The sequence below is a fragment of the Nonomuraea sp. NPDC050202 genome (assembly GCF_040656115.1).
In the GTDB taxonomy this organism is placed as follows: Bacteria; Actinomycetota; Actinomycetes; order Streptosporangiales; family Streptosporangiaceae; genus Nonomuraea.
Map to the genome: position 1 here is coordinate 107,701 of NZ_JBFALF010000006.1, position 54,869 is coordinate 162,569.

The 54,869-nt window shown below is 70.2% G+C and carries 56 protein-coding genes, 3 tRNA genes and 2 pseudogenes (1 of these 61 running past the window's edge); 34 read left to right on the top strand and 27 right to left on the bottom strand.

What is annotated here, in order from left to right; genetic code table 11:
- Positions 1–1,984 carry the 3' portion of an AAA family ATPase gene (locus AB0I79_RS19410; protein ID WP_357874600.1) on the top strand. 203 nt of this gene lie to the left of the window's left edge, so only the last 1,984 of its 2,187 coding nucleotides appear in the window; the start codon falls outside the window, past its left edge; its stop codon occupies positions 1,982–1,984.
- A gap of 49 nt (positions 1,985–2,033) precedes the next feature.
- Here AB0I79_RS19410 and AB0I79_RS19415 read toward each other — a convergent pair whose 3' ends face one another.
- Together AB0I79_RS19415 and AB0I79_RS19420 are read right to left on the bottom strand one after the other, a co-directional pair.
- Positions 2,034–2,474 (bottom strand): calmodulin-binding protein, encoded by a 441-nt coding sequence (locus tag AB0I79_RS19415; RefSeq protein WP_357874603.1) that lies wholly within the window; start codon positions 2,472–2,474, stop codon positions 2,034–2,036.
- 159 nt (positions 2,475–2,633) lie between these two features.
- Positions 2,634–2,723, bottom strand: a tRNA-Ser gene (locus AB0I79_RS19420).
- Positions 2,724–2,774: 51 nt separating this feature from the next.
- On the opposite strand from AB0I79_RS19420, the gene AB0I79_RS19425 reads away from it, so the two are divergent.
- Positions 2,775–3,101 (top strand): STAS domain-containing protein, encoded by a 327-nt coding sequence (locus AB0I79_RS19425; protein ID WP_357874605.1) that lies wholly within the window; start codon positions 2,775–2,777, stop codon positions 3,099–3,101.
- 16 nt (positions 3,102–3,117) lie between these two features.
- On the opposite strand, the gene AB0I79_RS19430 is transcribed toward AB0I79_RS19425, so the two are convergent.
- From AB0I79_RS19430 to AB0I79_RS19455, 6 genes are all read right to left on the bottom strand, one after another.
- Entirely contained in the window at positions 3,118–3,963 is an 846-nt protein-coding gene (locus tag AB0I79_RS19430) for an NUDIX domain-containing protein (protein ID WP_357874608.1), read from the bottom strand.
- Between the two features lie 12 nt (positions 3,964–3,975).
- A complete protein-coding gene (locus AB0I79_RS19435) occupies positions 3,976–4,701 on the bottom strand; it encodes a M15 family metallopeptidase (RefSeq protein WP_357874610.1) in 726 nt (241 codons plus the stop codon).
- Positions 4,702–4,878: 177 nt separating this feature from the next.
- Positions 4,879–5,355: a universal stress protein gene (locus tag AB0I79_RS19440; RefSeq protein ID WP_357874612.1), complete on the bottom strand. Its 477-nt coding sequence runs from the start codon at positions 5,353–5,355 to the stop codon at positions 4,879–4,881.
- Positions 5,356–5,368: 13 nt separating this feature from the next.
- The gene (locus AB0I79_RS19445) at positions 5,369–5,605 is read right to left on the bottom strand and encodes a hypothetical protein (protein ID WP_357874615.1); all 237 of its coding nucleotides are present in this window, start codon (positions 5,603–5,605) and stop codon (positions 5,369–5,371) included.
- Positions 5,602–6,030, bottom strand: coding sequence for a hypothetical protein (locus AB0I79_RS19450; RefSeq protein WP_357874618.1), 429 nt, complete (start codon positions 6,028–6,030; stop codon positions 5,602–5,604). Before AB0I79_RS19450 ends, AB0I79_RS19445 begins: the two co-directional genes overlap by 4 nt.
- Positions 6,027–7,838 carry an MDR family MFS transporter gene (locus AB0I79_RS19455; protein WP_357874620.1) on the bottom strand — a complete coding sequence of 604 codons (1,812 nt, stop codon included), beginning with the start codon at positions 7,836–7,838 and terminating at the stop codon, positions 6,027–6,029. Before AB0I79_RS19455 ends, AB0I79_RS19450 begins: the two co-directional genes overlap by 4 nt.
- Before the next feature lie 96 nt (positions 7,839–7,934).
- Between AB0I79_RS19455 and AB0I79_RS19460 the strand changes: the two genes are divergently transcribed.
- The 3 genes from AB0I79_RS19460 (at position 7,935) to AB0I79_RS19470 (ending at position 11,004) form a co-directional block, all read left to right on the top strand.
- On the top strand, positions 7,935–8,495 hold the full coding sequence (locus tag AB0I79_RS19460) for a TetR family transcriptional regulator (protein ID WP_357874623.1): 561 nt from the start codon (positions 7,935–7,937) through the stop codon (positions 8,493–8,495).
- Between the two features lie 137 nt (positions 8,496–8,632).
- Positions 8,633–9,955 (top strand): glycoside hydrolase family 6 protein, encoded by a 1,323-nt coding sequence (locus AB0I79_RS19465; protein WP_357874625.1) that lies wholly within the window; start codon positions 8,633–8,635, stop codon positions 9,953–9,955.
- A gap of 65 nt (positions 9,956–10,020) precedes the next feature.
- Complete coding sequence (locus AB0I79_RS19470; protein WP_357874628.1) at positions 10,021–11,004, top strand: LLM class flavin-dependent oxidoreductase; 984 nt, start codon at positions 10,021–10,023, stop codon at positions 11,002–11,004.
- 64 nt (positions 11,005–11,068) lie between these two features.
- Here AB0I79_RS19470 and AB0I79_RS19475 read toward each other — a convergent pair whose 3' ends face one another.
- The 4 genes from AB0I79_RS19475 to AB0I79_RS19490 all read right to left on the bottom strand — a co-directional run bounded on the left by AB0I79_RS19475 (position 11,069) and on the right by AB0I79_RS19490 (position 13,862).
- Entirely contained in the window at positions 11,069–11,500 is a 432-nt protein-coding gene (locus AB0I79_RS19475; RefSeq protein WP_357874630.1) for a hypothetical protein, read from the bottom strand.
- 11 nt (positions 11,501–11,511) lie between these two features.
- On the bottom strand, positions 11,512–12,588 hold the full coding sequence (locus AB0I79_RS19480; protein WP_357874633.1) for a DUF6745 domain-containing protein: 1,077 nt from the start codon (positions 12,586–12,588) through the stop codon (positions 11,512–11,514).
- An 82-nt stretch (positions 12,589–12,670) separates the two neighbouring features.
- The gene (locus AB0I79_RS19485; RefSeq protein ID WP_357874636.1) at positions 12,671–13,120 is read right to left on the bottom strand and encodes a hypothetical protein; all 450 of its coding nucleotides are present in this window, start codon (positions 13,118–13,120) and stop codon (positions 12,671–12,673) included.
- Complete coding sequence (locus AB0I79_RS19490) at positions 13,110–13,862, bottom strand: PAS domain S-box protein (RefSeq protein WP_357874639.1); 753 nt, start codon at positions 13,860–13,862, stop codon at positions 13,110–13,112. The genes AB0I79_RS19485 and AB0I79_RS19490 overlap by 11 nt, the downstream gene beginning before the upstream one ends.
- A gap of 283 nt (positions 13,863–14,145) precedes the next feature.
- Between AB0I79_RS19490 and AB0I79_RS19495 the strand changes: the two genes are divergently transcribed.
- Positions 14,146–14,364: a hypothetical protein gene (locus AB0I79_RS19495; RefSeq protein ID WP_357874641.1), complete on the top strand. Its 219-nt coding sequence runs from the start codon at positions 14,146–14,148 to the stop codon at positions 14,362–14,364.
- Here AB0I79_RS19495 and fxsT read toward each other — a convergent pair.
- On the bottom strand, positions 14,359–16,890 hold the full coding sequence (fxsT, locus tag AB0I79_RS19500; protein ID WP_357874644.1) for an FxSxx-COOH system tetratricopeptide repeat protein: 2,532 nt from the start codon (positions 16,888–16,890) through the stop codon (positions 14,359–14,361). The genes AB0I79_RS19495 and fxsT overlap by 6 nt on opposite strands.
- A 146-nt stretch (positions 16,891–17,036) precedes the next feature.
- On the opposite strand from fxsT, the gene fxsA reads away from it, so the two are divergent.
- The 7 genes from fxsA to AB0I79_RS19535 all read left to right on the top strand — a co-directional run bounded on the left by fxsA (position 17,037) and on the right by AB0I79_RS19535 (position 24,315).
- Entirely contained in the window at positions 17,037–17,198 is a 162-nt protein-coding gene (gene fxsA, locus AB0I79_RS19505) for an FxSxx-COOH cyclophane-containing RiPP peptide (RefSeq protein WP_357874647.1), read from the top strand.
- 262 nt (positions 17,199–17,460) lie between these two features.
- Complete coding sequence (locus tag AB0I79_RS19510; RefSeq protein ID WP_357874650.1) at positions 17,461–18,165, top strand: SIR2 family protein; 705 nt, start codon at positions 17,461–17,463, stop codon at positions 18,163–18,165.
- A 10-nt stretch (positions 18,166–18,175) separates the two neighbouring features.
- A complete protein-coding gene (locus tag AB0I79_RS19515; RefSeq protein ID WP_357874653.1) occupies positions 18,176–19,813 on the top strand; it encodes an ATP-binding protein in 1,638 nt (545 codons plus the stop codon).
- Positions 19,814–19,820: 7 nt separating this feature from the next.
- Positions 19,821–21,074, top strand: a complete 1,254-nt coding sequence (locus tag AB0I79_RS19520) for an FxsB family cyclophane-forming radical SAM/SPASM peptide maturase (RefSeq protein WP_357874656.1) — start codon at positions 19,821–19,823, stop codon at positions 21,072–21,074.
- Positions 21,071–22,357, top strand: coding sequence for an HEXXH motif domain-containing protein (locus tag AB0I79_RS19525; RefSeq protein ID WP_357874658.1), 1,287 nt, complete (start codon positions 21,071–21,073; stop codon positions 22,355–22,357). Before AB0I79_RS19520 ends, AB0I79_RS19525 begins: the two co-directional genes overlap by 4 nt.
- A gap of 120 nt (positions 22,358–22,477) precedes the next feature.
- Positions 22,478–23,482, top strand: a complete 1,005-nt coding sequence (locus tag AB0I79_RS19530; protein ID WP_357874661.1) for an ATP-binding cassette domain-containing protein — start codon at positions 22,478–22,480, stop codon at positions 23,480–23,482.
- A complete protein-coding gene (locus tag AB0I79_RS19535; RefSeq protein WP_357874663.1) occupies positions 23,479–24,315 on the top strand; it encodes an ABC transporter permease in 837 nt (278 codons plus the stop codon). The genes AB0I79_RS19530 and AB0I79_RS19535 overlap by 4 nt, the downstream gene beginning before the upstream one ends.
- On the opposite strand, the gene AB0I79_RS19540 is transcribed toward AB0I79_RS19535, so the two are convergent.
- Positions 24,244–27,462 carry a BTAD domain-containing putative transcriptional regulator gene (locus AB0I79_RS19540; RefSeq protein ID WP_357874665.1) on the bottom strand — a complete coding sequence of 1,073 codons (3,219 nt, stop codon included), beginning with the start codon at positions 27,460–27,462 and terminating at the stop codon, positions 24,244–24,246. The genes AB0I79_RS19535 and AB0I79_RS19540 overlap by 72 nt on opposite strands.
- A 354-nt stretch (positions 27,463–27,816) precedes the next feature.
- On the opposite strand from AB0I79_RS19540, the gene AB0I79_RS19545 reads away from it, so the two are divergent.
- The 3 genes from AB0I79_RS19545 (at position 27,817) to AB0I79_RS19555 (ending at position 29,818) form a co-directional block, all read left to right on the top strand.
- Complete coding sequence (locus AB0I79_RS19545; RefSeq protein WP_357874667.1) at positions 27,817–28,107, top strand: STAS domain-containing protein; 291 nt, start codon at positions 27,817–27,819, stop codon at positions 28,105–28,107.
- Between the two features lie 89 nt (positions 28,108–28,196).
- On the top strand, positions 28,197–28,916 hold the full coding sequence (locus tag AB0I79_RS19550; RefSeq protein WP_357874670.1) for a GAF and ANTAR domain-containing protein: 720 nt from the start codon (positions 28,197–28,199) through the stop codon (positions 28,914–28,916).
- Between the two features lie 101 nt (positions 28,917–29,017).
- On the top strand, positions 29,018–29,818 hold the full coding sequence (locus tag AB0I79_RS19555) for a GAF and ANTAR domain-containing protein (RefSeq protein ID WP_357874673.1): 801 nt from the start codon (positions 29,018–29,020) through the stop codon (positions 29,816–29,818).
- A 27-nt stretch (positions 29,819–29,845) separates the two neighbouring features.
- Here AB0I79_RS19555 and AB0I79_RS19560 read toward each other — a convergent pair whose 3' ends face one another.
- Positions 29,846–30,259 (bottom strand): ATP-binding protein, encoded by a 414-nt coding sequence (locus AB0I79_RS19560; protein ID WP_357874676.1) that lies wholly within the window; start codon positions 30,257–30,259, stop codon positions 29,846–29,848.
- Positions 30,260–30,591: 332 nt separating this feature from the next.
- On the bottom strand, positions 30,592–31,068 hold the full coding sequence (locus AB0I79_RS19565) for a hypothetical protein (RefSeq protein ID WP_357874679.1): 477 nt from the start codon (positions 31,066–31,068) through the stop codon (positions 30,592–30,594).
- Between AB0I79_RS19565 and AB0I79_RS19570 the strand changes: the two genes are divergently transcribed.
- Together AB0I79_RS19570 and AB0I79_RS19575 are read left to right on the top strand one after the other, a co-directional pair.
- A complete protein-coding gene (locus AB0I79_RS19570) occupies positions 31,036–31,653 on the top strand; it encodes a helix-turn-helix domain-containing protein (RefSeq protein WP_357874682.1) in 618 nt (205 codons plus the stop codon). The genes AB0I79_RS19565 and AB0I79_RS19570 overlap by 33 nt on opposite strands.
- A 473-nt stretch (positions 31,654–32,126) precedes the next feature.
- The gene (locus tag AB0I79_RS19575) at positions 32,127–32,876 is read left to right on the top strand and encodes a hypothetical protein (protein ID WP_357874685.1); all 750 of its coding nucleotides are present in this window, start codon (positions 32,127–32,129) and stop codon (positions 32,874–32,876) included.
- Here the strand turns inward: AB0I79_RS19575 and AB0I79_RS19580 are convergent.
- A pseudogene (locus AB0I79_RS19580) lies at positions 32,873–33,043 on the bottom strand (IS5/IS1182 family transposase); the annotation flags it as partial. The gene AB0I79_RS19575 and the pseudogene AB0I79_RS19580 overlap by 4 nt on opposite strands.
- A gap of 475 nt (positions 33,044–33,518) precedes the next feature.
- Here AB0I79_RS19580 and AB0I79_RS19585 point away from each other — a divergent pair.
- From AB0I79_RS19585 to AB0I79_RS19595, 3 genes are all read left to right on the top strand, one after another.
- On the top strand, positions 33,519–34,424 hold the full coding sequence (locus tag AB0I79_RS19585) for an RDD family protein (RefSeq protein WP_357874688.1): 906 nt from the start codon (positions 33,519–33,521) through the stop codon (positions 34,422–34,424).
- A gap of 34 nt (positions 34,425–34,458) precedes the next feature.
- On the top strand, positions 34,459–35,136 hold the full coding sequence (locus tag AB0I79_RS19590; RefSeq protein WP_357874690.1) for a sulfotransferase domain-containing protein: 678 nt from the start codon (positions 34,459–34,461) through the stop codon (positions 35,134–35,136).
- 431 nt (positions 35,137–35,567) lie between these two features.
- Positions 35,568–36,245, top strand: coding sequence for a hypothetical protein (locus AB0I79_RS19595; protein ID WP_357874693.1), 678 nt, complete (start codon positions 35,568–35,570; stop codon positions 36,243–36,245).
- Positions 36,246–36,381: 136 nt separating this feature from the next.
- Here the strand turns inward: AB0I79_RS19595 and AB0I79_RS19600 are convergent.
- A tRNA-Arg gene (locus tag AB0I79_RS19600) sits at positions 36,382–36,454 on the bottom strand.
- Positions 36,455–36,633: 179 nt separating this feature from the next.
- Positions 36,634–36,927, bottom strand: a complete 294-nt coding sequence (locus AB0I79_RS19605; RefSeq protein WP_357874696.1) for a hypothetical protein — start codon at positions 36,925–36,927, stop codon at positions 36,634–36,636.
- 142 nt (positions 36,928–37,069) lie between these two features.
- Here AB0I79_RS19605 and AB0I79_RS19610 point away from each other — a divergent pair, with 142 nt between their 5' ends.
- From AB0I79_RS19610 to AB0I79_RS19635, 6 genes are all read left to right on the top strand, one after another.
- Positions 37,070–38,344, top strand: coding sequence for a histidine kinase (locus AB0I79_RS19610; RefSeq protein ID WP_357874699.1), 1,275 nt, complete (start codon positions 37,070–37,072; stop codon positions 38,342–38,344).
- A gap of 105 nt (positions 38,345–38,449) precedes the next feature.
- A complete protein-coding gene (locus AB0I79_RS19615; RefSeq protein WP_357874701.1) occupies positions 38,450–39,091 on the top strand; it encodes a response regulator transcription factor in 642 nt (213 codons plus the stop codon).
- A 1,257-nt stretch (positions 39,092–40,348) separates the two neighbouring features.
- Positions 40,349–40,627 (top strand): hypothetical protein, encoded by a 279-nt coding sequence (locus tag AB0I79_RS19620; protein ID WP_357874704.1) that lies wholly within the window; start codon positions 40,349–40,351, stop codon positions 40,625–40,627.
- A gap of 5 nt (positions 40,628–40,632) precedes the next feature.
- The gene (locus AB0I79_RS19625) at positions 40,633–41,370 is read left to right on the top strand and encodes a prolipoprotein diacylglyceryl transferase family protein (protein ID WP_357874707.1); all 738 of its coding nucleotides are present in this window, start codon (positions 40,633–40,635) and stop codon (positions 41,368–41,370) included.
- Complete coding sequence (locus AB0I79_RS19630; protein WP_357874710.1) at positions 41,367–42,884, top strand: radical SAM protein; 1,518 nt, start codon at positions 41,367–41,369, stop codon at positions 42,882–42,884. Before AB0I79_RS19625 ends, AB0I79_RS19630 begins: the two co-directional genes overlap by 4 nt.
- Positions 42,881–43,129: a hypothetical protein gene (locus AB0I79_RS19635; RefSeq protein WP_357874713.1), complete on the top strand. Its 249-nt coding sequence runs from the start codon at positions 42,881–42,883 to the stop codon at positions 43,127–43,129. The genes AB0I79_RS19630 and AB0I79_RS19635 overlap by 4 nt, the downstream gene beginning before the upstream one ends.
- Here AB0I79_RS19635 and AB0I79_RS19640 read toward each other — a convergent pair.
- The 5 genes and pseudogenes from AB0I79_RS19640 to AB0I79_RS19660 all read right to left on the bottom strand — a co-directional run bounded on the left by AB0I79_RS19640 (position 43,119) and on the right by AB0I79_RS19660 (position 46,925).
- Positions 43,119–44,279: a hypothetical protein gene (locus AB0I79_RS19640; protein ID WP_357874715.1), complete on the bottom strand. Its 1,161-nt coding sequence runs from the start codon at positions 44,277–44,279 to the stop codon at positions 43,119–43,121. The two genes, AB0I79_RS19635 and AB0I79_RS19640, sit on opposite strands and share 11 nt — an antisense overlap.
- A gap of 115 nt (positions 44,280–44,394) precedes the next feature.
- Positions 44,395–44,742, bottom strand: a pseudogene (locus tag AB0I79_RS19645) (sigma factor); the annotation flags it as partial.
- Between the two features lie 40 nt (positions 44,743–44,782).
- On the bottom strand, positions 44,783–45,241 hold the full coding sequence (locus AB0I79_RS19650) for a MaoC family dehydratase (RefSeq protein ID WP_357874718.1): 459 nt from the start codon (positions 45,239–45,241) through the stop codon (positions 44,783–44,785).
- Positions 45,242–45,252: 11 nt separating this feature from the next.
- A complete protein-coding gene (locus tag AB0I79_RS19655; protein ID WP_357874721.1) occupies positions 45,253–46,422 on the bottom strand; it encodes a hypothetical protein in 1,170 nt (389 codons plus the stop codon).
- Positions 46,419–46,925: a SigE family RNA polymerase sigma factor gene (locus tag AB0I79_RS19660; protein WP_357874723.1), complete on the bottom strand. Its 507-nt coding sequence runs from the start codon at positions 46,923–46,925 to the stop codon at positions 46,419–46,421. Before AB0I79_RS19660 ends, AB0I79_RS19655 begins: the two co-directional genes overlap by 4 nt.
- A gap of 234 nt (positions 46,926–47,159) precedes the next feature.
- Between AB0I79_RS19660 and AB0I79_RS19665 the strand changes: the two genes are divergently transcribed.
- Positions 47,160–48,341, top strand: a complete 1,182-nt coding sequence (locus tag AB0I79_RS19665) for an ATP-binding protein (protein ID WP_357874726.1) — start codon at positions 47,160–47,162, stop codon at positions 48,339–48,341.
- A gap of 103 nt (positions 48,342–48,444) precedes the next feature.
- Here the strand turns inward: AB0I79_RS19665 and AB0I79_RS19670 are convergent, their stop codons facing one another.
- Both AB0I79_RS19670 and AB0I79_RS19675 read right to left on the bottom strand, forming a co-directional pair.
- Complete coding sequence (locus AB0I79_RS19670) at positions 48,445–49,236, bottom strand: MauE/DoxX family redox-associated membrane protein (protein WP_357874729.1); 792 nt, start codon at positions 49,234–49,236, stop codon at positions 48,445–48,447.
- A 5-nt stretch (positions 49,237–49,241) separates the two neighbouring features.
- Positions 49,242–50,183, bottom strand: a complete 942-nt coding sequence (locus AB0I79_RS19675; RefSeq protein ID WP_357874732.1) for a hypothetical protein — start codon at positions 50,181–50,183, stop codon at positions 49,242–49,244.
- 218 nt (positions 50,184–50,401) lie between these two features.
- Between AB0I79_RS19675 and AB0I79_RS19680 the strand changes: the two genes are divergently transcribed.
- Positions 50,402–50,899 carry a SigE family RNA polymerase sigma factor gene (locus AB0I79_RS19680; RefSeq protein ID WP_357874735.1) on the top strand — a complete coding sequence of 166 codons (498 nt, stop codon included), beginning with the start codon at positions 50,402–50,404 and terminating at the stop codon, positions 50,897–50,899.
- On the opposite strand, the gene AB0I79_RS19685 is transcribed toward AB0I79_RS19680, so the two are convergent.
- A complete protein-coding gene (locus tag AB0I79_RS19685) occupies positions 50,868–51,389 on the bottom strand; it encodes a MarR family transcriptional regulator (RefSeq protein ID WP_357874738.1) in 522 nt (173 codons plus the stop codon). The two genes, AB0I79_RS19680 and AB0I79_RS19685, sit on opposite strands and share 32 nt — an antisense overlap.
- A 97-nt stretch (positions 51,390–51,486) precedes the next feature.
- Between AB0I79_RS19685 and AB0I79_RS19690 the strand changes: the two genes are divergently transcribed.
- The 5 genes from AB0I79_RS19690 (at position 51,487) to AB0I79_RS19710 (ending at position 54,830) form a co-directional block, all read left to right on the top strand.
- Positions 51,487–52,050: a YceI family protein gene (locus AB0I79_RS19690; protein ID WP_357874740.1), complete on the top strand. Its 564-nt coding sequence runs from the start codon at positions 51,487–51,489 to the stop codon at positions 52,048–52,050.
- Between the two features lie 173 nt (positions 52,051–52,223).
- A tRNA-Ser gene (locus tag AB0I79_RS19695) sits at positions 52,224–52,313 on the top strand.
- A gap of 357 nt (positions 52,314–52,670) precedes the next feature.
- Entirely contained in the window at positions 52,671–52,808 is a 138-nt protein-coding gene (locus AB0I79_RS19700) for a hypothetical protein (RefSeq protein WP_357874743.1), read from the top strand.
- A 985-nt stretch (positions 52,809–53,793) separates the two neighbouring features.
- Positions 53,794–54,117 carry a helix-turn-helix domain-containing protein gene (locus AB0I79_RS19705; protein ID WP_357875319.1) on the top strand — a complete coding sequence of 108 codons (324 nt, stop codon included), beginning with the start codon at positions 53,794–53,796 and terminating at the stop codon, positions 54,115–54,117.
- 116 nt (positions 54,118–54,233) lie between these two features.
- Positions 54,234–54,830, top strand: a complete 597-nt coding sequence (locus AB0I79_RS19710; protein ID WP_357874746.1) for a hypothetical protein — start codon at positions 54,234–54,236, stop codon at positions 54,828–54,830.
- Positions 54,831–54,869 lie beyond the last annotated feature (39 nt).

Consider the following 54,869-nt stretch of genomic DNA (forward strand, 5'->3'; position numbering starts at 1 on the left):
CGTCGACTCCGTGTACGGCGCCGAGGCGGCCGAGGAGGTCGCCGAGCGGGAGAGCGAGGCCGGGGAGTGGCTCGGCGAGGCCACCGTCAAGGTGGAGCCCGCGGCGCCCGCCGACGACCCCTTCCACGCGCCGCTGAAGCCGTTGCCGCGCCCCGACGACACCGACGCCTACCCGTCACTGTCGTTCACCCCGCCCGGCACCTCACCCGGCACCCAGCCAGGCACCTCGACCGGCACCCACTCCGGCGCCCACTCCGGCGCCCACTCCGGCGCCCCGCCCGAGCAGGCCGCCTCCCAGCCCGAGCGGGCCGAGGACATGACGTGGCCGCCTTCGGGAGAGGAGACGGCCTGGGTCACGCCCCCTGACTGGCCGCGGCCGGCCACCGAGGAGGCCACTCCCGCCGGGGAGCCCGCTCACGCCGGAGAGCCGGCGCGCGCCGGGGAGTCCGCGCGCGCCGAGGAGGAGCAGGCCCGCGTGGAGGAGGAGCCTCCCGCGGTCGAGGAGAAGGGCGCGTGGGCCGACACCCAGCCGCGCAACGAGCGGCCGTCCTGGGAGGAGCAGGCCGGCGCGTCCGCCGGGGAGCCCGCCGAGGCGGAGCCGCCGCAGACGCGGCCGCACGCCGATCTCCCGCAGTGGGCCGAGTCGTCGCAGACGCGGCCGCGTGGCGACGTCCCGCAGTGGAACGAGCCCGAGACCCACGCCCACCAGGACCAGCGCCTCACGTGGTCGGAGCAGCAGCCGGACCGTTCCCACTGGAGCGAGCGGCCCTCGGACCGTCCTGACTGGAGCGAGCGCCCAGCGGATCGTCCCGAGTGGAGCGATGACCCTGCCGACCGGCCCGGGTGGAGCGAGCAGCCCCCCGAGCACCTCCACCAGCAGGAGCACCTCCACCAGCAGGAGCACCCCCGGCAACCGGAGCAGCAGCGGCCGCAGTGGACCGAGCAGCACGAGTGGCGTCCCGCCGAGCGCGAGATCCCGCCGCCGCCGCGTCGCCGCCCGGCCCCGACCCCGGTGTTCACCGCCTCGCCCAGGCCGCCGGTCACCGGCCGCCCGACCGCCGAGAGCCTCGACCCGGAGTCCCTGCTTCGCGGACGGCGCAACGCCCCCTCCAAGGGCTGGCGCCGCCTGGTCTACAGGGCGTCCGGCGGCTGGATCAAGCCTGGCGAGTCACCGGAGGTGCGCCGCCGCCGCGAGCTGGTCACGAGGGCCCGCACCCCGGTCACGGCCGGTCACCACCGCGTGGCCGTGCTGAGCCTGAAGGGCGGCGTGGGCAAGACCACGACCACGGTCGGCCTCGGCGCCACCCTGGCCCAGATGCGCGGCGACCGCGTCATCGCCGTGGACGCCAACCCCGACAGGGGCACGCTGTCCGACAAGCTCGTCCTGGAGACCTCGGCCACCGTGCGCGACCTGCTCAACGAGCGTGACCAGGTCAAGCGGTACGTCGACATCAGGGCGTTCACCTCGCAGGCGCCCTCGCGGCTGGAGGTGCTGGCCTCCGACCGCGACCCGTCGGTCTCCGAGGCGTTCAGCGGCTCCGACTACCAGGCCGTCTCCCAGGTCCTGGAGAACTTCTACTCGATCTGCATCACCGACTGCGGCACCGGCCTGCTGCACTCCGCCATGGGCGGCGTGCTCGGGCTGGCCGACCAGATCGTGCTGGTCAGCTCCCCGTCCGTGGACGGCGCCAGGGCGGCCTCCGCGACGCTCGACTGGCTGGAGGCGCACCACTACGCCGACCTGGTCAAGAACGCGACCGTGGTGCTGTGCAGCGTCAGGCCCCGGTCGAAGTCGGCGGTGGACATCAAGAAGCTGGAGGCCCACTTCGCCGCCAGGTGCCGCGCGGTGATCAGGGTGCCGTACGACCCGCATCTGGAGGAGGGCGCGGAGATCGACCTCGACCGGCTCCAGGAGCCGACGAGGGAGGCGTACCTGCAGCTCGCCGCCTACGTGGGCGACGGCTTCGCGGGCCTCAGGGACTGACCCGGGCGCACTGCCGGCGCGGCGACCGGCAGTGCGTGGCACGTCATGATCACGGCGCGGGCAGTTCCCTGACCAATCGCGAGGTCCACGGGCAGAAGACGAGCCCGGGCAGGAACGCGCCGCCCGCCTCGTCCAGATGGTCCTCGACGTAGGGGATCGTGGCGTCGCACACCTCGATGGCCATGTCGAAGAAGTCGACGGTCTCGGGCCGGTAGTGGTAGCTCCAGCGGGCGTTGTACGGGACGGCCTGCTTCGCGATCCTGCCGAGGACGTGGGGCCGCTCGTTCGTCACGCCGTGGATCAGGTCGCGCGCGTGCTGGATCTTGGCGGGATCGGTGAGCCGCAGGACGAACTCCTCCCGGGTGATGTCGGTCATCACGAAGTACGCCGCGGGCGCGGCCTGCGGGGCGGCCGTGGCCGGCGCGGCCGCGGTCAGGACGGCGAGTGCCGCGGCGAGGGGAGCGCCGACCTTACGGGTGATACGTCGCACGAGGTACCTCCGGTACAGGGGGTTGAGATCCACAACCTTCGACACGGACGGTAGTGATACGACTACGGTGTGTGACACTAGCGTGACCGCCACACAGTTCTGGCTTGACCGGGGGGCGGCTCAGGGGCCTCAGGGCACGTCAGGAGCCCAGGGAAGAGCTGGCGGAGGGTGTGGGATTCGAACCCACGAGGCCATCGCTGACCTGGCCGCTTTCAAGGCGGCTGCACTCGTCCACTATGCGAACCCTCCTGTGCGGAAACCACGATAGCGGCTGTAGTGACAGGGGTGTACGTTCAGGAGGTGGCGGATCTCAACGTCGAGGTGCAGCGCGGTGACTGCGACGCGCTCGTGCGCCTCACCGGCGACCTCGACAAGCTCACGGCGCCACTGCTGAAGGACGCGCTGGTGCAGTTGTTCACCGAGGGCCGGGTGCAGATCGTGATCGACGCCGGCGAGCTGGACTTCTGCGACTCCAGTGGCCTGTGGGTGCTGGTGGAGCACCAGCGCAGGGTCTCCGCGCACGCCGGCTCCTTAGGCATCGTGGGTGTCCACGGGGTGCTGCAGCGCGTGCTCGACGTGACAGGGCTCAAGGCCGCCTTCGACCGCGTGGTTCCCGCCGAGCTCTAGACATCGACATCGAGCTCTAGGCACCGAGCTGCGACAGCAGCCACTTGGGGCCCACGGTCTCCGCGCCCAGCCGGCCCACCCGTTCCTTGAGCCCCCGGTCGGCCGTGACGACGAGCACGCGCTCCCACGGCTTGGCCTGGCGCACGACGTCCACGATGGCGTCGTCACCGCTGCCGGTGGCGGCGACCACCTGGACGCCCTCCACGGCCGGCGCGCTCCTGGCGGCGCCCTCCACGACCGCCACCATCCTCGGGTACCACTGCGCCAGCACGGGATGTGCCAGCCGCAGCCCCGACACCTCGCGCAGCAGCCGGGTCGCCGCCCCCAGCCGGTCGTTCCACCAGCCACGCTCGGCCCGCGCGCCGACGATGTTGGCCACGTCCAGCACGACGGTCTCGGGCCTGATCGCCTCCTGGAGGTCGCCCCATGTCGCGGCGAAGCCGGGATGCAGCCTGCGCTCGGTGATCTCGGGCAGCGCCAGCCAGCGCAGCTCGGTGCTCTCGCGGTTGGCCGGCGCCGCCGCCAGCAGCTCGGCCGACTCGGCGATCACCGTCTCGAACGCCCACCCGCCGTGGTCGTCGAGGTAGATGCCCTGCACCCGCAGGCCGTCACCGGCCAGCGCCGCCTCCTCGCGGGCCTCGCGCAGCGCGCTCGCGACCGCGTCCTCGTGGCTGTCGCGGGCTCCGCCGGGCAGCCCCCAGGTGCCGCCGTGGTGGCTCCACCAGGAGCGTTTCTGCATGAGCACGTACGGCACCCCGGCGTCGTCGTGGTGGACGACGAGCAGCCCTGAGGCGCCGTGCACGCCCCAGTGCCTGTGGCCTTGGGCGCACTCCGTCCAGCCGTCGCCGTCCCTAGCCGCCATGTGGCAATTCTCTCAGCCTCCGCCCTTGGAGAAATGCTGGTAGTCCTTGGCCCCCGACCAGTAGCCGCCCCACTCCCAGCCCACCCCGGCGAAGGCCTTGACGACCTTGTCGCCAGGATTAATCACACCTTTACCCTTAATTGGACGCTCGGTGAACTTCTTGGCATTTTGGTGTGCCGTCGTGCCACTTGCGGTGACATATGGGTTCTGCTGGGGATTGATGTCTATTGCTTCCCCGTATGCGTGATTTGACCAGTTGCTCGACCCGGTCGCCTGGCGGCAGTTGAAGGCCGAGGTGTTGTTGGCCTCGATCGAGTCGAAGTCGTCCGCCTTGAACGCGTCCACCAGCTTCATCTGCTCGATCGGCCAGCGCCAGTCGTACAGCTTCTCGAAAACCGTCTCGATGTCGTCGGTGACCGTCTTGCGCACCACCAGCTCACCGGTGTGCGGCTTGTTGTCGAAGCCCCAGTACGTCAGCGTCACCAGCCGCAGGTCCCGGTAGTGGACCGGGCAGCCGGGGCGCCAGGAGTAGGGGAGCTGGTCGCGGGAGACCCGCGAGACCTTCGAGCTGAACGCGGGCGGCCCCGTGGAAGTGGGCGTCGCGGGTGCGGGCGTGGGTGATTCGGGCGCTCCTTGCTCGGGAGCCGAGGTCGTGGGCGCGGGCACGGAGGCCGGCTGGCCCGCGCCGCACGAAACGGTCCCGAGCACCACGAGCGCCAAGGCGGCAGCACGTCTCATCTGGCCACCATATGCGACGTCTGGCCAGGTCAACGAGCTATCGACGCCATGAGGCGGCCCGCGTCGCGCACGGCACCGAGGGAAGGGCACGATCAGCACGGCACGGCGCCGGGGCCAGGGCGCGTCAGCACCGCACGGCGCCGGGGCCAGGGCGCGTCAGCACCGCACGGCGCCAGGTCAGAGCACGATCAGGACCGTACGGTGCGCCCGTTTCGCCAGGTGGGCGGCCACCGACCCGCGCCAGGGCGAGCGGGAGCGGCCCACGACGATGCCGTCGGCCATGTGGGTGCTGGCCAGCGTCTCCAGCGCCCTGGCCGGGTCGCCGCGCAGGCTGACGAACTGCCACGGCACCCCGGCGCCGCGCAGCTCCTCACGCAGCTCCTCGGCCAGGTCCGCGCCCGAGTCGGGGATGATCGGCGACCCGGCGAAGAACCAGAGCGAGGCGGTGTTCAGCGACTCCACGAACGCGATGAGCAGCGCGGCGCCGTCCCGCCGGGCGAGCCCGGCCGCGTACGCCAGCGCGTTGCGGCTCGGGCCCGAGCCGTCGAAGCCCACGACGAGCAGGCCGGCGCCGTCCTTGCCGATCTCGAACTGCCCTGCGGGGAGCCGGCCCGCCACGGGCTCCCACTGCGGGTCGATGCCATTGCCGGACACGGCATGACTCGCGTCAGGAGTCGGCGTGCTTGCCGCGGTGGGCCAGGTCGCGCAGGGCGTCGGCCGCGTAGATCACGAGGGCGACGAACGACAGCGCGGCGAGCCCGCCGCCGAGCCACAGGTCGTTGATCGTCGCGTCCACGTACTCGGCGCCGCGCGGCTGGTAGCCGACCGCGAACGGGGCCGCGACCAGCCACAGGCCGGCCAGGAACAGCACGACCAGGGCGGCTACGCCCAGCTTGGCCTTCATCGGTTCTCCTCCACTCCGACCAGGGGAGCCTTGCCGTTCTGGCGGTGCTCGCCAGTGCGGGGGTTGTGGTTCAGGTCCTCGCGCAGCGCCTCGACCAGCGGCGCCAGCAGGCCGGCCAGCTCGGCGGACGTGGCCTGCGGCGCGGCGGCCACCGGCACGGGCTCGGGCTCCGGCTCGGGACGGCGGGGCTTGGGCACGACCAGGCCGCGGACGACGAGCTCCTCGTGGATGGCCAGCACGAAGGCGATCGCGCCCACGAGGCCCACGACGGCCACCCCGAGGCCGGCGAAGAACTCGGACTGGGTGGCGTTCGTCCAGTCGGCGCCCTCGGGCTGGGTGCCGAGGGCGAAGGGTGCGATCATCAGCCACAGCCCGGCCAGTACGGCCAGGGCGGCCGCGACGGCGCCCACGAACTTGCGAATCATTGCGAGATTCCTCCTGTTACGAGGTCTTTCTGTGGGGGCGTGGCCTGCGCGATCAGAGCGCGCGAGGTGGGCCGCAGCACGTCCTGCACGACCGATCTCGCCCGCTCGCGCTCCGAGCGGTCGTCAGGCGGCGCCATCTTGGCGACGGCGGTGAGGAGCGCGGAGCGTTCGCCGTTCACCCGCTCGACGCGCTGGGCGATGAGCTCCAGCAGCAGGCCGGCCAGGACCAGGTCGTCCTTGCTGAGCGGCTTGGACTCGGGGGCCACCGGCACGCTCGACCCGCGCAGCGGCAGCTCCTTGAGGAAGAGCGTGGCCACGAAGCCGAGCAGCGCGATGGGCACGCCGACCAGGAACACGGTCTCCAGACCCCGGGTGAACGCCTCCAGCACGATGTTCTTGATCGGCGTCGGGAGCATCTGGATGGCGCTGGGGCTGCCGAGCTTGACCTCGGAGCCGCCGGGCAGGTGGATGCCCGCCGCCTTGACCATCTCGGCGATCTCGTCCTTGAGCCGGCTCGTCAGGATGGCGCCGAACGCGGCCACGCCCACCGCGCCGCCCAGCGACCTGAAGAACGACACACCCGACGTGGTCGAGGCCATGTCCCGCAGCTCGGAGCCGTTCTGCGCGGCCAGGATGAGCATCTGCATGGACAGGCCGAGCCCGATGCCCAGCACCGCCACGTCGAACCCGATCAGCCACTCGCTGGAGTCCACGTGCAGGCGGGACAGCAGGAACAGGCCGATGGCCACGATGAGCAGGCCCGCCACCGGGAAGATCTTCCACTTGCCCGTCTGGGTGACGATCTTCCCGGAGATCACGCCGGCCAGGAACAGCGCCACGACCATGGGCAGCGTCATCAGGCCCGAGTTGGTCGGGCTGAGCCCCTTGACGATCTGCAGGTACTGCGGCAGGTAGATCATCGCGCCGAACATCGCCATGCCGACGAACAGCGAGGCGAGGCTGGTCAGCACGAACGTCGGATTGCGGAACAGGCGCGGCGGCAGGATCGGGTTGCGCGCGGTCCGCTCCGACAGCACCGCCAGGGCCAGCATGAGCAGGGCGACCGCGCCCAGGAAGTACGTCCAGCCCGAGTTCCACTCGAACTCGTTGCCGCCCAGCGTCAGCAGCAGCATCAGCGCGCTCGCGCTGGCCGTGATCGTCGTGGCGCCCCAGATGTCGATCGAGGTGCTGCGAGTGACCTTCGGCAGCTTCAGCACCTTCTGGATCACGAAGAAGGACACCAGCGCGAACGGCACGACCACGTAGAAGCACCAGCGCCAGCCGAGCCAGTCGGCGTCCACGATGAACCCGCCCAGCAACGGCCCCGCGACCGTGGAGATGCCGAAGACGGCCCCCATGTAGCCGGAGTAGCGGCCGCGCTCGCGGGGGGAGACGATGTCCCCCAGGATCACCTGGCTCAGCGCCGACAGACCACCGACGCCCAGGCCCTGTACGGCACGCGCCGCGATGAGCTGCCCCATGTCCTGCGACAGGCCCGCCACGAGCGATGCCGCGACGAACAACGCCAGAGCGGTCTGGAAGAGCAGCTTGCGCCCGAACAGGTCGGACAGCTTGCCCCACAGCGGTGTGGAGACCGTCATCGTCAGCATGGTCGCGCTCGCGACCCATGAGTACTGGTCCTGACCGCCTAGCTCCCCCACGATCGTCGGCAGCGCGGTACCCACCACGGACGTCGAGATCATCGACGTGAGCATCGCGAGCATGAGCCCGGACATGACCTCGAGGATCTCGCGGTGCGTGTAGGTCCGCTGCTTCGTGGGGGACGCGGCCTGCGCCTGGGCTACCAAGACACAACATCCCCTTCTTACAGTTTTATCCAACTTGAGTATACGCATGTTTACTAGCCGCGCGGTAAGTGGGTGTGCGTTCAGTAGAGTGCGGGCATGAACCCCCAGGTGACTGAGGCCAGGCCGCGCGACCGTGAGGCCACCCGGGAGCGCATCCTGCAGGCGGCTCGCACCCTGTTCGGCGAGCAGGGCTACGAGCAGGTGACCGTCCGCATGATCGCGGCGGCGGCTGAGGCCAACATCGCCCTGGTGGGCCGCTACTTCGGGTCGAAGGCCGGCTTGTTCGCCGCGGTCCTGCAGGGAGAGCCGACCTTCGGCGACCTGTTCACGGGCCGCCCGGAGGAGCTGCCCCGGCGGCTGGCGGAGTACGCGGCCCAGCGCATGCAGCACCCGCCCGAGAGCCCGATCCTGCGCACGCTCGAACGTTCGGCCTACCATCCGGAGGTGCGGGTGGCGGCCAGGGAACGGCTGATCACGGCGGTGCTCAGCCCGCTGGAGGCCATGCTCTCCGGCCCTGACGCGCACGCGCGTGCCCGCATGGCCGTCTCGGTCGTCCTGGGCATCGGGGCGATGCGCCGCCGCGTCGGCCCCGAGGAGCCCACGCCGGCCGACGTGGACCGGCTGACCGCCGTGTTCGAGGCGTGCCTGGCCGGTTGAAAGTTTCACCGCTCATCACGGCTCCGACCTGCGTGACGAGCCAGGGATCGACCCGATGTCTTTGTCCGGCCCCGGCGGGCTCCTAGCATCCATGATGCCCGTGGGAGCGCTCCCACCCGACGGACGGAGTTATCTACATGTCTCGCAGAAGGCCCATGTGGGCGGTGCTCGTCGCGGCGGGCGCCCTGGCCGCGGCGGGGGCGGTGGTCATGTCAACCCCCAGCGCGCAGGCCGCCGACTCCGCTTTCTACGTGGATCCGCAGACCAACGCCGCCAAGTGGGTGGCCGCCAACCCGAACGACAGCCGCACCCCGGTGATCAGGGACCGCATCGCCGCCGTGCCGCAGGGGCGCTGGTTCGCCACGTACAACCCCTCGACCGTGCGCGGCCAGGTGGACGCGTACGTCGGCGCCGCCGCGGCGGCGGGCAAGATCCCGATCATGGCCGTGTACGCGATGCCGAACCGCGACTGCGGCGGCCCCAGCGCGGGCGGCGCGCCCGACCACGCGGCCTACCGCGCCTGGATCGACGAGATCGCGGCCGGTCTGGCGGGCCGCCCCGCCTCCATCGTCCTCGAACCCGACGCCCTGGCGATCATGACCAACTGCATGAACGCCTCGGAGCAGGCCGAGGTGAAGGCCTCCATGGCCTACGCGGGCAAGCGGCTCAAGCAGGCGTCGTCGCAGGCCAAGGTGTACTTCGACATCGGCCACGACGGCTGGCTGTCCGCCTCCGAGGCCGCCTCCAGGCTGGTCGGGGCGGACGTGGCCAACAGCGCCGACGGCCTGGCGGTCAACACCTCGAACTACCGCGCCACGCCGGGGCTCGTCTCGTACGCGAAGAGCATCATCGCGGCGACCGGCGTGTCCAGGCTGAAGGCGGTCATCGACACCAGCCGCAACGGCAACGGCCCGTCCGGCAGCGAGTGGTGCGACCCGGCGGGACGCGCCACGGGCATCTGGAGCACCACGGAGACGGGCGACGCGGCCATCGACGCCTACCTGTGGGTCAAGCCTCCGGGCGAGGCGGACGGCTGCATCGCCGGCGCCGGGCAGTTCGTGCCGCAGCGCGCGTACGACCTGGCCGTCGCGGCGGGCGGCACCTCCACGCCCACCGTCACCCCGACGGTCACCCCCACCGTCACCCCGACGACCGGGCCGGGTGGCTGCACCGCCACGTACAAGGTGGCGAGCCAGTGGTCGGGTGGATTCCAGGGCGAGGTCACCGTCAAGAACACCGGCTCCGCGCAGATGAGCGGCTGGAGGGTCGGCTGGACGCTGCCGGGCGGCCAGACGATCTCGCAGCTCTGGAACGGCACCCTGTCCGGCACGAGCGGCGCCGTCAGCGTCACGAACCTCAACTGGAACGGCACGCTGGCCGCCGGCGCGAGCACCACGTTCGGCTTCCTCGTCAACGGACAGAGTGGCACCCCTTCCACGGTGACGTGCACCTCGTCATGAAATAACGCGCCTTTCGCGGCTGTTGTCCACTGCCAGGTCAACCGCTCTGCGAAAGGCGCGTACTCATGGCTCTGCCGCTGTCCATCCTGGATCTGGCGCACATAGGCGAGGGCGAGACCGCGGCGGACAGCTTCGCCGCCAGCGTCGCCCTGGCCCAGCGGGCCGAGGAGCTCGGGTACCGGCGGATCTGGTACGCCGAGCACCACAACATGGACAGCATCGCCTCCTCGGCCACGAGCGTGCTCATCGCCCACGTCGCCGCCCACACCCGGACGATCCGCCTGGGAGCGGGCGGCGTCATGCTGCCGAACCACTCGCCGCTGACCATCGCCGAGCAGTTCGGCACGCTGGAGACGCTGCACCCGGGGCGCATCGACCTCGGGCTCGGCCGGGCGCCCGGCAGCGACCAGCAGACGATGCGGGCGCTGCGCCGCAGCCCCGCCTCCGCCGACTCCTTCCCTCAGGACGTGCTGGAGCTGCAGGGCTACCTGACGGGCGAGACCCGCATCCCCGGCGTGCACGCCACGCCGGGCAAGGGCACGGACGTGCCGCTCTACATCCTCGGCTCCTCCCTGTTCGGCGCCCAGCTCGCCGCCATGCTCGGCCTGCCGTACGCGTTCGCCTCGCACTTCGCGCCCACCGCGCTGGAGGAGGCCGTCGCGGTCTACCGGCAGGAGTTCAAGCCGTCGGCGCAGCTCGCGGAGCCGTACGTGATCGCCGCGCTGAACGTGATCGCGGCCGAGACCACCGAGGAGGCCGAGGAGCAGTTCCTGGCCTCCAAGCGGCTCAGGGTGAGCAGGTTCCTCGGGCGGGGGCGCACGTTCACGACCGAGGAGGCCGACATGATCCTCGACTCCCCGGCCGGGCAGCAGCTCGTGCAGATGGCCAAGTACTCGGCGGTCGGGAACCCCGCCGAGGTGAAGGCGTACGTGGAGCGGTTCGCCGAGCACGCCCGGGCCGACGAGCTGATCGTGGCGTTCTCGGCGCCCGACAGGAAGGCCTGGATGCGCTCGGCGGAACTGCTGGCCGACGTGCTGATCCGCGACTAGCGGCGAGCGGCGAGCGGCACCCACGGATCAGTGAGCGGCGCTCGCTGATCCGCGAGTGGCGCCGTTAGTCCGCGACCAGCCGGGAGCGGCTGCCCTCGTGCTCGCGCTGGCGCCGCACCACGTACGTGCCGGGCGCGCATCCCGAGCCCCCGTGTTCGGGATGCAGCAGGTAGACGGGGGCGGTGGCGTCGAACACACCGATCGCCAGCCCTTGCCCGTCCCGGACGTGCGCGGTCCAGCGGCAGGTGCCCGGCTCGGCGACGAGCGTGTGCGGGTTGCCGCCGGCCGCGCCGCGCAGCAGCTCCACCCCCTCGGCGGGCACGGGCCGCCACACGGCGTCGCCCCACACGGTGACGTCGACTTCGGACAGCGGGATGACGATCAGGTCGCCCTGGGCCTGGAGGCCGTCGAGCACGGGGATCCGTACGGACCGTTCGAGGTGGTCGAGCACGGTGAGCCCGGTTCGGCTGGTGAGCTCGGCAAGGGTCATGGTCATGGGAATCACCTTCAGGTTCTGCGCAGGAGTCGGGAGTACTGCTCGGCGGACAGCCCGTACGTCCAGCCGGCGGCGGAGAGCGGATCGGTGAGGTGGCCGGGCACGGTCAGGCCGTACCGGCGGCGCCGGCCGTCGCGCTCGACGGAGCCGTTCACCGCGACGAGTACCTTCGTCTCCCGCCGCATGTCGTAGAGCCGCAGCTCGGAGCCAGGGTTGCCGGGGTCGGGCGCCGTGCCGACCAGCCTCAGCCCGGCCTGCTCGACGTACTCGGGCCAGCCGAGGCGCTCGATGGCGCACCGCCTGACCTCGACGTTGGTCTCGGCCGCGATGCGTTCGACGGTCGGGCCGGCGATCACCCAGGCCGGCACGCGGGTGCCGTGCCAGGAGTGCAGGGACCAGCCGTCGGCGTAGCGCACGGCAGGGCCGTCCGCGTGGTGCAGCCGCACCTGGCCGTCGTCGCCCGACACCTCCGTGTGCAGGGCGACGGGCCGTTCGGACACGACGCACACGTGCTCGGCCGGCCACCACCAGTGGCACGAGGAGGCCACCGTCGCCCACAGCTTCCACTGCCGGAACTGCTCGGCGGTGAACACCACCCCGGCGACCCGGCGCAGGGCGTCGTAGTGGGCGATCCAGGGAACGAGCTGGCTCTCGTACCAGCGGTTGTTCCAGGAGAACTCCCCGGTGTGGGCCCGCTGGAGCGGCTGGAGGAGGCAGACCCCGCTGCTGTGGAGCAGCGGGGTCTGCACCTTGCGCCGGATGAGCTGGTCGAGCGGCTGTTGCAGACCTCGCACCTTGGCGTCGATGCCGCGGCGCAGCTCGTTCTTGAGCGCGATGAGCCGGGGCGGCAGCGGCCATCCGTCCACCCGCTCCAGGCTCTGCGCGGAGCCCAGCCCCGGGGGCACGGTCGCCAGCGCGGTCAGGGGTGAGGTGGCCCAGTGGAAGCGGGGCGGCGGCAGCCCGATCAGGTCGTAGAGAGAGGAGATGGCCGTCTCGGCGGCCGGACGGTCGGCGGGCAGCGTCGAAAGCGCTCGGCCCAGCCATTGCTCGCGGATCTCGGCAGCTTCCCGCTGCGCGTGAGCGCTCACCGATCGAGGGCGGTGGCGCCCTCCCTTCGCATGATCATGGGACCGATGGTGACAGACGGGCCGGGCCGCTGTCCACCCCGGATCACTCCTGCTGCGGGTGCCGGAGCTGGTACGGGCCGGTCGTCTCGGAGGCCGGCGCCGGTGACAGGCCCGCCGCCATGAGCTGGGCGCGCAGCGTGATCACCGTACGGTCGAGCGCCCTGATCTGCGCCTGCAGGCGGCGGATCTGGTCGCGCATCGCCGTGGAGGCGCTCTGCTCCTCGACCAGGTCGGTGCTCACCTGGTCGGCCTGGCTCTGCATGCGGGTGAGCTGCTTCTCCAGCTGGTCGAGCGCGTCCTCGTAGATCGTCTTGGCCCGCAGGAACGCCTCGGCGTCCACCTTCGAACGTTCCAGCTCCGCCTGCCGCTCAACCTGGAGCAGCGCGGTCTGGTGGGTCTTCCGGTTGGCGTCGGTGGCCGAGCGGAAGGCGAGGTAGGCCACCCCGAGCGGCACGGCGCCGATGGCCACCTGGATGAGGATGTCAGTCAGCATCGTCGCCCCGCATGGGCTTGATCACTCCGGTGTAGGCGATGCCGTCGTCGCTGTGCCAGGCGTTGACGGTCAGCGCGATGGGGAACTCGCTGCCGTCGCGCCGCAGGCCGACCAGCGGGATGATGTGGCCCGCCAGCGTGGACACGCCGGTGACGCGCACCCTGGCCAGGCCCTCGACGTGCTGGTCGCGCAGGCGCGGCGGCATGAGGATGGTCAGCGGCCGGCCCACCGCCTCCTCGGTGCTCCATCCGAACAACTTGGCGGCCTGCGGGTTCCACGACTGGATGAGCCCGTCGGCGTCGGCGACGACGACCGCCGCGCCGCCTGCCTCCCGGTCCGCCGCGACGGCCTCGGGCCAGGTCGCGATCAGCGCGATCCAGCCGCCGAACGCCAGCCAGACCGCCCCGCCCACCCAGCCGCGCGGGTTGTCGCCGGTGAAGGTCGAGATCAGGTACACCAGGCCGTACAGCAGGAGCAGCGCCGTGGCGGCCGCGAAGGCGATCCGGTCCGAGCGCAGGAACATCTGCACCAGGCACAACGCTCCCGTGGCGCACCAGGCCAGCGCCCAGACGCCGAGCGGGGCGATGGCGGCGAGCGCGGCGTAGCCCGGGGCCGCGCGCTGCGCGTCGGGAGGGAACGCCAGGGAGGCGGAGATGGCTAAGCAGAGCAGGCCCACGAAGGCCAGCGAGGCGCCGCGACGGCCGATGCGGTGCAGGACGCGCGCGAGGACTTCGTTACTCACGGTCGCTAGATTAATGCATATAGTTAACTTTGGTGGTGGTTATCTTGAGGGAGATGTTCCAGTCGCCGATCGGCCACTCTCCGTGACCGGCGCCTTCGCGGCGCCTGCAGAGGGGTGCGGTTCGGTAGCCGAAGTGACTCCGCAGCTCCGGGCCCTGGTCGAGGGGGGCGGTGCGGCTCATGTGCCGCGATGTGGCATCGTTCCCAGGTTGGCGCTGACTGCCCCGCTCTGACATGACAACGGGGGCTGGACCGGCCGTGCGCGGGCTGGTTAGAGTGACCGCATGACTACAGTGGGTCACGACGTAGAAGCGCTCCGCACCGCGTTCCCCGACTGGTCGTTCTTCTTCAGCGACGAGGGGGTCCTCTACGCGACCAGGCGCGGAGTCCGGCTCGACGACGCCGACATCCTCAAGGGCCTGCATCAGACGGTCAGTGCGAACGACGTGGAGACGGTCGTCGACCTCCTGCAGGATCAGGCGCGTGTGGCAGCGATGTCATAGCACCGGAGGGTCGAAGTCGAAGTCGAGGCGCCTGCGCTGCTCCGCCACGTCGACGTCGGGATGCCCCGGCCCGAGCACCTCCAGATAACGTCGCATCGTGTCGGCGTGCAGCGCGTCCGCCTCGTCCCGCGCGCTCAGCCTGACCAGGTCGACCACCAGGTTCGCCGCCGCGGCGAGGGTCAGCGGGTGATCGGGGCCGAGCAGCTCGCGGAGCCTGCGCAGGGTGTCCTCCCCGAGCTGCCGCGCCTCCTCGTGCTCGCCGATCGCCGCCAGGTCGCTGGCGAGGTTGATCGCGCAGGTGAGGGTGAAGTGATGGTCGCGGGTCAGCCGCCTGTCGAGCCCGTCGAGCGCCTCCCGGTCCCTGGCCACCGCCTCCTCGGCGCGCCTGTTCACCCGCAGGAGCAGGGCGAGATTGGTGTCGCAGCCGTACTTGAACGGGTGATCCTCGCCGTACATCGTCTCGAAACGCGGGGTCAGCTCTTCGAGCAGGGCCAGCGCCTCGGCCGTCTCGCCGGAGGCCCGTTGCGCGTTGGCCAGGCACAGGCCGGCGGCCAAGGTGTCGGGGTGGTGCTCGCCCACGGTGCGTAGCTGCTGGTCGCGGGTGCGCAGCGCCAGCCGCAGGGACTCGTCGGCCTTGGCGTCCCGCCGCTTGGCGATGGCCAGGTCCTTGGCGGCACGCAGCGTCCACGGGTGTTCGGCGCCGAGTTGCTCGACGCCGTACTCGTAGGCGTCCTCGCCGAGGTCGCACGCCTCGCGGTATTTCCCGCTCAGCCGCATGACGCGGGCCAGGCCGTTCCAGGACGACAGCACGTTCATGCTGCTGGCCCCCGAACCGGGCCGTCGTTGCAGGCGGAACGTCGTGGACTGCAGCTCCAGCGCCTTGCTGTAGTCGCCGAGCAGCAGGTAGTCCAGGGCCAGGTTGTTCATCGCCCGCAACGTGCGGCGGTGCTCGGGCCCGAACACGGCCTCGTGCCGGCGCAGCGAGTCGAGATCGTGCTCGAGCGCGGCCGCGAAGTCGCCGCGGAAACGCAGGTCGGCTCCGGCGCTGTTGATCAGGAGCAGCGTCTCCTCGTGGTCTTCGCCCAGCACCTCGCGCATCCGCACCAGCAGGCGCTGGTTCTGCTCGAACGACCGGGTGATGTTGCCCAGCTCCCGGGCGACGATGGCCTGGTGGCGCTGCGCCGACAGGACGCTCGGGTCGTCGTCGCCGCTGTCGGCCCGCCACTGGGTGATGCACCGCTCGGCCAGCATCTGCGCGAAGTTGAAGTCACCGGAGGAGTACAGGTAGCGGATGATGCTGAGGGTGAACTTCCTGATGCGCGGGTCGTCGTTGCGATCCACCTGGGAAGGCGTGATGTGGCCGAGGAGGCTGCTGTAACGCGGCCAGGACGCGGTGTCGTCGGGCTCGTACGGAGCCGCCGCGGCGGCCAGGAGGAGGTGTGCCTCGGCCCGCAGGGACAGGCGCTCGTCAGGCGGCAGCTCGTCGCGCAGCAGGGCCTGCACCAGCCGGTGGATCTGGATCGTGCGGCTCGACGAGTCGATCTTGACCAGGGCGTACCTGCCGAGCTCGCGCAGGATGCGGCTGGTCAGGATGGGATCGGCCAGCGTCTCGGCCAGTCTCGACCCCTCGGCGAACTCGGCGGGCAGGCGGTCGAAGAGGTCGCGCGGGATCGGCTCGGGCCCGAAGAACGCGCAGCAGCGCAGCAGCTCGACCGCCACGGGCATGCGGGTGGTGAGCTGCTGCACCGACAGCGTCCACGCGGCCGACATCGACAGCGGATAGTCGGCCGGCTTGTTGGTGCCGAGCAGCCGGGTCGTCTGCTCCTCCAGCAGCCGGAGGTAGTCCTTGACCGAGATGGTCGTCTCGACCTGCAGGGCGCCCGCCTGCTCCAGGGCCAGCGGCAGGTCGCCCAGCGCCTCGGCCAGTTCGTCCGCCTCGGCCTCGGTGATGCCGTGCGGCACCCGCCTGGTGAGGAACTGGATGCTCTCCTTGCGGGTGAAGACGTCGACCGGCAGGGTGTCCACCACGCCCTGCCAGCTGTGGTTGCGCGAGGTGATCAGCACGTGCCCCGGCCCGCGGGGCGCGATGGCGTTGATCTCGTCGACCTCGTCGGCGTTGTCGAAGATGAGCAGCCATTTCGAGAACGGCATGCCGCGGCGCAACGCGTCGAGCGCGGCCTCCGCCGCTTCCTCCACGCCTGCCGAGGCGCTGATCGGCAGCCGCAACTCCCGGGCGAGCCCGGCCAGCGACGGCTTCACCAGCACGGGCTGGTCGGCGGGGATCCACCAGACCAGGTCGTATTCGCCGCGGTGGAGGTAGGCGTACTCGATGGCGAGCTGGGTCTTGCCCACGCCTCCCAGCCCGTGGAGCGCGTGCGGCACCACCGCGGTGACGTCGGACAGCAGACCCTCGTGGAGCTCCCGCAGCAGCTCTGACCGGCCCGTGAAGTTCATGTTTCGCTGCGGAACCCGGCCCCAAATGGTGGGAAATTGTGTGGAATCCGGCGAATAGTGCGAAACCGACACGATAGCGCCTCCGCTAGACCCGGGTCTTTAATTGAGCATAGGCGCCATGGGCGCGCCGGTGAACCACAGAGTGCCACCCTCGTCAGGACATCTCAACCATGCGAGGATGAGATCCACACAGTTGTCTTCCGGGCCCGGAGAGAGTTATGGACAGCGTAGACGAATACGGCGGTGGTCTCATCGACGTGAGCGGTTGGAGCTTGGCGGACCTGGACGGGCTGCCCCCGTCCCCCTTGACATCGGCCCTGCGCCGCCTGGTGGACGAGGCGGGAACAGGGCCCGTGGCGGGTTTCCAGTCGGCGATTTGAATCAGGGCCGACAGTCTTGGCCTGACGAGTACCATTGTGTACGGCTAATTTGATTTCTGGCACATGATGCGACGGCCGGGATGGGCGCGTGAAGGATGCCGACTGGGACCGACTGGTCAAACAGTTGCGTCGCGGAGATTGCACGCCCCTTCTCGGTGCGGGCGCGTGTTACGGTCGGTTACCCACCGGCAAGGAGCTCAGCCTAAAATTCGCCGACCAATACAAATACCCCTTCGCCGACGCGCACAACTTACCCCGTGTCATGCAATACGCGGCCGCGGTGAACGGCGACATGGTGGAGTTGAAGCACGAGGTCTGCGACTACCTCCGGAAGTACGTGCCGCCCGCCGGCGCCCCCCGTCCCGCCATCGATCCGCATGAGGTGCTGGCGCAGTTCCCGATCAGGACCTTCCTCACCACGAACTACGACGACTTCATGGTGCAGGCGCTGCTCGAAGCGCAGGTGTGCCGCAAGAGCCCGGTCACCGCCTTCCCGACGTGGTGGGACATCGAGGAGGAGGAGCCGCACCTCGACGCGCCCACCTACGAGGAGCCGCTGGTCTACCACCTGCACGGCCGATGGGACAAGCCGGGCTCCGTGGTCCTCACCGACGACGACTACCTGACGTACCTGGTGAACATGGTCGAGGCGCGCGCGGCCAAGGACCAGCCTCCGCTGCCCAGCACCGTGATCGGCGCGATGACCTCCCACCCCCTGCTCTTCGTCGGCTACAGCCTGCAGGACTGGAATTTCCGCGTCCTGTTCCACGGCCTGCTCAAGGCCATGCCGCGGATCATGCGGCGGCGGCACATCAGCGTGCAACTGATGCCGGATCTCAACGAATCCGTGGCCGACGCCGCCGGTCGCGCGCACGAATATCTGGAGAAGTACCTCAACGACTGGTCCATCACGATATTCATCGGCGACACGCAGGAGTTCTTCGCGCGACTGCGCAGCAGGATGTGAGGGCGGCCGCATGCCAGAGACGGATCAGCAGACGCACCCGTACGTGGGGCTGCGTCCCTATCGGCGGGAAGAGAGCGCGTTGTTCTACGGCCGCGACAGGGAGGCGCGGGAGGTCGCCACCCTCTGGCAGGCCACCGGCCTCATCGTGCTCTACGGCGCCTCGGGCGTGGGAAAGACCTCCCTGCTGCACGCCGGAGTCCTGCCCCTGCTTGAACCCGAACGGACCGACCTGCTGCCCGTCGCCCGCATCGGCGGCCACCTGGCCTCCGCCGAGTCCGCCGGGAATCCGTATGTCGTGGCCCTGCTGTCGGCGTGGGCGCCCCAGCTCGATCCGCGGCAACTCTCGTCGATGACGATCTCGGACTTCCTGGAGCTCAGGCCGGAACACACCGACCTCTACGGCGATCCCGTGCCGACGCTCGCCGCCATCGACCAGGCCGAGGAGATCTTCCACGGCTCCCCGCTCCTGGAGAAGGAGCGGAAGGCCTTCCTGGACCAGCTCGCCGACGCGGTGCGGAGACACCCCGCCCTCCACGTGCTGCTCTCCCTTCGGGAGGAGTACCTCTTCCTCGTCCTGCCGCACGAACGCTTGATCGGCCAGGGCTCGCGTACGCGGTTCCACCTGCGGGCCCTCACCCCCGACAAGGCCGAGGACGCCGTGCGGAAGCCGTTGCGCCACACGGCCAGGACCATCACCCGGGCCGCGGCCGACCTGCTCATCGCGGAGTTGCGCACCGTCGACTTCGTCAACGAGCTCGGCGAGACCTCCACCATCGAGCTCGACACGGTCGAGCCCATCCAGCTCCAGGTCGTGTGCTCCGCGCTGTGGGCCTCCCTGCCGCCCCTGGTCACCGAGATCACCGAGGACCACGCCCGCCTCTACGCCAAGGTGGAGGAGTTCCTCTTCGAGTTCTACAAACGCACGATCTCCGAGGTCGCCCGCGAACACCGGGTCCCGTCGAACGAGATCCGGATCTGGATGCGCAACGTCTTCATCACCGAGCACGGCACGAGGAACGCCGTGTACGAAGGGCTGAGGACCACCCAGGGCATGCCGAACGAGATCGTGCACGCCCTGGAGGAGCGTCACCTGCTCCGTGCCGAGCAGCGGCTCGGCATCCGCTGGTACGAGCTGACCCACGACCGGCTCATCGGCCCGGTCTCCCGTTCCGACTCACCCGAGTCGTCGCTGCGGGAGGCCCGCCTGGCGCTGGAGGAGCAGGACTGGGAGGGCGCCGGCCGCCTGGCGGACGCGGCCGTCCGGGCCGCCGACGCGGGCGCGACCTGGGTACGCGCCGAGGCGGCGGAGATCTTCGCCAGCGTGGCGGCCGCCAGGGGCGAGATCCACGTCGCGCGGAAGTACTGCGAGGAGGCGGCGGGCATCTTCGCCGAGCGGCAACGCTTCGACGGGGTGGCCAGGGCGCTGACCACCGACGGGCTCCTGTGGCTGGCGCAGGGGGACTCGACCCGGGCGATCGAACGCATCAGCGCCGCGCTGAACTGGGCGCCGAACGACCTGTCCGCGCAGGTCGCCCTGGCGAGGGCCCTGATGGCGTCGGACACGCCCAAGGCGGCCGACGCGATCATCAGCGGGCTGCCGTCAGATCTCGCCCAGCAAACCTTGGAAAAGCTTCGCGACCCGACGTGACCTGATTATGCTCGACGGCCATGACACCAGACGCGCGGGCCGGCCGACCTTGCCTGAGTGGCCGCTAACACTCGACCTGGCCGCGCTCGTCGAGAGCGGCTGGCGGCCGACCCCCTTCAGGCAGTTCGTCCTGAAGATCCACAGCAGGTGCGACCTCGCCTGCACGTACTGCTACATGTACGAGATGGCCGACCAGAGCTGGCGCGCACGCCCGCTGCGGATGGCGTCCGAGGTGGTGCGGGCGGTGGCGGCGCGGATCGCCGAGCACGTACGCGACCACGACCTCCCCTCGGTCGAACTCGTCCTGCACGGCGGCGAGCCCCTCCTGGTGCGCCCCGAGGAGATCGACCGGCTGGTCACGACCGTACGCGACGCGGTCGGCGCGCCTGTCGCCGTGACCGTGCAGACCAACGCGGTCAGGCTGGACAGGACGTACCTGCGCCTGTTCGACCGGCTCGACATCGGCGTCGGGGTCAGCCTGGACGGCGACCGGCGCGCGCACGACCGCAGCCGCAGGACCGCCGACGGCCGCGGCAGCCACGACAAGGTGGCCGCCGGCCTGCGGCTGCTGACCGAGCAGCCCTTCGAGCGGCTGTTCCGGGGCCTGCTGTGCACCGTCGACCTGCGTAACGACCCGCTGGAGACCTACCAGGCACTGCTCGCCTTCGGCCCGCCCACCATCGACTTCCTGCTGCCCCACGGCACCTGGTCGCAGCCGCCGCCGGGGCTGGGCGACGACGGCAGCGGCGGCGACGGCGGCGGCACGCCGTACGCGGACTGGCTGATCGCGGTCTTCGACCACTGGTACGCCGCGCCCGCCAGGCCCACGAACGTGCGCCTGTTCGACGAGATCATCTTCCTGCTGGTCGGCGGGCGGTCGGCCAGCGAACAGGTCGGCCTGTCACCCACCGCCATGGTGGTCGTCGAGACCGACGGCGAGATCGAGCAGTCGGACATCCTGAAGTCCGCCTACGCGGGCGCTCCGGGCACCGGGTTCCACGTCCTGCGCAACTCCTTCGACGAGGTGCTCACGCTGCCTTCCATCGCCGCACGCCAGATCGGCTGGGCCGGGCTCTGCGCCACGTGCAGGGCCTGTCCGGTCGCCCGCGTCTGCGGCGGCGGCCACTATGCTCATCGCTATCGGCCTGGCAGCGGATTTCTCAACCCGTCGGTCTACTGCGCCGACCTGCTGCGACTCATCACCCACGTCGCGGACACGATCAAGCGTGACCTCACAGCACTGCAGAAGGACCGCCGATGAACCTCGCAGAGCACCGCATCCCGGCCGCGGCCTTCGACGAGCTCGCCTCGGGCGCCGGCGGGACGGACACGGTCGAGCGGCTCAAGGCCGCCCAGCGCAGCAGGCACCTTCTCCTGCTGCGGGGAGTCCTGGAAACCACTCGCAACGCCGGCCACGCCTGCTGGCCGGAGGTGCGCCGGGCCTACGACCTGCTCGCCAGCGTCCAGGTCTCGCACCCGGAGGCGGTCAACGCCGTGCTCCACCACCCCTCCGTGGGCGCCTGGGCCCGCCACACGATCCAGACGCTCGAGACCCCCGAGCAGATGTGCGCGCTCGCCGCGGCCGCGGCCATCCGCGCGCGCTTCGCCTGCGACCTCGACGTCGCCGTGGTGGGCGGCGTGCTCAACCTGCCCTCGCTCGGCCAGCTCACCGTCGGCCCCGGCGTCACCACGGTGACCGTGCACTGCTCGGCCGACGGCGCGGAGGTCTCTACGGGCGGCAGGTTCCTGCAGATCAGCCAGGACGAGCCAGGCTGGCGGCCGCTGCGCCACCTGTCCGCCCGGGCCGCCGGCGAGCACCTCGACGTGATCGTCGACGACCTCGACCCGCACCGCATGCCTGGCTCCGGCGCCCTGCGCGACCCCCTGACCCCGCAGGAGGCCGGTCTCTGGCAGAGCATCCTGGACGACGGCTGGGACCTGCTGGTCCGCAACCATCTCCCCATGGCCAGGCAGGTGTCGGCGGCCATCACCGTCCTCACCCCCTTGTCGCCCCCGCCCAACGGGATGTCCAGCGCCACCTCGCGCGAGACGTTCGGCTGCATCGCCATGTCCACGCCGCCCGACGCCCACGCGCTGGCGGTCACGCTGGCGCACGAGACGCAGCACGCCAAGCTCTCGGCGCTGCTCGACATCGTGCCCCTGACCAGGCCCGACAACGGCTCCCGCTACTACGCGCCGTGGCGCCCGGACCCCCGGCCCGCCGCGGGCCTGCTGCAGGGCACCTACGCCTACGTGGGGGTCACGGACTTCTGGGAGCGCCAGCGGCACCACGAGAGCGGCGAGTCGGCGGTCAGGGCGAACGCGGAGTTCGCCCGCTGGCGCTCCGCGGCCCGCCTGGTGGCCGGCACGCTGCTCGACAGCGGCGCGCTGACCCCGCCGGGGGTGAGCTTCGTGAGCGGAATGGCGCGGCGGCTGGACGAGTGGGCCCGCGAGCCGGTGCCGGCCGCCGCGGCCACCCTGGCTGAGGGGGCCGCCGACCGCCATCGTTCCCTGTGGCGGGAACGCAACGCGCGGGACGCCTGACCAGAGGCCGCCCACCGGAGGCCCGCCCACGGCGGCACCCCGTGCGTGGCGTCATCGGCCATGAGAGCCGGTGAAACCACGTGAGGGCGCCGTGAAACCGCCGCCGCCGACAGTAAAGCCATGAACATCGCAGAACTCGGACGTACCGGGGGCGGCGATCTGGCCGTACGGACGCAAGGGCTGGCGAAGTCGTTCGGCGAGCACCGCGCCGTCGACGGGATCGACCTGCACGTCCGCCCCGGTGAGATCTTCGGCGTGCTCGGCCCGAACGGCGCCGGCAAGACCACGACACTGCGGATGCTGGCCACCCTCCTGACGATCGACGCGGGCAGCGCCGAGATCTTCGGCGTCGACGTGGCCGGCAACCCGCACGTGATCCGCCAGCTCGTCGGCGTCACCGGACAGTACGCCTCGGTCGACGAGAACCTGACCGCCCGCGAGAACCTCTGGCTCTTCAGCCGCCTGCAAGGCATCGCCGCGCCGCGCGCCCGGCGCATCGCCATCGACCTGCTGGGCCAGTTCGGCCTGGAGAAGGCCGCCGACAAACCCATCGCGCAGTTCTCCGGCGGCATGCGCCGGCGACTCGACCTGGCCGCCAGCCTGATCACCAGGCCGCCGCTCATCTTCCTCGACGAGCCCACCACCGGTCTCGACCCGCGCACCCGCGGCCAGATGTGGGACACCATCCGCGGCCTGGTCGCCGACGGCTGCACGGTGCTGCTGACCACGCAGTACCTGGACGAGGCCGACCAGCTCGCCGACCGCGTCGCCGTCATCGACCACGGCCGCAAGGTCGCCGAGGGCACCCCCGACGAGCTGAAGACCGCGGTCGGCAACTCCACCCTCCAGCTGCTGCTCGCCGAACCCGGCGAGGTGCCCGCCGCCGTGGAGGTCGTGCGGCGCGTGCTCGGCTCCGAGCCGGTGCTCAGCCCCGAGCAGGGCCGGCTCAACGTCGCGCTCGACCAGGCCGACCTGGCCGCGGACGTGCTGATCGCGCTGCGTACCGCCGGGGTGTCGATCATCTCGGTGAGCGTGGCCAAGCCCAGCCTGGACGAGGTGTTCCTGGTCCTCACCGGTCACGAGACCGACGGGGACGGCCAGAGCGGTACGGAGGAGAGCCGATGACGACCACGATCGCACCCGCCCGCGAGGCGGTCCGGGCCGCCGACCGCGTGGCCGCCGCCCGGCGGCGCGTCTCGCTCGGGGAGACGGTCGGCCAGACGCTGACGATGGCGTGGCGGGCGCTGAAGAAGATGCGCAGGAACCCGGAGCAGTTCTTCGACGTGGCGCTGCAGCCCATCCTGTTCACCGCGATGTTCGCCTTCATCTTCGGCGGCGCCATCGCGGGCGACGTGGAGAGCTACCTGCCCCTGATGGTCCCCGGCATCCTCGCCCAGACCGTGCTGACGACGTGCATGGCCACGGGCACGCAGCTCCGCGAGGACATGGAGAAGGGCGTCTTCGACCGGTTCAAGTCGTTGCCGATCGCCCGGATCGCGCCGCTCGCCGGCCCGATGGTGGCCGACCTGCTGCGGTACACGATCGCGGCCACGCTGACCTTCGGCATGGGCCTGGTGATGGGCTACCGCCCGGGTGGCGGGGCGGTCGGCGTGCTCGCCGCGATCCTGCTCGCCATCTTCACCGGGTGGTCGCTGGCGTGGGTCTTCACCTGGGTCGGCACGATCGCCCGCAGCGCCCAGGCCGTCCAGGGCATCTCCATGATGATCTTGTTCCCGCTGACGTTCCTGTCGAACGCGTTCGTGCCCGTCGAGACGCTGCCCGGCTGGCTGGCGGCGTTCGTCCGGATCAACCCCGTCTCGCACCTGGTCACGGCCGCCCGCGACCTCGCCAACAGCGCGCTCGTCAGCGGCGAGGTGGCCTGGACGCTACTGGCGTCCCTGGTCGTCATCGCGATCTTCGCGCCGCTGTCGGTGCGCAGCTACAAGCGCCACATGTGACCCGCCCCTGTCACGCACCCGCTCGACGAGCTCGCGCGCCTCGTCGAGCAGGTCGTAGCCGCGCCGGTCGCCGTACTCGGCCCGCCTGGCGTCGATCATCCCGGGCGCGGCCAGCTCCGCGTACGGTTCGATGCGCTCGAACGCCATGCTGGGCGTGGTGCTGTTGTACGCGAACCGCTCGGCCAGCACCAGCAGCCCGATCGCGTCGCCGGGGGGCATGGCCTCCCGCAGCAGCCCCCAGGCGCCGAGGGCGAAGAGCATCACGCCGCACAGCGGGTAGTCGAGGGCGGGGTCGTCCACGCTCAGCACGTTGTATCCGCAGATGGTGGCGAACAGCTCCGCGCCGTACCGGACGTCCTCCGGCGGGGCGTGGTACGCGTACGCCGTCAGCGCGGCCGACTCGGCCACGAGCATCCACGGCGTGCACTCCGTCAGCGGCACCCCGGGCAGGCGCAGGCCGCGCGCCCGGTGGACGGCCGTGCGGTACTCCTCGAGCGCGGCGGCCGTCTCACCGCGGGCGAGCGCGACCTCGGCCGCGCACAGCGAGACCATCGCCACCCCGCCGAGCACGACCTCCCTGTCGTTGATCCGCTCGATCGCGGCGAGCTCGGCCTGCGCGGTGTCGAGGTCGCCGTCGGCCAGCGCGGAGGTCAGCAGCACCGTGCGCAGCTGGGTCTCGTCGTCGGCGGCGCCGAGCCGGCTCAGCACCGGGATGGCGACGCGCGCGTGCTCCACCGCCCGCCGCCGGTCGCCGAGCTGCATGACCAGGTGCGCCAGCACGGCGTGCGTCATCGCCGGGAACCACGCTCCCTCGTCCTCCGTCACCAACGACAGCGTCCGCTCGGCCACCTCGATCGCCCCGCGCATGTCGCCCGCGTTCTCCAGGACGTGCACACTCGCGTGCGTCGCCGCCCTGAGCACGTCGGGGTCGGCGCTGCGGCGCAGCTCCGCCAGCCGGCGGTGCATCTCGGCGCCGTCGGTCGTGTGGCAGGCGAGCGCCACCCTGGCCATCGCCGAGATGCGGGGATCCGTCGCGTCGCTGGTGGGCAGCGTGCGGAGCAGGTCGCGCAGCGGATCGTCGCGGCGGTCAGTGGCGACGAGGACGTTCATCAGCGTGATCAACACGGCGGCCCTGGTCACCTCGACGAGGTGCGGCGGCGGCCACCAGCCGGTGATCACCTGGACGATCGCCTCGCGGTGGGCGATGATCCGGAGGTGGTCGCCGCGGATCGACCACAGCGCGCCGACCCCGGCCAGCAACTGGACCGTCGTGACCGGATCCGACTCGCCGAGAGCCTGCCGGAGCAGGTCGGCGAGGTTGCCCTCCTCGGCGCGCAACGCGTCGGCCGCCGCGAACTGCGCGGGGCTGAACAGCACGGAGGCGTGCCGGAGCGCGTACTCCGTCGCCCAGGCCCGCTGCGCCGCCCGGGCCGGCTCCTCCTCGCCGGCCTCCTTCAGCCGCATCCGGCCGAACTCACGAACGGTCTCCAGCATCCGGTAGCGCAGGCCGTACGCGGTCTCGCGGACGCTCAGCATCGACTGCTCGGTCAGCGCGTCCAGGACGTGCAGCGCGTCCGGGCCGAGCACGTGCTCGGCCGCCTCCAGCGTGAAACCGTCGCCGAACAGCGACAACCACCGCAACGCCCGCCGCTCCGGCTCGGCCAGCAGGTTCCACGACCAGTCGATGACCGCCAGCAGCGTCCGGTGCCGGCCGGGAGCCGTCCGGTTCCCGCCGCGCAGCAGCGCGAACCGGTCCGCCAGCCGCCGGGCGATCTCCTCCACCGACATCACCCGCACCTTGGCCGCCGCCAGCTCGATCGCGAGCGGCAGCCCGTCGAGGCGGGCGACGACCTTCCCGACCACCCCGTCGTCGATCCGCACACCGGGGCGGGCGGCCGTGGCACGCTGGCGGAACAGCTCGACGGCGTCGTCCTCGGGCAGCTCGCCGAGCAGGTAGACGCGCTCGGCGGGGATCGACAAGGGAGCGCGCGAGGTGGTGAGCACCCGCAGGTCGCGGGTCGACACGGTCAGGAACCCGACCAGATCCGCCACGGCCTCGATCACGTGCTCGCAGTTGTCCAGGATCAGCAGCGCCGGAGTCTGGTCGAGCTGCTGGGCGATCCGCGCGCGGACGTCGGCCCGCTGCTGGGCGGTCAGCACATGACGCCCGCCCACGGAGTCCCGCACCCCCAGCGCCGAGCCCACCTCGCCCACCACACCCTCCGGCGAGGAGACGCCGACCAGCTCGACGAAGTGGGCGACGGGCTGGGCGGCCTTCCTGCCGGCCACATGGGCCAGCCGCGTCTTGCCCAGCCCGCCGGGGCCGACGATGGAGACCACCCGATGGGTCTGCAGCAGGGCGTGCACCGCCCGGATGTCGTCGTCGCGGCCGAGCAGCGAGGAGCCGTCGAACAGGATGCCCTGGCGTACCGGCCGATCGGCGACGAGGAGCTCGGCGTACACGCGGGCGAGCTCGGGTCCCGGTTCGGCGCCGAGCCGCGCGACCAGCCCCGCGCGATACCGCTCGTAGCGCTCCAGCGCCGCGGCGGCGCCTCGTACGGCGGCCTCGCTGCGCAGCAGGCAGGCGAGCAGCTCCTCGTCGTGCGGCCGCTCGCCGGCGGCCTCCTCCAGCAGCGGCAACGCGCTCTCGTGAGCGCCGCTCCGTCCCTGCGCGATCGCCGCCACCCGCCGTGCCTCGGCCGCCCACCCGCCCGCGACGCCCCTCAACTCGGCGAGCGCGCCCGTGGCGCCGTCCGGACCGCCCGCCGCCAGAGCCATGGCCTCTTCGGCACGGCGCCGCGCCGACGCCACGTCGTCCGCGCCCAGTGCCGCCCGTGCCCGCTCCACCAGCAGGCCGAGCAGCAACGCGTCCACCTGGTCTGCGCCCAGCCCGAGCCGGTACCCCCGCGGGATCCGCTCCACGACGTCGGCGCGGGTCGCCGCCCTGGTCCGCGAGACGACCACCTGCAGCGCCTTCGTCGGGTTGGCCGGCGCCTCGTCGGGCCACAGCTCCTCGACCAGCCGCTCGTCACCGACCCCCGCACGGCCGTGGAGGGCGAGCACCGCCAGCAGGGTGTGCGCGCGGTCGCCGACCACGCGCACACCCTGCCAGCGGACGCCGTCGAGCAGGACCAGTGCGGGGGACACACCCTCAGCTTACGGACCGGCGGGCCCTTGGCCGTCGAGTCGATGCGGGTGGTCCGCGTGGAGAATTGGTGGGTTACGCCATGGAGTCGTGGGGTTCGACAGTATGCTTCTCTTCGTGTGCGACCGATAGCGATTAGTGATATTTCGGTCGTGTGGCAGGCGGGCTGTGCCCGGGCCTGCCCGTGCCGCCCAGACCTTGCGACACGCACCTCACAAGGCGGGCTCGCTGGTGGGGAGACCAGAGGGCCGGCGTCGAGGCGGCGGGTCCGCGGGGTGTGCAAGCCCCAGGCGGGACGCCGGAGGGGGTGTCTCGCCTGGCCCCCTCGTGCAGGGGTGGGAGCGGCGGTGCAGGGTGTGACGATTCGAGATGGCCGGCAGCCGGGCACGCTGGTGGTGTGCGGCGAGCTGGACGTGGCCGGAAAGCCGGTGCTGTGTGCGGCGGTGCGCCAGGCACTGCTGGTACGCGGTGCCGACGTGGTGCTGGATGTGGCCGGGGTGTCGTTCATCGACGCCCAAGGGCTGTCGGCGCTTGTGGTCTGCCGGGGCCTGGCCGGGCTCGCGGAACGGCGGCTGCGGCTGGTGGCGGTGCCGGCCCGCATGGTGCGGCTGCTGCGGCTGACCGGGCTGGACCGGGTTCTGCTGTGACCACCTGAATCTGCTGGGCGCCGGATCGGTTGGGCGGCGTACGGTGAAGGCTACGTGTCCTCCGGACGCGAGGCGGGCGGTCACGGCAGGTGGACGACGAACATGGGCTGCGCGTCTGGGCGTTGATCGGAACAGCGGCGGCGGCACGCAGGGCGCCGGTCTCGGTGGGCAACGTGTGCGTGGCGTGCGTGGACTCGCTGCGGGTGACCGGGGCCGGGCTCTCGGCGGTCAGCGGCGTTCCCGGGATGCGGCTGACACCGGTGCACGCCGAGGGCCGGTTGGGGCATGACCTGCTGGAGGCGGAGCTGACCAGCGGGGACGGGCCGTGCGTGGACGCGGTCAACGATCGCGAGCCGGTGCTGGTCGCCGATCTGCACCGGCGGGAGGCCCAGGCGCGCTGGCCGCTGTTCACCGCGCTGAGCCAGACGGCGCGGGTGCGGGCGGTCTTCGCCTTCCCGCTGCTGGCCGGCCCGGACAGCGTGGGCGTGCTGGTGCTGTGCCAGGACCGGCCGCGGATGCTGGAGGAGTCCGAGCAGCGCACGGCCCGGTACTTCGCCGACGCGGCCCTGCTGCTGCTGCTCAACCTGGTCACCGTCAACGGGGAGGGAGAGGCGCTGCCGGTCCGGACGCTGGCTCTGGGGCCGGAGATCCACCAGGCCACCGGCGTCGTGGCGGTGCAGGCCGACTGCACGGTGGAGGAGGCGCTGATCCGGCTGCGAGCCCACGCGCTGGCCGCCGACGAGCCGCTGACCCAGGTGGCCCAGAAGGTACTTGCGCACACCTTGCGGTTCTCCGAGCAGCGAAGCTGAGCCCCCGGCGGCAGGCGCCCCCTCCCCAGCGCGCACGGCCATGAGACGGTGATGCGGCTGTGCTCTGCCCACAGGCTGTGGACGGGCGTAGGCTGCCGAAGGTGGAGACTTCCGCGTCCCGCCAACCGGAACACCGGCTGGCCAAGGCGTTCATCACGCTGGCCGACACGCTGGTGAGCGGGTTCGATCTCATCGAGTTCATGCACGGCCTGACCGAGCAGTGCGTCGGGCTGCTCGGCGTGGACGCCGCTGGCCTGCTGATCACCGACCAGCACGGCAACCTGCAACTGGTGGGCGCCTCCAGCGAGCAGACCCGGCTGCTGGAGCTGTTCCAGCTGCAGAGCGACCAAGGGCCGTGCCTCGACTCCTTCCGCTCCGGCCGGGCGGTGCACTGCGCCGACCTGAGCGGCACCGCGGCCACCGCCTCGTGGCCGCGGTTCGCCGAGCGGGCCCATCTGGCGGGTTTTCGCGCCGTGAGCGCACTGCCGATGCGGCTGCGCGACCAGGTCGTCGGCGCGATGAACCTGTTCCGCTCCGCGCCCGGCGAGCTGGACGGCGACACGGCCGCCCTCGCCCAGGCGATGGCCGACATCGCCACCATCGGCCTGCTGCAGGAACGTGCCATCCGCGAGAGCCAGATCCTTGTCGAGCAACTCGAGTACGCCCTGAACAGCCGGGTGGTCATCGAGCAGGCCAAGGGCATGCTCGGCGAGCGGCACGACCTGCCCGTCGAAGAGGCGTTCGGCCTGTTGCGCCGGCACGCCCGCAGCAACCAGCAGAACCTGACCGAGCTGGCCCGCGCGGTGGTGGCGCGCACCAGCGACGTCCCGCCGCCTGGCTCCACCGGTGACTTCTCGCCGCAGCGGGGGAACGGCCCCGCCACGCCCTCGGCCGAGGGCTGATCCCGCCCGGACCCGGTGCGGGCGGCATCAGCCCGGCAGACGGAAGGCGATCCACAACAACGTGCCTTCCGCGCCGCTGGCGAAAGTGATCTCGTCGGCGAGCTGCCGGATCAGCCACATGCCCCGCCCGCCGGTGCTGTCCGGTTCGGGCACCGCGGTCCCGTCCAGGCGGCCGGCCAGAGCGCCCGGCCCGTCGTCGCTGATCTGGCAGCACAACGCTGCCTCGTTGCGCCACAGCCGGAGCCGCCCCGTTCCGCCGCCGTGACCGACAGCGTTCACCGACCCCTCATGGACCGCCAGCACGAAGTCGTCCCACCGCATCCCGGCCAGTCCCGCGCGGGCGGCCTGCCAGGCCACCATGTGGCGCAGCCTGGGCAGATCCGTGTGCGTGAAGCGGCAGGCCAGCAGTGACTGCCGGTCACCGTTCAGGAAGCCGGTCATCTGGCCTCCCCTCCGCTCGCAGTGGAGAGGCCGGTAACGGCCGCTGTCTCTTGACCGCCGTGACGCGGTCGTCGCCGCGGGTGTGGGTCCGCAGAACTGTCTCGGCTGCTGAGCCAGGGGACGGGCGTCGGCCGGCCACCGTTATCACGGTCCTTCACAACGGAATGGGACCGCTGGGGTCTGGGGCAGCCAGTGCTTGCCTCCATCATGCCCTTGGCCGGAGCGATCAACCGCCGGCAGGGTCTGATCCGCCGAGCCAGGCAGAAACAGGGGGCGGCGTCCCGGACTTGGATCTCGGCGCGGTCACCTCGTGCTCCGGCTCGGTCAGCGGGTCACAGCCACGTCTTCATGGTCTCGGCCAGCGGCTCGGCCGGGCGGCCGATGAGCCGCGCCAGGTCGCCCGGTGTGGCGGCCATGGCGCCGTCGCGCATGTCGGCGTTGAGCATGACCATGAAGTCCGCGGTGCCTTCGTCGAGGCCGAGGGCGAGGAGCTGCTCGCGTTCGTTCTCGGAGGTGAGCGACTGGTAGCGCACGGGGGTGCCGAGCAGTTCCTGCGCGGTGGTGGCGAACTCGTCGAACGACCAGGCGACGTCGCCGGACAGCTCGTAGGCCCTGCCCTCGTGGCCGGGCGTGCTGAGCACGACGGCGGCGGCCTCGGCGAACTCCTTGCGCGGGGCGGTGGCGATGCGGCCGGCGCCGCCGACGCCCCTGAGCCTTCCGGCGAGCAGCCCGGACCGGGGCTGCGCGCCGACGCCGAACGCAACCGCGAACGCATCGTGGCCGCCGCCCGCCGCCTGTTCGCCAGCCACGGCCTCGGCGTCTCCATGGCCTGCATCGCCCGCGCCGCCGGCGTCGGCAAGGCCACCCTGTCGCGCCGCTTCGCCACCCGCGAAGAACTCATCAACGCCGTCTTCGCCGACCGCATGGACGCCTACGCCGCCGCCGTCGCCGAGGCTCTGGCCGACCCCGACCCCTGGCACGGCTTCGTCGGCTACGTCCAGGCCGTCTGCGCCATGCAGGCCGCCGACCGCGGCTTCGCCGAAGTGCTGGCCATGACCTTCCCCGCCGCCAAAGCCCTGGAGAAGCGCCGCGCCGAGGCCTACCACAGCTTCCTCGACCTCATCGCCCGCGCCAAGGCCACCGGCCACCTGCGCGAGGACTTCACCGACCGGGACATGCCCATCCTGCTGATGGCCAACGCCGGCGTCATCGCCGCCGCCGGGGACGCCGCCCCCGACGCGTGGCGCCGCCTGGTCGGCCAGATGCTGCGCGCCTACGCCGCCCCCGGCGCCGACCTGCCCCCGCTGGATCCGGCCCCCGCACCCACGGCCCTGTACCGGGCCATGGTCCGCCTCACCCGTACCGCTTCCGGCCCTGAGGGGGACACGGGGTGAGCAAGTGGCCGTGGGCGAGCACGCGAGGTCCCCGCTCTCGTGCAGCGCTCAGGTAGGCGAGCACGCGAGGTCCCCACCCTCGTGCAGCGCTCAGGTAGCCGCGGCCGTCCCCCGCCTCGCGCCATCCAGCGATGAACAGCCGAGCGGCCCACGCCGCACAACTCGGCCGTCGTGCGCCAGGAAGCGGCCGGTCTCCAGGTGCTGGAGGCCTGGAGTGAGTTCGGTAGGCCGTTCCCCTCACGCATCCCTGCCGGGGCAGCCGCCGAAGGACGGCGCGTCATGGCCGTCGACGACCATATTGCGCGGAATCCAGCCGGTGCAGAAACGACCTGCGCATTCCTGAATCTCCGGCGGAGCAGGGAAGGCATCTGGCTCTCTTCCGAGGAAATGGAAGACTCAACCGGCCCGCGTGGGGCGCCGAGACGCTGCCGGACGTTGACCGGCCATCTACAGGAGCCCTATTGTCGCCCGACGTGAAGCTCCTTAAGATCGCGGCGCTCGCCAGCGCCCTGATCACCCCCTTAGCCGGAACGGCGTCCGCGGATGCCTCGGCATTTCCCGTGAAAAACCCCGTCCTCACCAAGAACGCCCTGTACGAGGCGGGCCCGCTGCCGCCGACGACATGCGACGAGCTGCCGATTGAGCCGTACAATTCCGAGCAGGCCCGCGCCTACATCGACGAGGTCATCCGCTGCCTGGAGAACACGTGGGGGCCGTATCTGAAAAAGGCCGGCCTGCCGTATGAGCCGGTCAAAGTCCGGTACGTGAAGCGCCTGCCCAAGAACTACTGCGGTTCCGACGAGGAGAGCAGCCGGGATTCCGAGGTGTGGTACTGCGACTGGGACCGCACGCTGTCGTTCAAACTCGGCCCTTCCTGGCTTGCGTCTCCGTCCGACCTCCTGCTCCTCAACGAGGCCGCGCTGATGTACGGCTACCACGTGCAGAAGCTGACCGGCCTTTACGACGCCGGCGAAGACCTCAGGGCCGGTAGCAAAGCCGAGCACCAGGAGCAGCTCCGGCGCATGTACCTGCAGGTCGAATGTCTGGGTGGCGCCTTCATCCAGAGCGTCTGGCCGATCAAGGGCAGGACCACCGAGGATTGGAACCAGGTCCTGGGGTACGTCCGGGACGACAACGTCAAGCATTGGATCCGGACCGGTTTCCGCACCGGCGACCCGGGGTCCTGCAACACCTGGACGGTGCCCTCGTCGAAGGTGGTTTAGAGCTGCTCCCGCAATGAGGTGAGGCGTCGCCAGCAGATGAGGGCGCAGGCTCGCTTGAGGAAGCTTCGTGGATGTCGGCGCGGACCTGTCCGCGGATGTGCAGGCGGCGAAAGACGCGCAGCAGGGCAAAGGTCGACGACCCAGTACTGATCACCTAGGCCGGAGCCGAGTTCGGTGCCGCAGCGGATGATCAGCGGGGGGATCCGCAGCTCGCGGTCCAGGCGGCGGTACTTGTCGGGTAGCGGCGGCATGTTGCCATGCCACCGCCCCGCTCCTGACCAGCCTGCCCTACTCAGCCCTTCGAGGAGGACGGTGCCTTCCTCGAATGAGCCTGCGCAGGCAAGGGCTACAGGCTCGGAGACCAGGTCATCGCCGTCACCCTCACCGGCACTCCACTGGGAGGACCGTACGGGCGCTGAACTTCTCACCGCGCCCTGAGGCGAGGTCGCCCGGTGTGTTCCGTTGCTTGGCGCATGAACCGCGGGCGGCGTTTGACGTTCGTGACCAGCCGAAACGCTGGATCACGGACACGAGCCGCTCTGGGCCTTGGGAACTTACCCGATCAACGACACCACCACGGTGCCACGGGTGGATATGGAGTGTTGCCCATACCGCTAGGGTGTCGCGGAAACGGAGATCATCTTGTCGCGATTGGCCCACCTCGCTTGGGCGGCCGCCCTAGCCGCCGCAGCGTACTCGACCTGGGGCGCCTGGCAAGTCGAGTACGGGTCCTCCTATGCCGTCCTCGGCTGCGTGGGGTTGTTTGACACCGGCGGCTTCAGCCTCACCAGCCTGGCGTCGGTGTCTCTGGGGGACGCCTATGAGATCGCGAACCTGGCCGTCGTATGGGGCGTGCCCTCCATCCTCGTCCTCACGGGGTTCCTGATGTCGGCCGCCACCGGGAACAGGGCGATCATCGGTTACCGGGTGGCCGGCCTCCTCGTCCTTCTCGCGATAGTTGGACCGGCCACCCCTTCGTACATGGCGGAGGACGGCTGCTCGGTGATCCCCGTGCTCAGCGGTGAGTGGTTCGCGACCGTGGCGCGCGCCTACGGGCCTGCAGAGTCGATCCTCTTGCTTTCCGCGTTGCTGGTGCTGCTGGCCACCCGGACCGCGAGGGACACCTGGCCGAGTGGATTCGCCGGGCGCCGGGCGGTGGCGTTCACCTTCGATTACTTGATCTTCGTCGCCTTCCTGGGTTTCTTCGAGGGAGGGTTCAGCAGCTTGGATTACGGCCTCCTGAACTGGTTCAGGGCCAACGAACCGACATCGCTGCTTGTCGCTGTGCCCGCGTTCTTTTACGTCCTGACAGGACGGACGTTCGGCAAGCGGCTCATGCGCATCCGCGTCGTCTCCGCCGATACCGGCCACTGGCCGGGCTGGCGCAGGGCCGCGGTCCGCGCGCTCGTCTTCCCCGTCCTCACCTGCGTGCCACAGTGCGGGCTGGCCGTGCTCCTGGTGGACGTTCTGTGGTCGGTGGCCGACCCGGCCGCCCGCACCTTGCACGACCGCCTCGCTGGCACTCGGGTTGTGCGCGATCTGCTGTAGCTGCGGCGCGATCGAAGCCGTTACCGTTGAGGCCGTGATCATCTGGGTCGCTTCGTTTCCCCGATCAGGCAACACCTTCCTCCGCATCATCCTGTGGCGGCTGTACGGCGTGCGCACCTCCACCGTCTACGACGTCGACGGCGTGGCCGCGCGGCTTGGCCCCGACATGATCGGCTACGAGGAGCGTCCCTCCTCGATCGAGGAGATGCGCGCCTCCGAGAAGCTGCACTTCGTCAAGACGCACCGGCAGCGTGCCGGGGAAGAAGATCGCGCGATCTGTCTCGTCCGAGATGGCCGCGACGCCATAACGTCATGGGCCCACCTGACCGGTGGGCCTGATGTCGGGGCCGAGATCCGCACAATGATCAACCGTCGTGACGAGGCAGGGACGGGCAGTTGGGGCCAGAACGTACTGAGCTGGCTACATCCGCCCGTACCCCATCGCGTGATGCTCCGCTACGAGGAGCTGATCCGCGAACCGCGACGGAGCGTCAAGAAGGTGCTGGCCACGCTGGCACCGACCCTACGACCACTGCCTGATGCCCACATTCCCACCTTTGCAGAGCTCCACCAGGTCGATGACGGCTTCTTCCGCAGAGGACAGACCGGCACACACGCGGACGAGCTGTCAGAGGAGCTGCACCAGCTCTTCTGGGCCCGCCCTGACAACGTCACGGCCATGAAGATGCTGGGGTATTCACGCGATGGGTGAAGGCTAGGTCCGCCCCTTTGCGTTTCCGGTCCAGGGTCGTCGATGACCATGGACATTTACACTCAGATCCCTAGTCCCGAAACCCGTAAGGCGCTTGACCGGCTCAATCAGAGCCTCGACCGTTCAAGCGAGACATAACTAATCTCTCGGTACCACTTATAGGCCCTCTGGGGGTATCCCAGAGGGCCTATAAGTGTGCACCGGATCCCGTCATAACCGAAGGGATATGCCGGACTGGCTACGGTGGTCATTTCGCTTTCCGCTGCGTGTGATTCAAAAGAATGGGGCTTCCAGCGAGGTGCTCCAGCTCACTATCTGCCGGATGCAGCGGAGGGCGGATGACGCACCCTGTGATCTGTGAACGGGCCAAGGGGCACAGCTGTGCGTGTTCCGCCTGCGGAGGGACGCAACATGGCTGGACCAATGATCTCATGTTGGCCCGAGACCCTTCTCCCGCTGATCGTCGGCAGGCGAGAGATGGCAATGATCAAGCCTGGGCCGAAGCTCAACAGAAGTCGCCAAAGTCTAGAAAGATAGCAGCCACCGATAGCGCCACAGTCGACCTCGTTGACTGGCTATCCGAAAACCCCGACACCATCGACCGTATTCAGGATATTGGAGACATCCTTGCCGGCCCGGTAATCCAGGAGCTCGATAAGCGGTTCGGTGGGACTAAGCCCCGAAAGGCTAGAAAGCAACTCACTGATCACTTCTGGTGCGATCTTCTTGTCGCCGTGGCCGAGGCCATCGAGAAATTCTCGAAAGCCATCGACCGAATCCCGGAGTACGTGACGACGGTCGTCCTGCAGTCTCGGGAAGCCGAAGGACGCAGTGTCCTCCTCGATGCACTGGTGGGACTTGCCGTACGGACGGCATGGGAGCCCATCAAGAGCATGATCCACACGACGGGGATCGAGGAGATTCAACGAGGATGCCGGATTCTCGCCGTCCTGATCTGTCCTGCGCCCGAGAATCACAAGGCCGTCCAGGACGGCGCCCTCCTCCCCTTGGCGAAGGAGGGGTTGTTGGAGACCAGCAGGGAGCGGCTTGAGCAGGTCTTCCCCGCGGATTGGGTGCGCCGTCTACGAGAGGGCCTCGACGGCGCCTGAGTAGAGCGGCTGGCGTCCCGTCGGCATGAGCTGTCCGCCGGGGATCGGCCGTGTCGGGCTGTGTTGCTGTACGACACTGCTGTACGGCCACGGAAAAGGCCCTCCGGGATCATCCCGGAGGGCCTTTCACCTGCTGCGCGGCCGAGAGGACTCGAACCCCTAACCTTCTGATCCGTAGTCAGATGCTCTATCCATTGAGCTACGGCCGCTCGCTGCGTAAGCAAGCATAGCGGGTTTTGAGGAGTGCCTCGAACCAGAATCGGCGAGCATGGGGTCGCAGGTTCGAGCTTGGGGTGTTCGCCAGGCGGTTGAGGTGGGCGCGCGTGGCGTTGACCTGGGGTTAAGGGTGAGATGGGCCCCTCGAAGAGGGTCAGGGGCCCAGGGTGATCTAGGCGTCCAGCTTCTTCGCCAGGCGGTCGATCATCAGTGCCAGGTCGGTGAGTCTGCGGTGGACGGCGTGGTGCTGATCGTCGATCTGTGAGCGGAACTTGGTGAAGTGGTCGTTCGAATGCCTTCTGACACCTCCGATCTCGTCGTTCAGGGCGGAGAGGTCCTGGGACAGCTCGGCCTGGAGGCTCTTGATGGCGGTGTTCAGGTGGGTGACGTCCGCCGGGGTTGGTGGCGTAGGGCGCGGGCTGGGCTGAAGGGCTTGTAGCGCCGTAACCGGTGCGTTCTCGGGCATGGCGGATGGATCGGGGCATGGCCTGCCCCTGCTGCGGCTTGCGCCTGTGGATAAGTCGCTGCCTGTGGATACATCGAAGGGTGTATCCACAGGAGGACCTTCGTAGGAGGGAGGGGCGGGCGGGAGGTGGTGGGATGAGGGCATGAAGCAGGTGGTGCTGGGGGCCGGGCTCGCCTTCGCGGTGGGTCTGGTGCTGATCGCGGGCGGGTCCCATCTCGAACGCGGTGTGCCCACGTGGGTGCTGGCCGTGCCGTTGGCGTTCACCTGCGCGGGAGTTCTGGTGCGGCAGCGGGCTCCGCTGGCCTCTTTGGGGCTGGGCGTGGTCGGGATCGTGATCGACGGGTTCGTGGGGCCGTCGCTGGGGACGGTTCTGGTCTTCACCGACAATCTCTACGCTGCTGCGCTCTATGGGCCGGCTCGGTTCGCCCGGGTGCTGCTCGGGGTCACTGGGGTGCTGGCGGTTGTGGCGGGGGCCGTGGCGGGGTTCCTGGCAGAGGATTGGCGGATGCTGGCCGTCATGGGGGTGCAGGCCGGGTTGGTGCTCATCACGCCTGTCATCACCGCGGTGGTGCTGCGGGAGCAACGTGATCGGGCCGCGGCCGAGAGGGTGCGGGCCGAGCAGGTGGCTCATCTTGCGGAGCTGGACCGGCAGGCGGCCGTGGCCGCTGAGCGTACGCGGATGGCGCGCGAGCTGCATGACATGATCGCCAATCACTTCAGCGCCATCGCCATCCAGTCCACTGCCGCGCTCTCACGTAAGGACCTTGACCGGGAGACCGTGCGGAAGGTGATGGAGTCCGTACGGGAGAACAGCGTCAAGGGGATGGCCGAGATGCGGACCATGATCGGGCTGTTGCGGCGGGAAGGCGACGAGGGGGAGAACGAGGCAACGCGGCCTCGGCTGGCTGACGCGGAGACCCTGGTCGAACGGGTGCGGCGGGCAGGGATGACGGTGGAGGTCCGGGTCGAGGGGGAGGCTCGGGAGCTGCCCGCGGCCGTCGATCTCGCCGGGTATCGGATCTTGCAGGAGGCGTTGACCAATGCGCTCAAGCATGGAGGTTCGCCGGTGTCGGTTGCTGTCGTTCATGAGGGTGAGCAGGTCTGCCTGAGCGTCGAGAACGCCCTTGGAGCACGGGGGCGGCGAGTCGAGCTGCCGGGAGCCGGGGCGGGGCTCATCGGCATGCGGGAGCGGGCTTCGCTCGTCGGCGGGTTCTTCGATGCCGGCGAGGTGTGGGACGGGGAGCGGGTGAGTGGTGGCGAGGGGCGGTGGCGGGTTCTGGCGGTTCTTCCTACCGCTGTGGACGTGACTCGTTCGGGGATTTCCGATGGTGAAGCTGGGGCCGGGTTCCGGCTCGGCGATGGTGGTGCGGGGAGAGGGGTTCGGTTCGGGACGGGTGGTGGTGGTCCGGGTGGGTGAGTGGCGCGGCAAGGTGAGGCGTTCTCAAGCTTGAGGTGTGTGTGGCGGGTAGGCCCCCGGACGGCCGGTGGGTGACAGGTGTAGTGGGCTTGGTGGAGGTGGCTGGTGACCATCAGGGTGCTGGTGGCTGACGATCATGCGGCGGTCCGGGCCGGGATCGTGCTGATCCTGGGTGGGGTGGATGACATCGAGGTCGTGGGAGAGGCCGGTGATGGCGAGCAGGCCGTGGCCATGGCTCGGGAGCTGCGGCCCGACGTGGTGTTGATGGATGTACGGATGCCTCGGCTCGACGGGATCTCCGCCACCCGGGAGCTGGCCGGTGTTTGTGATGTGCTGATTCTTACGACGTTCGATGTCGATGAGTACGTGTTCGGGGCGTTGCGCGCCGGGGCGGCCGGGTTTCTGCTGAAGAACGCTGACGCTGAGGCTTTGATCGAGGCGGTCCGGGTGGTGGCGCGGGGGGATGGGCTGATTTCGCCGGGGGTTACGCGGAAGCTGATCGCCGCCTTCGCTGAGCAGATGTCGGTGCGTCGGGCGGTGGGGGAGGAATCGGCTGAGGCGGCTGGGTTGACGCCTCGGGAGAAGGAGGTGCTGGCTTGTATCGGGCGGGGGTTGTCCAACGCTGAGATCGCCAAGGAGCTGGACATGGCGGAGGCCACGACCAAGACGCATGTCAGCCGGGTGTTGAACAAGTTGGGGTTGAAGAGCCGGGTGCAGGCGGCGATCTATTACTCGGAGGGGTTGTAGGGCGTCGTTGGCGTTGAACGGGCGGTGAGGGGCTGCTCGACGGGCTGTTGCGAGGGCCTCGTGGGTGTGGGGTTGGTGTGGCGAAGGTCGTGTGCGGGGTTGTCGGCTGAGTTGTGGCGACGGCCTGTCGTGTGGGGTGTGGCGAGGGTCTTGTGCGGGCTGTCGTGTGCGGTGTGGTGAGGGCCCTGTGCAGGGTTGTCGGCTGAGCTGTGGCGACGGCCTGTCGTGTGTGCTGTAGCGAGGGTCTTGTGCGCGGTGAGGTGAGGGTCTTGTGCGGGCTGTCGGGTGCGGTATGACCAGGGCCCTGTGTGGGCTGTCGTCCGCGGAGTGGCTAGGGCCCCGTGCGGTGTGCGGCCGGGTGTGGTGAGGTGTTGATCCGATGACAATTGCGGATGCCTAGTCTGATCATGACTAGAGGGGTAGACCAAGCCAATGAGTACAACGCCACCACCTCCGCCGTCCGAGGAGCCTGACCAGGGATCAGGGGCAGGGGCGGTGCCAGAGGAGGGATCGGAGTCCCTGCCGCCGCCTCCGAGCGGTGAGCCGGTCATCATGCCGCCTCCCGGCGGGGAGCAGGTCCGTGTGCCGCCTCCGAGTGGCGAGCCGGTTGCCGTGCCGCCTCCGAGTGGGGAGCCGGAGATCATGCCGCCCCCGTCCGGGGTGCCGGGACCGATGGTGGCGCCGGGTCCAGGTGCAGGGGCCGACTCCGGGGATCCAGGTCGTGGGCATGTCGGCCGGCCGTCGTTCCTGCCGCCGGACGCCGGGCCCGGGCAGCCCTCGGGCGAGGGATCGCCTCGTGGGCACGCCTTCCCATGGGAGTCGCCCTCCGGTCAGTCCTCTCAAGGCGAGCCGTCTTCCCAGGGTGGTCAGCCGTCATTCGGGGGTGCCGGGTCTCAGGGTGGTCAGCCGTCATACGGCGGTTCCGGGTCTCAGAGTGGTCAGCCGCCCTTTGGGGATGCCGGGTCTCAGGGCGGTCAGCCGTCATACGAGGCGCAGGGGCAGCCGCCGTACGGGGGCGCACCCCAAGGTGCCCCGCCCCAGGGACAGCCACCGTCCCAAGGGCAGCCACCGTCCCAAGGGCAGCCACCGTCCCAAGGGCAGCCGCCGTACGCGGGCCGGCCCCACATCCAGCACCCGCCGCCCCACGCAGGCCCGCCATCGTACGGCCCCCCGCCGCACACCCACGCGGGCGGCTACGGCCCCCCGCCGCCCCCACCCCCGCCCCCGAGCACCAGCTCCACAGGCATGCTCGTCGGCATGCTCTTCGCCGGCCTGGGCATCTACAGCGCCCTCAACGCCGTGATCGGCTTCTTCATCTTCTTCGCCGCCATGGGCGCCAGCGGCAGCCCCACCCCCTACCTCGCCGCCGGCGCGGCGCTCCTGGCGCTCGTCGGGCTCGGAGCCGGTATCGGGCTGTGCTTCGTACGCAAACCATGGAGCAGGGGCCTGGGGCTGGGGCTCATGATCGGTTGGGCGCTGTGGTCGATCCTGTCCGCGGGGATCTGCACCGGTATCAACCCGAGCCTGTACGCCTGACCGCCATGCCCCTTCACGAGATCTTCGTCGGCCTCGGTGTGGCGGCGGCGGCCGTCGTCTTCGTACGGGAGGCCCGCAGGCGCGGAGCGCTCAACGAGCAGTCACTGGTAGCCGTCGCCGGCGCGCTGGTCGGCGGCGCGATCGGGATGCGGCTGGCGGGCTGGCTGGAGACGCTGCAGCTGGAGAGCCTGTGGCTGTACGGCTCGCGGAGCATCCTGGGCGGCCTGACCGGCGCCTACGTCGGGGTGCTGGTGGCCAAGCGGATCATCGGCTACAGGGAGCGGACCGGCGACCTGTTCGCCCCGGCGGTGGCGCTCGGCATGGCGGTGGGCAGGATCGGATGCCACCTGACGGAGGCGCCCGGCAGGCCGACCGATCTGCCCTGGGGCGTGCACGCCCCGCCCACGACCCCCGAATGCCCCGCCTGCCTGACGGGCCAGGCGATGCATCCGTCGTTCGTCTACGAGATCATCTTCCAGCTCGCCGCCTTCGCCGCGCTCATCTGGGCGCGCGAGCGGCTGACCCGGCCGGGCGAGCTGTTCACGCTGTACGTCGCCGCGTACGCCGCCTTCCGCTTCCTCGTCGAGTTCACCCGGGCCAACGAGACGGTCTGGCTGGACCTGACCCGACCCCAGTGGTTCCTGATCCCGGGCTTGCTGCTGCTCGCCGTCAGGCTCGCGTACGGCTGGCGGCGCGGCTACTACATCCCCCTGTTCAAGCGAGAGCGAAAGGTCATGACATGAGCGCAGGGATGGGCCTGCGGGGCGACCGCATCCTCAGGTACGTCAACGCGTTCTGCCCGAGCTGCCACGGCCGCGCCCTCGACAGGGTCGAGCGGTTGAGCGGTTATCTGGCCGAACGCGACGGCCGCGTGTGGCTGGAGCGCGGATGCCGCGAACACGGATTCATCCGCACCCTGTACGACGAAGACCCAGAAATCCTGAAATATCTGGAGGAGTGGACCGCCCCCACCAAGCAGCACATCCCGGACACCATCGGCAACTTCGCGCCGATCCCCTCCGCCTACCTCCAAGGCCTGCCCGAGCTCCAGACCCAGCACACCTGCATCCTCCTCGAGGACATCGCCGAGACCTGCAACCTGCGCTGCCCCACCTGCTTCGCCGGCAGCTCGCCCGACCTGACCGGAGTCGTCCCGGTCCCCGACGTCCTGGCCAACGTCGACCAGCGCCTGCGGCGGGAGAACGGCAAGCTCGACGTCCTCATGCTCAGCGGCGGCGAGCCCACCCTCCACCCCGAGCTGAAGACCCTGCTCGCCGAGCTGAGCGCCCGCCCGATCACCCGCATCCTGATCAACACCAACGGCGTCCTGGTCGCCAGGGACGACTCCCTGCTCGACCTCCTCACCGAGCACAGGGACCGCGTCGAGGTCTACCTCCAGTACGACGGCACCTCGGCCGACGCGTCCAGGCACCACCGGGGCGGCGACCTGACCCGGGTCAAGGCCGAGGCCATCGAGCGCCTGTCCGAACGCGAGATCTTCACCACCCTCGTCATGACCGCCGCCCTCGGCGTGAACGACGGCGAGATCGGCGACGTCGTACGCCTCGCGCTCGACACCCCGTACGTCGGCGGCGTGTCCCTGCAACCCCAGTTCGGCTCCGGCAGGTCGGGCGCCATCGACCCGAACGACCGCCTCACCCACACCGGCGTGCTCAAGCGGCTCGGCCCGCAGACCGGCGGCCTGGTGACCTGGCGCGACCTGACCGCCCTGCCCTGCTCCCACCCCCACTGCTGCTCGGTCGGCTACCTCATCCGCGACGACGCCCGGCAGTGGCGCTCGCTCACCGCGCTGATCGGCCACGACCGGCTCAAGGAGAACCTCGGCCTGGTCTCCAACCGCATCGCCGACACCGAGCTGCCGAAGGAGCTGCGCCTGGCCGTACAGGAGTCGCTGCTCGGACTGCTCTCCGAGCAGTCGTCGCTGTCGCACCCGCAGGTCGGCGACCTGTGGCGGACCATCTGCGAGAACTGCGACCTCGGCGTCTCCACCCTGCTCGCCCTCGCGTCGTCGGCGCTGCCCGGGCGGCGCAGGAAGCTGCGCAGGATGCTCGGGGAGCGGGTCGTGCGGATCACGGTGAAACCGTTCATGGACATCTCGACGATGATCGAGGAGCGGCTCACGCAGTGCTGCGTGCACGTGGGCACCCGCGCCGAGCAGGACCAGTGCGCGCCGTTCTGCGCCGTGCAGGCGTGGCCTGAGCTGTCCAGGCAGCGGCTCTCGGCGGTGGCCCGGTGACACAGACACCCGCCAAGCAGCCGTACGACCCGCTCCGGTTGTGCGTGTACGCGACCGTGGCGCTGCTGGCGTGGCTGCTCGGGCCGTGGGCGGTGCTGGGGTTCGCGGCGCTCGGGTTCGCGGGGTACTGGAAGGCGCGGCGGGCGGGGCTGTCCCGGAGCAAGTGCTTCCTCCGGGACACCCGGCTCGTGCTGGCCTACCTCGGCCTCATCGGACTGGTCGCCCTGGTGGCGATCATCGTCTGATCGCCATCGGGTTGAGCACGGTGTACTCCTCGCCGCCGCCCCGCGTCCTGATCTCGCAGGCCCGGTCCGCGCAGTGCTGGTAGAACCGGGCGGCGGCGTCCCAGAAGAGCGTGGGGGAGTGCTGGATCCGGCCCACGTCGCCGCCCTCGACCCCCGGAGTTCGCTCGCCGACCCCGGCCAGCTCCCCGGTGGCGAGGTCGTACACGGCGGCGAGCGGCACGCCGGCCTTGTTCACGTCCGGTTCGTAGACGCGGAACAGGGCGTGCCGGTCGTCGAGCAGCCACCAGACGCCGTAACCCATCAGCATGCCCGGCAGGGTCCGCCGCCCTGATCCGTCCACTCGCTGCACGATCAGGCGGCCGTCCAGCATGCCTGTGCACCATTCGGCGCCGCACTGCCACCGGTCGGCGCCCGGGGGTACCGCCACGCCGGTGGAGCCGCCGGTCTCGAGGTTGACGATCCTGGTCACGTTGCCTGCGGCGTCCCACTCGTGGGCCCACGGCCAGGAGGCCAGGCGCAGCGTTGCGGCGCCGGGCAGCGGCTCCGGCGCGCCGCCTGCGAGCGGCAGCCGGTAGATGCCGCTCTGCTCGCCCGACCAGAGGAGGAAGCCGTCCGTGACCGCGAGCTCGTACACCTCGGCCGCGGCCCGGCCCACGCGCCTGGCCTCGCCACCATCCCTGGGCATGATCCACAGGTCGAACGCCGCCCCGGCCCACGCGATGTACCGGGTGCCCACCGCCACCGGCGCCGGATCCACCGGCGTCCGGCCGAGCACGCGCGTCCTGCCCGTCGCCGAGTCGTACACCTCGAACCGCTTGTCCCTGTACGTCAGCGCTTCGGTCGCGCTCAGCCCGGTCAAGGGCAGCCTGTCCGCGGGCACCTTCATCACGGCCTCGGGCCACACCTCGGTGGCGGGAGCGATGCCGGCCGGGGAGATCGCGGGCTGCACCCGGTCCGACATCACCACCGCCGTGCCCCCCGTGCCGCCCGCGAGCGCCACCACCGCCGCGGCCGCCAGTGCCACGCTCATCCGCTTCCTGGTACGCCGGGCGCGCCGCCGGCCGGCCACACCGCTCGCGAGATCCGTCGGCAGCCCGGCCTGCCCGGCCGCCGCCCGCATGGTCAGTACGAGATCCTCTTCGCTTCTCATCGCAGCACCCGTGCCTCTCGGTTGATCCGGAGCTTGTCCAGGGCACGGGCCGCCTGGCTGCGCACGGTCCCCGGGAGACGCCGAGGATGGCGGCGATCTCCTGGTCGGGCAGGTCCTCGTAGTACCGCAGCACGAGCACGGCCCGCTGCCTGCGGGGCAGCTCCTGGAGCTCGGCCCACAGGTCGGCGTCGCCGTAGCGGTCGGGCTCGCCGCGCTCGGGCACGGCGGCCACCAGGTCCTCCCGGTGCCGCCGCCGCCACGACCTGATGTGCAGCCGGACCATGGTCGTACGGACGTACCCCTCGGGGTCGTGCTTCTGGCGCACCCGGGGCCAGGCGTCACCCAGCCGGGCCAGCGCCTCCTGGACGAGGTCGGCGGCGTCCTCGGAGTTGCCGGCCAGCACGTAGCCGTACCGGAGAAGCGCATCGCCCCGGGCCCGGACGAACTCGTCGAATTCCTCCACGAACCCAGGGAGCGTCTCGCGCGGCCAGCTGTTGCACGGCCTATTCGGCGCGCACGTACAGGCTGAGGGTCTCGGCGACGCAGGCCGGCCGCTTCTCGCCCTCGATCTCGATCGTCATCTTCAGGCTGGACAGGTGGCCGGCGGGGGAGTTCTTGACGTCGATGAGCTCGCCCACGGCCCTGATCCGCGCGCCGACCGGGACCGGCGTGTGGAAGCGGACCTTGTTCAGGCCGAAGTTGACGCCCATCGCGATGCCCTCCACCTTGATCAGGGAGAACATGAACGACGGCAGCAACGACAACGTCAGGTACCCGTGGGCGATCGTGCCGCCGAACGGCCCCTCCTTGGCCCGCTCCACGTCCACGTGGATCCACTGATGGTCGTCGGTGGCGTCGGCGAAGGTGTTGACCTGCTCCTGAGTGACCGTGCGCCACTCGGTCGGGCCGAACTTCTCGCCGACGGCCGCCTTGAGTTCATCGATGTTCGCGAAGGTCCGCATGGCCCCGAACGCTATTGCGCGGACGGGACGGCTGCCAAGTTCAGCACCTCCCACGAGCCCTGCTTCTTGATCCAGTAGAGGATCGTGCTGGGCTCGCCCGCCGCGCCCAGGGCCAGCGTCCTGGCCTTGATCGTGGCCGTCGAACCGGTCGCGACGTCGTGGACGCCGTGCTTCAGCGGTACGAAGCGGTTGAGCAGCGGAGCCATCGACAGCGGCTTCGGATGGCCGAAAACACCGTCGATGTCACGCAGGTCGCTTCCGTTGATCCGCTGCAGGAAGCTGCCCCCGGCGCCGCGGCCGAGGCACCAGTGCGGGCCACAGCGCACCCCCTTCGCCCCCGGCCTGCTGTCGACCTCGTGCGAGGTGATGAGGGTGAGGTCGACCAGCACTGTCTGGTTGCGGTCATCGAGGTCGGGCCCCGCGGGCGCGTCGCTCGCCCATGGCCATCGCAGCAGGTGCAGGCCGTCCGTGGCGGTGATGCGGTCGGGCGCGCCGCCGGCCACGGGGACTCGCCAGACGCCGCCGCTCCTCTCCGACCAGATGACCTGGTCGCCGTTGACCGAGATCGCGTCGAGGTCGGAGCGGCTGCCGGTCAGTTCGGTGACCAGCCTGGCCTTGCCGCCCGCCAGCGGTGCCGTCCAGATCTCCCGTACGGACTTGCCGGCGGACACCTGCCAGACCACGTTCCTGCCGTCGGCGGCCAGGGACGGGATCACGAACTGCCGTGACCCGGGCAGTTCGGCGACCAGCCGGCTCTTCTTCGCCGCGGAGTCGTACACCTCCAGCCTGCCCCGGCCCTCCTTACCCGGCATCCTGGCCAGGACCAGCACCTCCGTCGGGCTGATGCCGGTCATCGGGACGCGGCGCGCGCCGTCGGGCGCCTCCACGGGCAGCGTGAAGACGGCGCCCGGCCACAGCTCCTCCACGGGGGCCGACCGGGGAACGGGCGGTTCCGGAGCAGGGGTCGTGGCCATGTCGCCCCCGCCCCCGCCGGACAGGACGGCGCCCCTGATCCCCACGCTCAGCACCACCACGGCGGCCGCCGCCGCCAGCACGCGCACCCTCCGGCGGGTCCTGCGCCGCCTGCGCAGCGCCACGCCCGCCAGCAGATCGCCGCCGCCGTCGGGAGCGTGCTCGCCCGCCGTCCGCAGCGCGCCGATCAGCTCGTCCTCGCTCCTCATGCCCGCTCCCTGTTCCCCGGCGACTGACGTACCGACTGCTGTGCCGACTCGCGTACCGACGGCTTGACGCGCAGCGCGTTGAGCGCGTGGAACGCCTGGCTGCGCACCGTTCCCCGGGAGATGCCGAGGATCTCGGCGATCTCCTTGTCGGAAAGGTCCTCGTAGTACCGCAGCACGAGGACGACCCGCTGCCTGCGCGGCAGCGTGGCCAGTTCCTTCCACAGCTCGCCGAACGTGTGCACGTCGGTGTACGAGCCCTCGGGCAGGTCGTCCGTCAGGTGCTCCCTGCGCCGCCTGCGCCACCAGCTGATGTGCTGCCTGGCCATGGTCGTGCGGACGTACGCCTCCGGGCTGTCCTTGTTGCGCACCCGTTTCCAGGAGTCGCTCAGCTTCAGCAGCGCCTCCTGGACCAGATCGGCCGCGTCGTCGGCGTTGCCGGTGAGCACATAGCCGTACCGGAGCAGGGCCGGGCCCCGCGCCCGTACGAAATCGTCGAACTCCACATCTCCTGGACGCACCGGGGGCTCCGGGCTGTTGCAAAGATCTTTACTCGAAGCCATCGCATGAGTGTTCGAGTCCGCGCTACAGTTCTAGGTACGCAATCGAACAGAGGTTCGGCCTGGTGAGAGGGGGTGTGTCCGATGACGGTGCTCGCGCCCGCCCCTGCTCGGACACGCCGTAGCACTTTCTTCCCAAATCTAAGACGGCCGCTATATCCGGCAATAAAGTCCGAGAGCGTGGACCCTGTGCGAAACCCCTACGCTCCAGGCGCCGGGCAGCGCCCGCCGGAGCTCGCCGGGCGCGACCGCGAGCTGCAGCAGTTCGAGGTCGTGCTGGAGCGGGTGGCCCGCGGCCGTCCCGAGCGCAGCATGGTCGTGACCGGCCTGCGCGGAGTGGGCAAGACTGTCCTGCTCAACACGTTCAAGTCCATGGCCATGCAGCGGCTGTGGGGCACGGGCAAGATCGAGGCCCGGCCCGACCAGTCGATCAGGCGGCCGGTGGCCGCCGCCCTGCACATGGCCATCCGCGAGCTGGCGCCGCGGCACCGCGCGCCCGAGCGCATCGAGGAGTTCCTCGGCGTGCTCAAGGCGTTCGCGATGCGCGACCCGGCCGCGGCCAAGGGCACCTCCCACTGGTCGCCCGGGATCGAGGTGCCGGCCAGCCGCGGGCGCGCCGACTCGGGCGACCTGGAGATCGACCTCACCGAGCTGTTCGTCGACGCCGCGAGCGTGGCCACCGACCTGGCGGTGGGCATCGCCCTGTTCATCGACGAGATGCAGGACGTGCAGCCCGCCGACGTCTCCGCGCTCTGCGCCGCCTGTCACGAGCTGTCGCAGACGGGCGGGCCGCTGATCGTGGTGGGCGCCGGGCTGCCGCACCTGCCGAGCGTGCTGTCGGCCAGCAAGAGCTATTCCGAGCGGCTCTTCCGCTACGCGCGCATCGACAAGCTCGACCGGGAGGCGGCCGACCTCGCGCTGATCCTGCCCGCGCGCGAGGAGGAGGTGGAGTTCACCCAGGAGGCGCTCGACGCGCTCTACGAGGCGGCCGACGGTTACCCGTACTTCGTGCAGGCCTACGGCAAGGTCGCCTGGGATCTCGCCCCGCGCAGCCCGATCACGCTCGACGACGTCAAGGTCTCCGCGCCGGAGGCCGAGGAGGAGCTGGCGGTCGGGTTCTTCGGCAGCCGCTACGAGCGGGCCACCCCGGCCGAGCGCGACTACATGCACGCCATGGCGCAGATCGGCGACGAGCCGGTGCCGACCTCCGAGGTGGCCGACGCGCTCGGGCGCAAGCCGTCCAGCCTCTCGCCCGCCCGCGACAGTTTGATCAAGAAGGGTCTCATCTACAGCGCCGAGCGCGGCCTGATCGCGTTCACGGTGCCGCACTTCGGGAAGTTCCTGCGCGCTCAGCCGATCTGAGCGACGCCCCTAGACCTCTATTGGGCTGTCTAGTGGGGAAGCTAGACAGCCCAATAGAGCTATATCGCCACGCCTGTCGAGGGTTGTATACGGCTCTATAGCGTCAGGCCGATACTGCCGTATATTCCGGCAGAGGCGCGCTGCCCTCCGCGCTGACCACGGCCATCCGCACCGCCGGGCGCCGCCCGGTCAGGTAGACGGCGAAGACGACGTCGTCATCGTCGTGGTTGCGGAAGGCGAAGAAACGCCAGCACAGCTCGCGCCAGCTGTCGTGCGGCTCGGCCGAGGCCAGCTCGCCCTGGTGCGCCCGCCACGTGCCGCTGGCCCTGAGCCGCGACAGGACGACCGACTCGGCGGGGCCGCGGCGCTGCTCGCAGGGGGCGCGGTACCGTACGCGGTCGATCAGCTCCTCGATCTCGGGCGACAGCGCCGCGAGCACCGCCACCCCCACCACGAGCAGCCACGACGGCGCGACCGCCGCCTCCCAGCCCGGCACCGGCGCCCACACCGACACCGCCGCCATCCCGGTCAGCGCCACCGTCCTGCCGATCGAGCGCAGCCCGACCGGCGCCGAGCTCACCTCGCCGAAGCAGCCGCACCCCGCGTCGGGCCGCCGCCTGCGCAGCTCCAGCAGCACGTACGTGGACAGCGCGAAGAACGCGACCGTGCCCCACCGGAACAGCGGATGCGTCGTGAGCAGCAGCCCCGCGGCCAGCGCCAGCTCACCCGCCGCGCACACGAGCAGCGCCGGGGCCTGGATGCGCTCGGGCACCAGAACCGCCGGCCCCAGCCTGGCCAGCGCTCCTGGCTCACGCCCGGAGCCGACGGTGACCACCTTCGCCACCGTGCCCAGGACGAGCATGGCGATCAGGAGCGGGAGCTGCGAGTCGAGCACGAGCCTCACCCCAATCCGATCTGCGCGTTGAAGCATCCCTTGACCAGCTCGCCGCCGAGCTCCACGTAGGAGGACGGCGACAACTCCGCGATCCGGCCGCGCGGCGAGGTGTCGCACTCCACGCACCGGTCGCAGAACCGCCCCGCCACGCACCCGCACGCGACCACGGGCACGTTCGCGGACCGGTTCGAGCACACGTTCCTGACCTGCAGCAACGACCCCACCGAGAGGTACGGCAGGCCCGCGCACGACACGCCCGCCTGGGCGCAGCCGGTGTCGGCACGTTCCAGCATGGGGTAGGCCGCACCCCGCTCTTCCTCGTCGAACGTGTCCGACCAGGTGGCCGTGCCGGCGATGCGCGCCTGCTTGTAGACCGGGGACGGGGGCGGCACGGAACGCGCCGGATACGGCGGCTGCGAGGTGGCGGGCAGCAGGGCCAGGCTCGCCCCGTCGCGTCTGACGCCGATCGCGTCGAAGAGGTAGCCGGGCTCGAACTTGGGATGACGCACCTGCAGCCGGCCCGACGAGCGGTAGGGGACGACGACCGTACGGTGGCCGCGGTGCGGCCCGCAGTCGAGCTCGACCGTCAGATCCCTGCGGCCCTGGATGGACAGGATCGTCCCGGTGATCCGGGTGGTGTCGGCCCAGATCCGCTCGATCACGCGGCCGTCGCGCAGCGCGCGCATCAGCACCAGGGCGCCGATGGGCAGACCGGCGGGGGCGACCTCGGCGCCGTGCCAGGCGGTGGCCCAGGGGGCGATCACCAGCCGCTCCTCGGCACCCGCGGGGGTCTCGATGGTGATCAGGTGCGGGCTGACGTCCAGCACCTCGCCCACCACGGCGCGCAGCGGCTCGCCGTCGCCCGGATCGGGGCCGGGAACGCCGCTCTCGCGCCCGAGCGCGGCCGCGGCGAGCACCCGGCGGCGCTCAACGCTCGGATACCCCATCCGCCCCTCCCTCGCTCGGGTACTAGATTCACATGACTTGGGGGCGGCTCACACCGTAGTGGCCCAGAACAGAGCAAAATACGCATCCCCGGGGAAGTGCCTTCACCTACGGCGGCGTACAAACCACCACCGACCTTGACGGACCTTTATCCTCGGCGGGCCGAAACCTGAATTGCGGTTCAGGCCCAATAGGGCATCAGGCTGCGATTCTGGCCACGATGCAGACCACCAGCTGGGAAGACGAGTTCCGCGAGTACGTCATGGCCCGCGGCCCCGCGCTGCTGCGCGCGGCCCATCAGCTCACCGGGCATCCGCTGGACGCGGAGGATCTGTTGCAGAGCGCGCTGACCAAGACGTACCAGGCCTGGGAGCGGATCGAGGACCGGGGCGCCCTGGACGGCTACGTGCGGCGGGCCATGGTGAACATCAACATCTCGCAGTGGCGGCGGCGCAAGCTGGAGGAGTACCCGTCGGACGAGCTGCCCGAGCCGGTGACCTGCGACCCGGTCACGTCGTCGGAGCTCCACGAGGCGCTCGAACAGGCCCTGCGGGAGCTCCCGGAGCGCATGCGGGCCGCGATCGTGCTGCGCTACTACGAGGACATGACCGAGCCGGAGATCGCCAAGAAGCTCGGGATCAGCGTCGGCACGGTCAAGAGCACGGTGTCGCGCGCGATGGCCAAGCTCAGGGCCGCGCTGGCACTTCCCTCTCAGTAGGGCACGAGCCTTCCGCCGCGGAACCGGCGCCGGCGGTGGCGCACGGGCGTACGACGTCCCTGATCTTGCGCAGGCTCTTGAGGAACGTCTCCAGCTCATCGGAGCCCAGCAGCCCGGTGAAGCACTCCTCGATGTCGCGCAGGTGATCGGGCAGCACCGACTCCAGCCGCTCCCGGCCCGCGTCGGTGAGGGCCGCGTACGAGGCCCGCCGGTCGCTGGCACACGACTCGCGCCTGACCAGCCCCTCGCGTTCGAGCCGGTCGACGACCCGGGTCACGCCGCTCGTGGACAACTGGGTCTGCGCGGCGAGATCGCTCATCCGCAGCCGCTGGTGCGGGGAACGTGCCAAACGGATGACGGTCTCGAAGTCGATCTCCGACAACCCCGCGGCGTTCAGGACCGGCTGGAACCGGCTCATCAACCCGGAGTGGACCTCGGTCAGCAGTCCGATCGCCGTCAGCCGGGAGTCGTCGAAGTTCGTCACGCTCATACCTTAGCCGACGTTAGTTGACGTGCGGAATATTCCTCATGTAGAAAGTTGTTGCCGCAGACATCCACGCAACAGCTACTCTCTGAGGAGAACCCCGATGACCACCCGCACCTGGGAGTCCCTGACCATCCCGGCCGCCGGCACGTACAACCTCGACGTCGCCCACACCACCATCGGCTTCGTCGTCAAGCACATGATGGTCAGCAAGGTCCGCGGCCACTTCGGCGCCTTCAGCGGCTCCGTCACGATCGCGGAGAACCCGCTCGAGTCCGGCGCCGAGCTCTCGATCCAGGCCGACAGCATCTCGACCGGTGTGCCCGACCGTGACGGCCACCTGCGCAGCGACGACTTCCTGTCCGCCGAGAAGTTCCCGCAGATCACCTTCAAGAGCACCCGCGTCGTCGGTCACTCCGGTGACGAGTTCGTCGTCGCCGGCAACCTGACCATCCGCGACGTCACCAAGGAGGTCGAGCTCGCGGTCGAGTACGGCGGCGTGGGCACGAACCCCTGGGGCCAGGAGGTCTGGGGCTTCTCGATCAAGACGGAGATCGACCGCGAGGAGTTCGGCCTGACCTGGAACCAGGCGCTGGAGACCGGTGGGGTGCTCGTGGGCAAGAAGATCAAGATCGAGATCGAGGGCGAGGCCAACCCGGCCGCCTGATGCCCGTCGCGGTAGGTTATCCACAGGCCCGAAGCCCGTCCCAGCTCTGGGCGGGCTTCGTCCACAGGGGGTTACCCACAGGCTGTTGATAACTCTTGGTGAAGACTGCCGCGGTTATCGCTTTGCCGCCTCGCCAGAAGGCCGGTACGCTGTGCTGAGCCGCGGTGGCTCCTGGAGGATTCGCCTAGTCAGGTCTATGGCGCCGCACTGCTAATGCGGTTTGGGTTTACCGCCCATCCGGGGTTCAAATCCCCGATCCTCCGCACGTGAGAGGCCCTCTCCCCGTCAACGGGAAGAGGGCCTCTTGGTCTTCCAGGAGGGCCAAGGTTGCAGTTGGCCGTCAGGGGGTGCTCCTGGGGCCCTGGGCGTCGCGGCCTGCCTGTCTGGGGAGGGTCTTCCGCTGCGTCCTGTCCTCGGTGCGTTCGATCGGGCCGGCGAGGTGCGTTGTGAGAACCAGATCGTGATCGGTGTACTCATCCCCAGCCGTGAGGCGTCCGGCGTTCTGAGCTTCATGTGGGCTCGTAGGAGTCCGCAACGCGGCCTGCGGGCCGTTCTCGCGTGCGCCCGTACTTGGGGCGCTTCCACACGACACCGCTCGTATCCTTCGATACCGTCACACCGTGAACGACGATGACGCCCTCATCTACTCACCGTCGAGCGATGACGCCCTTCTCCTCGTGAGCGGTATCTCCGTAATCCTGCTCCTCCTTCCAACTGTCATCTGGCTGACCGTGACGCTGCTGCGCGGCCGTAAATAGGCGCCTCCGGCTCCGAGATGACTGCGACGGCCCCCAGACGGTCGGTCGGTGGCTGAGGTGGAAGCCTGATCGCCTCGTCGCCGTTGCCTCAAGACGAGCGCAGGACAAGGGCGGTGCTGGGCGAGATGCCTTGTCGTCAACCCTCGGCAGTAGCTGCGCGGGCTCTTTTGATCTCTGCGGACTCGGTCCATGCGGTTGCGGACCTCCTTCGGCGGCTCGGGTGTAGCCGAGGACCTCCTGGACGACGCGGATGTTGAGGCCCTGTCATCGGGAGGGTTGCGGTGGTGCGGCGGGTGTCGCGTGCGCCGGCCTGCTTGAGGGTGGCCTCCCGCTGCCCTCCTGTTCTCGGTGCGTCCGATCGGGCCGTCGAGGTACGCCTCCGCTCGGCGACGTGTCTCGACGGCTACGCCGGAAGGCGGTGTTAGCGCGTACCGAAAATCTGTCATCGCCGTAGTAGACATTCGCGTTCGATGGCGCTAGTGTTTGTGACATCGCAAGGAACGGATCCACCGGGCAGCAACACCAGCACCACGACGAACTGCCCGCAGCAGAATGAAGTCAGTAGTTGGTCGGCAGAAGGTCGGACGTGACGGGCCAGCGCAGTGGTAAGGGGCCCAGATCGTGGACGCGCTGCTGAAGGTTCGAGTTGGACAGTGGTCCGGAAGAGAAAGATGAAGGGAGTGTTGACGCCATCGGGATCGCCCGTTGCCGGCTGAGTTTCGCCGCTCGGGTACCGCAGTTCCACGGGATTGGAAGGTGGTCTACGGTCACGCATCCGCGATCCGCGCATCACCGCCGCTCAGTACGGCGGATGCGGTAAACAGTAAGCCGGCCGATTGGCCGGTAGATGGTGTTGAACTCTTCGGGGCCCCGGCGCAACAGGCGCCGGGGCCCCCTGTGCGCGTGTTCGGGAAAGGAATGCATGGATCAACGTCGCTCGGCTGCCGAGGGTGACACGCTGGCTCGCGGCAGGATTACGGAAACAATGGCCGAACGTACGGCCGAAGACCGGTTCGACGATGAGGACTACCCCGCTTACAGCATGGGTGCGGCCGCTGAGATGCTCGGCGTCACCCCTACGTTCCTGCGAGCTCTCGGCACCGCCCATCTGATCGAGCCGAAACGCTCCAGCGGCGGCCACCGCCGCTACTCCCGCTACCAGTTGCGTCTGGCCGCGCGTGCCCGGGAACTCGTCGATCAGGGCACTCCCGTGGAAGCCGCCTGCCGGATCATCATCTTGGAAGACCAGCTCGCCGAGGCGCTGCGCATCAACGCCGAATACGAACGTGAGCGCGCGGCTGGGGACTGACACCGCCGGCCTGGTCTCCGACTCCGTGGGCCAGGCCACACCGCTCGCCTGGGCGCACGGCGCCACGTGGGGCGGTTCGGCGCACTGGGCGGTTCCGCCTCCTCGACAATGATCTCGTGATCGATCATTACCGCAGTCTGTTCAGCGGGCAGCAGTGGTTCGAGGACGCGCTCTGCTGGACCGTGGTGCAACCTCTTGACGAAGAGATCACGGTGGACGATCTCCTGTGGCGGCTGAACGGAGGCCGTGATCCCGAGGAACGCATCATGGCGTACCCCAGGGAGCAGGCCTGCGAGGAGGAACTGCCCGTGCTCTTCGCCTACCGGGGTGAAGGAGCCTGCGGTTTTCTCGAGTTCTCCCATGGCTTCGCCACGCCTGACCACATCCTCGGCGAGCTCAGCAAGGACGCACGCGTGTGGATGACGACCTGGCACTTCAACGGGGGATACACGATCCTCTACGCAGCCGACGGCAAGATCCGGGCACGGATGCGCGACTTTGTCTTCGTCGAGCACGCCCTTCAAGAGGGTGATCCGAGCATTCTGGCCGAGTTCCGGGCCATGCTCGACAGCCTCGACCCGGAGGATTACAGCGGCAAACGGGCTGCGGCGTTCGCATTCATCGAGGCGTCCACCGGTATGGGCATCGAGGCCGAATGGCTGGATGTGGAAGAGGCGCCCGTCATCGTCATCGACAACTGGAATGGGGCCTGAGCGGCCGTCGTGCCCATCCGTTCTCTTCTCGCGCTCCGC

Excerpts from the sequence above, each read along its gene's own strand:
- AB0I79_RS19560 (WP_357874676.1), bottom strand. The coding sequence starts at position 30,259 with ATGACCGGCTTCCTGAACGGTGACCGGCAGTCACTGCTGGCCTGCCGC.
- AB0I79_RS19630 (WP_357874710.1), top strand. The coding sequence starts at position 41,367 with ATGAGCGCAGGGATGGGCCTGCGGGGCGACCGCATCCTCAGGTACGTC.
- AB0I79_RS19475 (WP_357874630.1), bottom strand. The coding sequence starts at position 11,500 with ATGACCATGACCCTTGCCGAGCTCACCAGCCGAACCGGGCTCACCGTG.
- AB0I79_RS19655 (WP_357874721.1), bottom strand. The coding sequence starts at position 46,422 with ATGAGGAGCGAGGACGAGCTGATCGGCGCGCTGCGGACGGCGGGCGAG.
- AB0I79_RS19620 (WP_357874704.1), top strand. The coding sequence starts at position 40,349 with ATGCTCTTCGCCGGCCTGGGCATCTACAGCGCCCTCAACGCCGTGATC.
- AB0I79_RS19515 (WP_357874653.1), top strand. The coding sequence starts at position 18,176 with ATGCCAGAGACGGATCAGCAGACGCACCCGTACGTGGGGCTGCGTCCC.
- AB0I79_RS19625 (WP_357874707.1), top strand. The coding sequence starts at position 40,633 with ATGCCCCTTCACGAGATCTTCGTCGGCCTCGGTGTGGCGGCGGCGGCC.
- AB0I79_RS19535 (WP_357874663.1), top strand. The coding sequence starts at position 23,479 with ATGACGACCACGATCGCACCCGCCCGCGAGGCGGTCCGGGCCGCCGAC.
- AB0I79_RS19510 (WP_357874650.1), top strand. The coding sequence starts at position 17,461 with ATGCAATACGCGGCCGCGGTGAACGGCGACATGGTGGAGTTGAAGCAC.
- AB0I79_RS19595 (WP_357874693.1), top strand. The coding sequence starts at position 35,568 with ATGTTGGCCCGAGACCCTTCTCCCGCTGATCGTCGGCAGGCGAGAGAT.
- AB0I79_RS19530 (WP_357874661.1), top strand. The coding sequence starts at position 22,478 with ATGAACATCGCAGAACTCGGACGTACCGGGGGCGGCGATCTGGCCGTA.
- AB0I79_RS19465 (WP_357874625.1), top strand. The coding sequence starts at position 8,633 with ATGTCTCGCAGAAGGCCCATGTGGGCGGTGCTCGTCGCGGCGGGCGCC.
- AB0I79_RS19430 (WP_357874608.1), bottom strand. The coding sequence starts at position 3,963 with ATGGCGGCTAGGGACGGCGACGGCTGGACGGAGTGCGCCCAAGGCCAC.
- AB0I79_RS19495 (WP_357874641.1), top strand. The coding sequence starts at position 14,146 with ATGACTACAGTGGGTCACGACGTAGAAGCGCTCCGCACCGCGTTCCCC.
- AB0I79_RS19640 (WP_357874715.1), bottom strand. The coding sequence starts at position 44,279 with ATGAGAAGCGAAGAGGATCTCGTACTGACCATGCGGGCGGCGGCCGGG.
- AB0I79_RS19705 (WP_357875319.1), top strand. The coding sequence starts at position 53,794 with ATGGCCGAACGTACGGCCGAAGACCGGTTCGACGATGAGGACTACCCC.
- AB0I79_RS19525 (WP_357874658.1), top strand. The coding sequence starts at position 21,071 with ATGAACCTCGCAGAGCACCGCATCCCGGCCGCGGCCTTCGACGAGCTC.
- AB0I79_RS19650 (WP_357874718.1), bottom strand. The coding sequence starts at position 45,241 with ATGCGGACCTTCGCGAACATCGATGAACTCAAGGCGGCCGTCGGCGAG.
- fxsA (WP_357874647.1), top strand. The coding sequence starts at position 17,037 with ATGGACAGCGTAGACGAATACGGCGGTGGTCTCATCGACGTGAGCGGT.
- AB0I79_RS19520 (WP_357874656.1), top strand. The coding sequence starts at position 19,821 with ATGCTCGACGGCCATGACACCAGACGCGCGGGCCGGCCGACCTTGCCT.
- AB0I79_RS19460 (WP_357874623.1), top strand. The coding sequence starts at position 7,935 with ATGAACCCCCAGGTGACTGAGGCCAGGCCGCGCGACCGTGAGGCCACC.
- AB0I79_RS19675 (WP_357874732.1), bottom strand. The coding sequence starts at position 50,183 with ATGGGGTATCCGAGCGTTGAGCGCCGCCGGGTGCTCGCCGCGGCCGCG.
- AB0I79_RS19610 (WP_357874699.1), top strand. The coding sequence starts at position 37,070 with ATGAAGCAGGTGGTGCTGGGGGCCGGGCTCGCCTTCGCGGTGGGTCTG.
- AB0I79_RS19445 (WP_357874615.1), bottom strand. The coding sequence starts at position 5,605 with ATGAAGGCCAAGCTGGGCGTAGCCGCCCTGGTCGTGCTGTTCCTGGCC.
- AB0I79_RS19605 (WP_357874696.1), bottom strand. The coding sequence starts at position 36,927 with ATGCCCGAGAACGCACCGGTTACGGCGCTACAAGCCCTTCAGCCCAGC.
- AB0I79_RS19450 (WP_357874618.1), bottom strand. The coding sequence starts at position 6,030 with ATGATTCGCAAGTTCGTGGGCGCCGTCGCGGCCGCCCTGGCCGTACTG.
- AB0I79_RS19680 (WP_357874735.1), top strand. The coding sequence starts at position 50,402 with ATGCAGACCACCAGCTGGGAAGACGAGTTCCGCGAGTACGTCATGGCC.
- AB0I79_RS19690 (WP_357874740.1), top strand. The coding sequence starts at position 51,487 with ATGACCACCCGCACCTGGGAGTCCCTGACCATCCCGGCCGCCGGCACG.
- AB0I79_RS19485 (WP_357874636.1), bottom strand. The coding sequence starts at position 13,120 with ATGCTGACTGACATCCTCATCCAGGTGGCCATCGGCGCCGTGCCGCTC.
- AB0I79_RS19470 (WP_357874628.1), top strand. The coding sequence starts at position 10,021 with ATGGCTCTGCCGCTGTCCATCCTGGATCTGGCGCACATAGGCGAGGGC.
- AB0I79_RS19685 (WP_357874738.1), bottom strand. The coding sequence starts at position 51,389 with ATGAGCGTGACGAACTTCGACGACTCCCGGCTGACGGCGATCGGACTG.
- AB0I79_RS19435 (WP_357874610.1), bottom strand. The coding sequence starts at position 4,701 with ATGAGACGTGCTGCCGCCTTGGCGCTCGTGGTGCTCGGGACCGTTTCG.